Annotated in this window: 42 protein-coding genes and 1 pseudogene (1 of these 43 cut by a window edge); 17 read left to right on the plus strand and 26 right to left on the minus strand. The window is 36.2% G+C overall.

The annotated features are described in order from the left end of the window. Positions 1 to 41 precede the first annotated feature (41 nt). On the minus strand, positions 42 to 542 hold the full coding sequence (locus BKM63_RS15455; protein WP_071637484.1) for a pyridoxamine 5'-phosphate oxidase family protein: 501 nt from the start codon (positions 540 to 542) through the stop codon (positions 42 to 44). Positions 543 to 754: 212 nt separating this feature from the next. Here BKM63_RS15455 and BKM63_RS15460 point away from each other — a divergent pair, with 212 nt between their 5' ends. Continuing rightward, complete coding sequence (locus tag BKM63_RS15460) at positions 755 to 1186, plus strand: response regulator (RefSeq protein ID WP_071637485.1); 432 nt, start codon at positions 755 to 757, stop codon at positions 1184 to 1186. A gap of 60 nt (positions 1187 to 1246) precedes the next feature. Here the strand turns inward: BKM63_RS15460 and BKM63_RS15465 are convergent, their stop codons facing one another. Next, entirely contained in the window at positions 1247 to 4453 is a 3207-nt protein-coding gene (locus BKM63_RS15465) for a PAS domain-containing protein (protein WP_071637486.1), read from the minus strand. A 227-nt stretch (positions 4454 to 4680) separates the two neighbouring features. On the opposite strand from BKM63_RS15465, the gene BKM63_RS15470 reads away from it, so the two are divergent. Both BKM63_RS15470 and BKM63_RS15475 read left to right on the plus strand, forming a co-directional pair. Beyond that, on the plus strand, positions 4681 to 5019 hold the full coding sequence (locus tag BKM63_RS15470; RefSeq protein WP_071637487.1) for a hypothetical protein: 339 nt from the start codon (positions 4681 to 4683) through the stop codon (positions 5017 to 5019). Positions 5020 to 5353: 334 nt separating this feature from the next. Beyond that, positions 5354 to 6148: a hypothetical protein gene (locus tag BKM63_RS15475; RefSeq protein ID WP_071637488.1), complete on the plus strand. Its 795-nt coding sequence runs from the start codon at positions 5354 to 5356 to the stop codon at positions 6146 to 6148. Between the two features lie 367 nt (positions 6149 to 6515). Here BKM63_RS15475 and BKM63_RS15480 read toward each other — a convergent pair whose 3' ends face one another. Both BKM63_RS15480 and BKM63_RS15485 read right to left on the minus strand, forming a co-directional pair. Next, a complete protein-coding gene (locus BKM63_RS15480; RefSeq protein WP_071637489.1) occupies positions 6516 to 6776 on the minus strand; it encodes a SemiSWEET family sugar transporter in 261 nt (86 codons plus the stop codon). A gap of 131 nt (positions 6777 to 6907) precedes the next feature. After that, the gene (locus BKM63_RS15485) at positions 6908 to 7756 is read right to left on the minus strand and encodes an SDR family oxidoreductase (RefSeq protein WP_071637490.1); all 849 of its coding nucleotides are present in this window, start codon (positions 7754 to 7756) and stop codon (positions 6908 to 6910) included. A 382-nt stretch (positions 7757 to 8138) separates the two neighbouring features. Between BKM63_RS15485 and BKM63_RS15490 the strand changes: the two genes are divergently transcribed. The 5 genes from BKM63_RS15490 (at position 8139) to BKM63_RS15510 (ending at position 14928) form a co-directional block, all read left to right on the plus strand. Next, positions 8139 to 9353 (plus strand): hybrid sensor histidine kinase/response regulator, encoded by a 1215-nt coding sequence (locus BKM63_RS15490; protein WP_071637491.1) that lies wholly within the window; start codon positions 8139 to 8141, stop codon positions 9351 to 9353. Between the two features lie 98 nt (positions 9354 to 9451). Next, positions 9452 to 13024: a response regulator gene (locus BKM63_RS15495; protein WP_071637492.1), complete on the plus strand. Its 3573-nt coding sequence runs from the start codon at positions 9452 to 9454 to the stop codon at positions 13022 to 13024. Between the two features lie 155 nt (positions 13025 to 13179). Then, a complete protein-coding gene (locus BKM63_RS15500; protein WP_071637493.1) occupies positions 13180 to 13545 on the plus strand; it encodes a response regulator in 366 nt (121 codons plus the stop codon). A 7-nt stretch (positions 13546 to 13552) separates the two neighbouring features. Next, positions 13553 to 14362 carry a CheR family methyltransferase gene (locus BKM63_RS15505; protein ID WP_071637494.1) on the plus strand — a complete coding sequence of 270 codons (810 nt, stop codon included), beginning with the start codon at positions 13553 to 13555 and terminating at the stop codon, positions 14360 to 14362. Next, a complete protein-coding gene (locus tag BKM63_RS15510; RefSeq protein ID WP_071637495.1) occupies positions 14344 to 14928 on the plus strand; it encodes a chemotaxis protein CheB in 585 nt (194 codons plus the stop codon). Before BKM63_RS15505 ends, BKM63_RS15510 begins: the two co-directional genes overlap by 19 nt. 236 nt (positions 14929 to 15164) lie before the next feature. Here BKM63_RS15510 and BKM63_RS15515 read toward each other — a convergent pair whose 3' ends face one another. Then, positions 15165 to 15944, minus strand: coding sequence for a porin family protein (locus tag BKM63_RS15515; protein WP_071637496.1), 780 nt, complete (start codon positions 15942 to 15944; stop codon positions 15165 to 15167). A gap of 10 nt (positions 15945 to 15954) precedes the next feature. Then, on the minus strand, positions 15955 to 17076 hold the full coding sequence (locus BKM63_RS15520) for a hypothetical protein (RefSeq protein ID WP_071637497.1): 1122 nt from the start codon (positions 17074 to 17076) through the stop codon (positions 15955 to 15957). 314 nt (positions 17077 to 17390) lie between these two features. Between BKM63_RS15520 and BKM63_RS15525 the strand changes: the two genes are divergently transcribed. From BKM63_RS15525 to BKM63_RS15550, 5 genes and pseudogenes are all read left to right on the plus strand, one after another. Next, complete coding sequence (locus BKM63_RS15525; RefSeq protein ID WP_242661157.1) at positions 17391 to 17714, plus strand: DUF6660 family protein; 324 nt, start codon at positions 17391 to 17393, stop codon at positions 17712 to 17714. Positions 17715 to 17824: 110 nt separating this feature from the next. Further along, positions 17825 to 22225 (plus strand): annotated as a pseudogene (locus BKM63_RS15530) (CusA/CzcA family heavy metal efflux RND transporter). 1 nt (position 22226) lies between these two features. Further along, positions 22227 to 23444 (plus strand): efflux RND transporter periplasmic adaptor subunit, encoded by a 1218-nt coding sequence (locus BKM63_RS15540; protein WP_071637499.1) that lies wholly within the window; start codon positions 22227 to 22229, stop codon positions 23442 to 23444. Between the two features lie 241 nt (positions 23445 to 23685). After that, on the plus strand, positions 23686 to 25683 hold the full coding sequence (locus BKM63_RS15545; RefSeq protein WP_071637500.1) for a heavy metal translocating P-type ATPase: 1998 nt from the start codon (positions 23686 to 23688) through the stop codon (positions 25681 to 25683). 230 nt (positions 25684 to 25913) lie between these two features. Then, complete coding sequence (locus tag BKM63_RS15550) at positions 25914 to 26987, plus strand: BamA/TamA family outer membrane protein (protein WP_071637501.1); 1074 nt, start codon at positions 25914 to 25916, stop codon at positions 26985 to 26987. A gap of 19 nt (positions 26988 to 27006) precedes the next feature. On the opposite strand, the gene BKM63_RS15555 is transcribed toward BKM63_RS15550, so the two are convergent. The 15 genes from BKM63_RS15555 to BKM63_RS15625 form a co-directional block, all read right to left on the minus strand. Continuing rightward, on the minus strand, positions 27007 to 27405 hold the full coding sequence (locus BKM63_RS15555; protein WP_071637502.1) for a tautomerase family protein: 399 nt from the start codon (positions 27403 to 27405) through the stop codon (positions 27007 to 27009). A 111-nt stretch (positions 27406 to 27516) separates the two neighbouring features. Continuing rightward, a complete protein-coding gene (locus tag BKM63_RS15560; RefSeq protein WP_071637503.1) occupies positions 27517 to 28995 on the minus strand; it encodes a DUF1254 domain-containing protein in 1479 nt (492 codons plus the stop codon). 187 nt (positions 28996 to 29182) lie between these two features. Next, positions 29183 to 30334 (minus strand): cytochrome-c peroxidase, encoded by a 1152-nt coding sequence (locus BKM63_RS15565; RefSeq protein ID WP_431733025.1) that lies wholly within the window; start codon positions 30332 to 30334, stop codon positions 29183 to 29185. Positions 30335 to 30479: 145 nt separating this feature from the next. Next, the gene (locus tag BKM63_RS15570) at positions 30480 to 31946 is read right to left on the minus strand and encodes a hypothetical protein (RefSeq protein WP_071637505.1); all 1467 of its coding nucleotides are present in this window, start codon (positions 31944 to 31946) and stop codon (positions 30480 to 30482) included. Further along, complete coding sequence (locus tag BKM63_RS15575; RefSeq protein ID WP_242661158.1) at positions 31933 to 33414, minus strand: RagB/SusD family nutrient uptake outer membrane protein; 1482 nt, start codon at positions 33412 to 33414, stop codon at positions 31933 to 31935. The genes BKM63_RS15570 and BKM63_RS15575 overlap by 14 nt, the downstream gene beginning before the upstream one ends. A gap of 4 nt (positions 33415 to 33418) precedes the next feature. Then, positions 33419 to 36772, minus strand: coding sequence for a SusC/RagA family TonB-linked outer membrane protein (locus tag BKM63_RS15580; protein WP_071637507.1), 3354 nt, complete (start codon positions 36770 to 36772; stop codon positions 33419 to 33421). A gap of 9 nt (positions 36773 to 36781) precedes the next feature. Further along, positions 36782 to 37885: a FecR family protein gene (locus tag BKM63_RS15585; RefSeq protein ID WP_071637508.1), complete on the minus strand. Its 1104-nt coding sequence runs from the start codon at positions 37883 to 37885 to the stop codon at positions 36782 to 36784. A gap of 67 nt (positions 37886 to 37952) precedes the next feature. After that, a complete protein-coding gene (locus tag BKM63_RS15590) occupies positions 37953 to 38552 on the minus strand; it encodes an RNA polymerase sigma-70 factor (RefSeq protein ID WP_071637509.1) in 600 nt (199 codons plus the stop codon). Positions 38553 to 38905: 353 nt separating this feature from the next. Then, on the minus strand, positions 38906 to 39514 hold the full coding sequence (locus BKM63_RS15595; protein ID WP_071637510.1) for a hypothetical protein: 609 nt from the start codon (positions 39512 to 39514) through the stop codon (positions 38906 to 38908). Positions 39515 to 39641: 127 nt separating this feature from the next. Beyond that, positions 39642 to 40991 (minus strand): DUF3526 domain-containing protein, encoded by a 1350-nt coding sequence (locus BKM63_RS15600; protein ID WP_071637511.1) that lies wholly within the window; start codon positions 40989 to 40991, stop codon positions 39642 to 39644. A gap of 1 nt (position 40992) precedes the next feature. Continuing rightward, positions 40993 to 42444, minus strand: a complete 1452-nt coding sequence (locus tag BKM63_RS15605) for an ABC transporter permease (protein ID WP_071637512.1) — start codon at positions 42442 to 42444, stop codon at positions 40993 to 40995. Between the two features lie 5 nt (positions 42445 to 42449). After that, positions 42450 to 44750 (minus strand): TonB-dependent siderophore receptor, encoded by a 2301-nt coding sequence (locus BKM63_RS15610; protein ID WP_071637513.1) that lies wholly within the window; start codon positions 44748 to 44750, stop codon positions 42450 to 42452. Position 44751: 1 nt separating this feature from the next. Then, positions 44752 to 45447, minus strand: coding sequence for an ABC transporter ATP-binding protein (locus BKM63_RS15615; RefSeq protein ID WP_071637514.1), 696 nt, complete (start codon positions 45445 to 45447; stop codon positions 44752 to 44754). A 238-nt stretch (positions 45448 to 45685) separates the two neighbouring features. Beyond that, positions 45686 to 46036 carry a hypothetical protein gene (locus BKM63_RS15620; RefSeq protein WP_071637574.1) on the minus strand — a complete coding sequence of 117 codons (351 nt, stop codon included), beginning with the start codon at positions 46034 to 46036 and terminating at the stop codon, positions 45686 to 45688. A gap of 150 nt (positions 46037 to 46186) precedes the next feature. After that, entirely contained in the window at positions 46187 to 46591 is a 405-nt protein-coding gene (locus BKM63_RS15625; protein WP_347512005.1) for a DUF1810 domain-containing protein, read from the minus strand. 432 nt (positions 46592 to 47023) lie between these two features. Between BKM63_RS15625 and BKM63_RS15630 the strand changes: the two genes are divergently transcribed. After that, a complete protein-coding gene (locus tag BKM63_RS15630) occupies positions 47024 to 47773 on the plus strand; it encodes a 4-hydroxy-tetrahydrodipicolinate reductase (RefSeq protein WP_071637515.1) in 750 nt (249 codons plus the stop codon). Between the two features lie 173 nt (positions 47774 to 47946). Here BKM63_RS15630 and BKM63_RS15635 read toward each other — a convergent pair whose 3' ends face one another. The 3 genes from BKM63_RS15635 to BKM63_RS15645 form a co-directional block, all read right to left on the minus strand. Then, entirely contained in the window at positions 47947 to 48693 is a 747-nt protein-coding gene (locus BKM63_RS15635) for a succinate dehydrogenase/fumarate reductase iron-sulfur subunit (RefSeq protein ID WP_071637516.1), read from the minus strand. Positions 48694 to 48795: 102 nt separating this feature from the next. Continuing rightward, on the minus strand, positions 48796 to 50703 hold the full coding sequence (locus BKM63_RS15640; protein ID WP_071637517.1) for a fumarate reductase/succinate dehydrogenase flavoprotein subunit: 1908 nt from the start codon (positions 50701 to 50703) through the stop codon (positions 48796 to 48798). A 248-nt stretch (positions 50704 to 50951) separates the two neighbouring features. Further along, positions 50952 to 51326 (minus strand): winged helix-turn-helix transcriptional regulator, encoded by a 375-nt coding sequence (locus BKM63_RS15645; RefSeq protein WP_083572249.1) that lies wholly within the window; start codon positions 51324 to 51326, stop codon positions 50952 to 50954. A gap of 107 nt (positions 51327 to 51433) precedes the next feature. Here BKM63_RS15645 and BKM63_RS15650 point away from each other — a divergent pair, with 107 nt between their 5' ends. Continuing rightward, positions 51434 to 52045: an FMN-dependent NADH-azoreductase gene (locus tag BKM63_RS15650; protein ID WP_071637518.1), complete on the plus strand. Its 612-nt coding sequence runs from the start codon at positions 51434 to 51436 to the stop codon at positions 52043 to 52045. A 278-nt stretch (positions 52046 to 52323) separates the two neighbouring features. On the opposite strand, the gene BKM63_RS15655 is transcribed toward BKM63_RS15650, so the two are convergent. Further along, positions 52324 to 53604, minus strand: coding sequence for an acetyl-CoA C-acetyltransferase (locus tag BKM63_RS15655; protein ID WP_071637519.1), 1281 nt, complete (start codon positions 53602 to 53604; stop codon positions 52324 to 52326). Between the two features lie 213 nt (positions 53605 to 53817). Between BKM63_RS15655 and BKM63_RS15660 the strand changes: the two genes are divergently transcribed. Beyond that, positions 53818 to 56238 carry a TonB-dependent receptor gene (locus BKM63_RS15660; RefSeq protein WP_071637520.1) on the plus strand — a complete coding sequence of 807 codons (2421 nt, stop codon included), beginning with the start codon at positions 53818 to 53820 and terminating at the stop codon, positions 56236 to 56238. Positions 56239 to 56430: 192 nt separating this feature from the next. Here the strand turns inward: BKM63_RS15660 and BKM63_RS15665 are convergent, their stop codons facing one another. Further along, positions 56431 to 57453 (minus strand): LLM class flavin-dependent oxidoreductase, encoded by a 1023-nt coding sequence (locus tag BKM63_RS15665; protein WP_071637576.1) that lies wholly within the window; start codon positions 57451 to 57453, stop codon positions 56431 to 56433. A 163-nt stretch (positions 57454 to 57616) separates the two neighbouring features. On the opposite strand from BKM63_RS15665, the gene BKM63_RS15670 reads away from it, so the two are divergent. Then, positions 57617 to 57671: the beginning of a hypothetical protein gene (locus tag BKM63_RS15670; RefSeq protein WP_071637521.1), read on the plus strand. 338 nt of this gene lie beyond the right edge of the window; only the first 55 of its 393 coding nucleotides appear in the window; its start codon is at positions 57617 to 57619; the stop codon falls past the right edge of the window.

Raw genomic sequence — 57671 nt, forward strand, 5'->3', positions numbered from 1 at the left:
ACTTTGCGCTCTTTGCGATTAAAAAAGCTTTGCGGAAATTGTTATAACTTCAAATTCCCTTCAATCCCATCATCCATAGTTTTACCGGTTACTAGGGCAGTGGCCATTTTTGCAATAGCAACCATTTTGCCGTGTTTGTTGTTCCAGTAATAACCATCTTCGGGTACGACTGTAATGACGCTTAAGTTAGGATCGTCTTCACCTCCCGGCATCCAGACTTTTACAATTGGGTCGTATAATTCCTTGATGGTTTCGCGGTCATAAGAAATTGAAGCGCTACCATGTAAAGTCAGGAATTTATCGTGCGGTTCTGCAAAGAAAAGCTCAACTTGAGGGTTGAGGGTTATTTCTGCATTTTGGCTGCTGTTTCGGTCTGATAAGAACCAAAGATGGCCTAATTCATCTACTTTTTGAACCGACATTGGGCGAGATTGCAGTCTGTCGCTGTTGTAAGTGCAAAACATGCACGTTTTTATAGTTTCTGCCAGATCTTTTATTTTATCGGCTGCTAATTCATCTGTAAGGTCTTTATGATCTCCCATGGCTTTATAATTTAAGTTTAATAAATAGCTGATTTTGTGGTGTATAAATCTCCACTATAGCAAAATTCAGGTTTTTGCAGCGGATTGGCTTACAGAATTATATTTTTAAATTATTATATTCCAATGGTTAATTTTGTGAGAATTTTGAAACAAAATACAGGATGATTTTATAATTTACGCTATCTTTGAAGAAATAGTTTATCCCAAATTATATGAAAAACTTCACAATTTTCTACACAGATGATGACGAAGACGATTTGAGCATTTTTACAGATGCCGTAGAGTCATTATCAAAAGAGATTAACCTGCAGACTTATTCGGGCGGCGAAAAATTATTGAACGCAATTCATCATCCGCCTCCTACACCCAGTGTTATTTTCCTGGATTTAAATATGCCCGGAAAAAACGGTTTTGATGTCCTCAACGAACTAAAAGGTTCAAAAGAGAATAGCGATATACCCGTTATTATCTTTTCGACTTCAAATGAGCCTGGTATTATAGAAAAATGTCTCAATTTAGGAGCCAATTACTTTATTACCAAGCCTGTTTTAATGAAAGATATTATAAAATCGATCGAGCATTCTCTTACGATCAACTGGAAAGAGTTTGTCCCCGACCGTAAAACGTTTGTATATAAATCGTAATTACATTTTTGATGTAAAAAGAAATACCAAACTTATTTAGTAAATGAGTTTGGTATTTTTTTATAGTTCCGGGATAAAGATTTTAAAAGTCGCTCCGCTGTCTTTTTCGCTGCCTGCTTTAATAATTCCCTTATGATTTTCGACAATCTTTTTTACGATTGCCAGTCCAATTCCGGTTCCTGAGAACTCACTTTCCGTGTTTAACCTCTGAAAAACTTCGAAAATACGCTCTTTGTACTCATTGTCAAAACCAATTCCGTTATCTGTAATTCTTAAACAAAAATAAATTTTATCCGGATAATCTACTTTAAAATTGAGTTTATGTCCAACAACTCTTCGGCTTTTTACTTCGATACAGGGCGCAATGCCTTTGCGGGAAAACTTTAAAGCATTTCCAATAAGGTTGTGTAATAACTGTCTGAATTGAAAAGGCATAACTGTTACAGTTCCCAAAGGATTAAGATTTATAACTGCATTTTTTTCTTCAATTCGTTCTGAAAAATCCATTATTACTTCTTCAAGAATTTCATCCAGATTGGTTTTTACAAAAATCCGTTCAGCAGAATTTGTTCTCGAATAGGTGAGAAGGTCTTGTATAAGCGTCTGCATTCTCTTTGCCGAAACTTCAATTCGTTCCAGATAAGTTTTGGCTTTTGCCGAAATATTCTGATCATCCAGCTCAGACAAGCGGCTTGCAAAAGTCTGTATTTTTCTAAGCGGTTCCTGCAAATCATGGCTCGATATATAAGCAAAAGACTGCAGTTCAATATTCATATTAATTAAATCCCTGTTTTTAAGTTCGAGCTCCAGAGTTCGATCGTGAACCTGTTTTGCAAGCTGGTCTGAAAAATCCTTTTGGTTCTGAATATCAGTACTTGTACCTACCCACATTTGAATCTTTCCTTCAATATCTTTCTGAGGAATCGCCCGGCTTAATTGCCAGCGGTATTTTCCATCATGACGACGAAAACGGTTTTCAAATAAATATTCTTCTCCGGTTTTTATAGATTCCATCCAGCGGTTCACATTTGCTTCGCGATCTTCAGGATGAATAAACTGAAGCCATCCGTTTTTGTCAACATCATCTTTAGAAATACCTGTAAAATCATATAAGGACTGGTTAAAATAATCAATATTTCCCATGGCATCACTTGTCCAGACAAACTGCGGCATCGAGTCGGCCAGAACCCTGAACTTTTCCTCGCTTTTCATTAAAATTTCCTGACGATTCCTTTCCTCGGTAATATCCATTATGGTTCCAAGCATTTTAACCGGGTTCTTTAGTTCATCAAAAAATATTTTTCCGTGAACCCTTATCCAGGATATCGAGTTATCCAGTTTTAAAACTCTTGCTTCGTACTTATAAATATTGGTTTTTAATGCAGTTAAATACGCTTGTTCGATAGTAGGAAGATCTTCTTCTAATATGCGTGATAAAACCTCCGGGCGCGAAATTTTTATATCCTTTGGAAGGCCAAAAAGATCAGGCAAATTATCAGAATAAATTAATTCCTGAGTCTGTACATTTAAATCCCAGGTTACAATTTCGGCAATTTCAGAAGCCAAACGGGCCCTTTCTTCTGCATCTTCCACTTTTTTACGGGCTTCGACCTTTTCTGTAACATTGTTTACGGTAATCATGATGGATGATATTTCACCGTTTTTCTCGTATAAAGGGGTATACTGGTAATCTAAATAGAATTTTTCTAACTTTCCATTTATATCGATGTAAGCCACAGATTCATTCTCCTTAATCGTTTTTCCATTTTGGAGAACTTCATTAAGAAGCTGGGGATATTTTTGCTCTAATAACTCAGGAAATACTTTCAGCGCTGGTTTTCCGATTGTTTCACTTGGTTTTTTCTGCCAGATATCTTCATGCATTGTGGTATTGGCAAGTTCAATGATGTAATCTTTTCCTTTAAAGATCGTCATAGCAATAGGAGACTGCATGACAAGATTTCGAAAAGCTTTTTCGCTTTCGGCCAGGAAATATTTCGTTTTTACCGATTCTGTTACTTCATCACATACAATAATAACGCCCGTTACAACATCATTTTCTTCCCGTAAAGGATGAAATACCAAATTAAAGTAACAATCTTCCTCTTTGCCATATCGGTTTAAGGTAACTAATAATTCGTTGGCAAAATATGGTTTTCCGGTTTCGTAGACTTTTGAAAGAAGTGGATAAACGGTTTCCCTGGCTTCGGGAACAGAGGCAAAAACGGGTTTGTTTAGCGTTTCTTTTTCAGTGCTATCAATAATTTGCAAGTAAGTTGCATTAACCATTTCCACAACCAAATCTTCCCCTTTAACAATGGCAATGGCAAGCGGTACCTGACGAACGATATTTCGAAATCTTTTTTCACTTTCTTCTACGGCATTGCGGGCATTTACCTCAATTGTAACATCGTTTGCAATTGCCACAATTCCGGAGATAGTTCCGTCAGGTTCTTTTAAGGCTTCGTAAACTACATTAATAAAGGTATCTACAATTTTACCGTTTCGGGTCAGTTTTACCGGCAGTTCATTTGCCGTAAACCTTTCGCCGGTGGTATAAACTTTTAAAAGAATATCTTCTAATCCTTGCCCTGTTACTTCAGGAAGCGATTCAAAAATAGGTTTATTGAGAACTTGATGTTCTTTTCGCTGCCAGATTTCCAGCATTAGTTCGTTTGCAATTTCAACAACATAATCCGGCCCTCTAAAAATGCACATTGCATTTGGTGTTTGCAGAATATTATTGCGATAGCGCTCGTTGCTGTTTTCTAATTTTTTTCGAACGTTTACTTGTTCAGTGGTTTCGCTGCATATTACCAAAACTCCGGCTATCTGTCCATCGTCGTTGGTTACGGGACTGTAGCTGAAGGTCCAGTAAACGTCCTCCATTTTTCCGTTTCTATAAATAGGCAGCAATAAATCTTCATGCCATGTAGCTTCGCCTTCAGTTAAAACCTGATGAATTAAAGGACCTATGAAATGCCAGATTTCAGGCCAGTATTCGGCACCTTTTTGTCCTAATACATTGGGGTGCTTGCCATCGTTTCCAAGGCTCGGACGATAAGCATCATTGTAAAAACAGATATGTTCTTCTCCCCAAAACAAAAACATGGGGAATTTTGAATTTAAGAGAATTCCCAAAGTAGTACGCAGACTTTGAGGCCAGGATTCGACAGCACCAACAGAGGTTTTGCTCCAGTCTTTGGCGCGCATCATTGCACCCATTTCGCCTCCTTTGGCAAGAAAATCATGATTGGTATTGTTCATTAAAATTTGATTTTGTCTTGGTTAAAACAATAAATTTTATGTAATAAATATAGTATTTTATACCATATATATTTCATAGAAGTTTAAAATTAATAAAAAATAAACATTGAATTCTGTGCCTTTTTTGAATGAGGCAACATTAAAATCTATTGAGTTAATCTTCATTGATTTTAATGGCGAAATTTGAATAAACAAAGATTACTTAACTAATCTTAATTCATAAAATCATGAAAAAAGAACAAAAACACGAAACCGACTATATACAAAAATACCAAGATGAAGGCTATACAAAGAATTACTTATTTGATAATGGCTGTCTTATAGATGCAGAAACTAAATATGCTTACCAGCCAGATGAAGTTTTTATTGTAGCGCACCATCGTTATGAAGGAATGAGCGATCCTGACGATATGTCGATCTTATATGTTATCGAAACTAAGGATCAGCAAAAGGGAACACATTTGCTGGGATATGGCCCAACAGCAGATTTAGAAGAAGCTGAATTTTTTAAAGATATTCCGAAAAAGAATTATTCTAAAAATGCCGACATCAATGAACTTACCTAAAATAAAATAGATAAGTATTTTTATTTTGCTGAGGAGCAGTTGTTCCAGATTTATCTGGAGCAGCTGTTTTTTTTTTTTTTGAGGTTCAAAGGTTCAAAGGTTCAGTGGGATAGAGTTAAGTAATAGAGGTATTGATTACCTAAAAAAAGCTTTGAACCTTTGCTTCTCTGAACCTTTGTCCCTTAAAGTAAAAATTATGAAATTTCTGAATGAAATTGTATAAGGGTTTGATTTATAATAAGTACGAAATTTGGTTTAAGCAAAATGAGATAAAAACCAAAAGTTATTTTGTGCGTAAATGAACATAAATAACTTTTTTTAAAACCAAACCAAAATGAAAAAACTTTACATAAATACAGGAGAATTTGATGCTGTTTTTAACGATCTGAAAGAAAGTTTCAGCGGAAAACTCACTGCTAAAAACAATGATTACAATTTGGATATTCAATCAAAATGGACAAAAGGATCGATAAAAGGGACCCGTTTTGATGACAAAGTGCTTTTTATGCATTTTGATCTTGAGTTTCATCAGGAAGTTAGTTTAAGTATTGAATCATTTCATTCAGCGCCTGTATTTTTTGTGTATTGTGAAAATGGAACGGTAAGCCATAGTTTTGGTGCAAATGGAGATAAAAAGGTGCTGAGTAAAAATCAATCAGCTGTATTGAATAATTCTTCAGTAATTAACAGTGTTTTATACTTCGAAAGTCATAAACGCATTCAATTTACATTATTGGGAATGCCTACAATTGAAAATAAAAATGCTGAGTTGATTTCGCAGGTAAAACAACGTTTTACAAACGACTCTGGAAACTATATTTATATTGGAAAGGGGAATTCTAAAATATACGAAAAAATCCAGGAATATAAATCAGTACCCCAAAAAGGTATTGTGGGAACACTGCTTAAAAAAAGCATCTTAAAAAACATTGTCGAGATAGAAGTAGAGCAGCACAGTTTCAACTATCTTAAAACATTTGATCCCGTTGTAAATATGGCCATCAGACAGATGAATGAAATCAAGCGAATTTCAACCATGAATTTTTCTGAATTGCTTTCTACGGCAAAGCTTTTTAGATCAAGACATCAATGGTCTTTTAAACCATACAATCAAAAATTAGCTAGCTAACAAGCATTATATATAACTACTATTACGTAAAAAAAACAGCTTTCCTAAAGAGCTGTTTTTTTATTTTTAAGCTTTTGAGTTTTTTTGACCACGGGCCCGCACTGTTTTTTGATCAAATACCAGCGTTTGAATCTCGCAAAGTCGGAGAAACGCAAAGTTTCTAGGTTAACATCCAGATTTAGCTAGCTGAAAAATCAGCAATAAACAAAGGACTTAGCCCAACCTTTATGGTTTGGTTAAAGCCCCGATACTTTCAGGCTAGAGTTAGCGAAAATTTAAAATTCGATTAAACCGTTTCATTCGAACAACTCAAAGGCTAAAAAATAACTTAGAACCTTAGAACCTTAGCCTCTTAGCACCTTATGCATTACTCTTTCTCATAATAAATAATAAAATAAACCATAAGCAGGTTTAAGCATAAAGAGACGCTGTTTGTAATTATGATGGGAAGGTCTTGTTTTAAAATTCCATAGATCACCCATACCAAAATCCCAAAGGTCAGAATCCCGAAAGTTTTAAGCGAAATGTCTTTTACTTTCTTAGTTTTCCAAACTTTATAAATTTGGGGCAGTACGGAAATCGTAACACAAGTTCCGGCAAAAAGGCCTATGATGTCGATGTAATTCATTTTTTTGTTTTTTCTTAAAGATGCTGCGATACTTAGGTGATAAGGTGCTGAGTTTTCTAATTGAACCGATTTAGTGACAGAAAATGCTAAGACGAAACCTTAATATCTCAGCATCTTAATAACTACACAAATCATCCCCCTACAAGTTCGCCTCCATTAATGTGAATAAACTGTCCGGTTATATAACTGCTGTCTTCAGAGGCTAAGAATACATAGGCAGGGCCAACTTCAGAGGGTTGTCCGGCCCTTTCCATTGGATTATCTTTTCCAAAATCCGAAAGTTTATCAAAACTTGCTACAATCAATGGTGTCCAGATTGGTCCCGGAGCTACTCCGTTTACCCTGATTTTTCTTTTCGCAAGCATAGTCGACAATGATCTTGTAAAGCTTACTATTGCTCCTTTTGTGCTGGCATAATCTGCTAAATGTTCGCTTCCCCGATAAGCGGTTACAGAACTTGTATTGATAATTGTATCGCCTTCTTTTAAATAAGGCAGCGCCGCTTTTGTAATATAGAAATACGGATAAATATTTGTTTCAAATGTTTTATGCAGCTGTGCCGAAGTAATTTTTTCCAATTCGGTTTGAGGAAACTGAACCGCAGCATTATTTACGATAATATTTATAGTTTTAAACGTCGTGATGCATTTTTTAACTGCGCTTTTGCAGAATTTTTCATCTTTCAAATCACCGCTTATTATAATACATTGACGGCCTTCTTTTTCGATCATTTCTTTGGTTTCCCTGGCATCCTTATCTTCTTTTAAATATACAATTGCAATATTGGCGCCTTCACGCGCAAAATGAACGGCGACGCTTCGGCCAATACCGCTGTCTCCACCAGTAATAAAAGCGGTTTTGCCTAAAAGTTTGCCGCTTCCGGTATAATTTTCTCTTATAATTTCGGGTTCGGGAGTCATTTTATGTTCGTTTCCCGGGAGTTGCTGTTTTTGTTCTGGGAATGTTTTAGGCTTTTTCATAACATTAATAATTTAAAGCATTTGTTTAACTATTTAAAATTACCCGATTTAAAGCGCAGCAAGCAGCTGTAATAAATTTAAGATTGCCTCAAAAGATTAGGAATGCAGTAAAAAGAAAGAAAATGACTATAATTTTACTTAAGGCGGTTATTTTTAAGATTTTTTTCTATAGAATGTGAATCATTGATACAATTGAAGTTAGTTTGTAAACATGGGAATTATGTAACGAAATTGATTTTGAATTAAAGTGCTTTGTGGTTTTATTTTATAAATTTGAAAGTTTGACCGTAATTTTGAATAGGATCAGATGTTCAAAATGATAGTCGGAAAACGATTTTTTAAATATATTTTTTAATCTTAACGCTTTATTCCCCACTACAGCATGGTATTAATTGTTGATGATATAAAGGCAAATATTATTGCCCTAAAAAAAACATTAGAATTGCACAATATTGATGTAGATACTGCAGAATCTGGTGAAGAAGCCCTGAAAAAGATATTAAAAACGTCTTATTGTCTTATTATAATGGACGTTCAAATGCCAGGCCTTGACGGTTTTGAAGTTGTTAAAATTCTCTCCGGAAATAAAAGAACCAAAGATATTCCCGTTATTTTTCTTTCGGCTTTAAATATCGAAAAAAAGTACATCTTTAAAGGGTATGAAACCGGAGCTGTTGAATATATTACAAAGCCGGTTGATACTGATCTGTTAATGCTTAAAGTAAAAACCTTCATTAAAATTTACGAACAGCAAAACGAATTAAAGGGAATAAAAGACCTGCTGTCTAAAGAAATTAAAATTAGAAAAGAGGCACAGGATAATCTCGAAATTAAAATCGCCGAAAGAACCAAAGAACTGGTTTCGAAAAACGAGGAACTAGAGATGAAAAACCACGAATTACAGCAGTTTGCCTGGGTGGTATCGCACGATTTGAATGAGCCCATTCGAAAAATTCAGATTTTTATTAAAATAATCAAAGAGCTTTATTTAACTGCCGACGCAAAAGGAATCGATTATGTCGACAGAACCATAAAATCGGCAGAGCGAATGCAGACTCTAATTACAGATCTGCTGGCTTACTCGAGATTATCAGCACAGGTTAAACCTGAAATTACAGATCTTAATGTGGTTTTGCAGGAAGTGCTTTCGGATTTTGATTATTTAATTGAAAGAAAAGAGGCAACGGTTAAAACAACAGAACTCCCCACAATAGACAGTATTCCCAGCCAGCTTAGGCAGGTATTTCAAAATTTAATTGGGAATGCACTTAAATTCTCCGGTGCAAATGATCCGCCGCTAATTGAAATTACATCAGAAATTATAGCCGATAAATCTTTTGACAGTCCAACTTCCCCGGAAGGAAAATTCTGCCGCATTATTGTAAAAGACAACGGAATTGGTTTTGACGAAATTTACCTCGATCGTATTTTTATTATCTTTCAGAGTTTAAATGACAGGCAGACCTACGAAGGAACCGGTATTGGTCTGGCTATCGCAAAGAAAATCATAGAAAAACACAACGGCTTAATTACTGCAAGAAGTGAAGTAGGTAAGGGCGCAAGTTTCATTATCATTCTTCCATTAAAATACGAGTAAAAATAAAAGCCGCAGATTAAAAGATTTATACAAATTCTATAATCCTTATAATCACGGGCAGAAAACAAAAACAATTTAGATCATTTTAAAGTAAAAGCATGAACAATAATTTTAAAAGAAATCTGCTAATCAGTTCATTAGTTTCACTAGTTGTACTGACTATTAGTTCTGTTGCTTCATTTATCAGCATCAAAAGTTTATTAAACAGTAACTTTTGGGTAAATCACACTCAGGAAGTTATCTATAATTTAAATGAAGGTTCGGCGCTTGTTACAGAAGCCCAAACCAGTATGCGAGGTTATTTAATTACCGGCGATGAGAAGTTTGTAGATCGCTACAATGAGTCTGAAGCCAAATCAAACGGTTTTTTTGATAAAGTAGAGGAGTTAACGGTCGATAACCCTTCGCAGCAAAAACAGCTGATTCAGTTACAAACTATGCGTTCGGCATTTTTCAAATATTTAAACAATCAAATTGTTAAAAAACGTCTTGGTAAACAAACTTTGGTATTTGACCTAAACGAAGGCAGAGTCATGATGACAGAATTACGTGCTTTAATTAAAAAAGTTGAAAGTACAGAGCAGGCACTTTTAACAGAGCGTAATTCTAATTCTGAACGTTACGGAACGTACAGTTTAATTTTGATTATAGCTGCTTTTTTAATTGCTTTTGTTATTTCGATTGTTTTTTTAATAAGAATTTTAAAAGATTACAACGAGCGTTCGGCATTACAAAAAGAATTAGAGAAAAAAGATGTAGAAACGGCACAGAGAATCGAGGCAATCAGTTCTATTGCAAGTAATATTTCTAACGGAAATTATGACATTCGTGTAGACGATACTAAAGCAGATGCGCTTGGAAGTGTGGGAGAATCCCTGAACAGTATGGGAGTTTCTCTTAAAAATTCGTTTGATTTACTGTCGCAGAAAGAATGGCTTCAAACGGGTGTTGCTGAATTAAACAATGCCATGCTGGGCGAAAAATCACTGCAAAAACTTTCTAAGGACATTATCGAATTTTTATGCCATTACACCAATAGCAGCGCCGGGGTTTTATATGTTATCGAAGAAAACGAACTAATAGTGTCCGGAGGATACAGTTATATACCAAGTAAAAATAGGGAACGCATTCAAAAAGGAGAAGGCTTAATAGGACAGGCCATAACTTCCGGTAAAATATTAGAATTAAAAACCTTATCACCAGATGATATTCAAATTAATTATGCTTTAGGGCAAATTAAACCAACGCATATTGTAGCGGTACCGCTTTTAGATAATAAAATTGAAGGAGCGGTTGAATTGGCCAGTATTTACGGTTTTTCTGATCTGCATTTAGAGTTCTTAAAAACGGTTTCAAACAATATTGGAATTGCTCTAAAATCAACACAAAACAGAAAAAGAGTACTGGAACTTCTGGAAGAAACCAAAACACAGTCAGAAGAACTTCAGTTACAGCACAGCGAACTGGAAGCAATTAATGCCGAATTAGAAGCGCAGACCGAAAAATTACAGGCTTCTGAAGAAGAATTAAGAGTACAGCAGGAAGAATTGGAACAAACCAATGAAGAACTTTCTGAAAGAAGTGTTTTGCTGGAAGAAAAAAACAATGAAATCCAAAAGAAATCTGAAGCTCTAGAATTAACAACACGTTACAAATCAGAGTTTTTGGCCAATATGTCGCATGAGTTAAGAACTCCTTTAAATTCTATTCTGCTTTTAAGCCGATTATTATCTGAAAATAATAATAAGAGCATGAACAATGAAGAAATTGAGTTTGCAAAAGTGATTCAGAGTTCCGGAAACAGTTTATTAGGTTTAATTGATGAAATCCTGGATTTATCTAAAATCGAAGCCGGTAAAATGGAATTGGAGTTTTTAGATGTTTCGACCAAAGAAATTACAGACAGCCTTTGGAACTTATTTAACCTTGTGGCTAAGGAAAAAGGAATTGAATTTGAAATTATTTCGAAAGAAGCGCCGATTGTTATTAAAACAGATAAAATGCGTCTGGAGCAGATTTTGAAAAACCTAATTTCGAATGCTATTAAATTTACCGAAAAAGGAAAAGTTACACTAGAAATCAAAATCAATACCGATGATGATAAAGTAATTTGTTTTATTGTAAAAGATACCGGAATTGGAATTCCGCTTGAAAAACAGCCACTTGTTTTTGAGGCATTCCAGCAGGCCGATGGTTCTACGAAACGTAAATACGGCGGAACCGGTTTAGGACTTTCTATAAGCAGGGAATTGGCGAAATTACTTAGAGGAGAAATCATCCTGCATAGTAAGGTAAATATCGGAAGTACTTTTACTTTATGTCTTCCCGTTTACGGTTCCAGCCTTAATAAAGCCAATGTAGATAAAATACCTCCAACAGAATTTATAGAATTAGAACCTGAAGTACAACCAGGCACGCCGCCAAAAAAATACATCAGTGCCGTTATTCCGGATGAAATCGATGATGATAGGGAAAACATTAAACAAGGAGATAAAGTAATTTTAATTGTTGAAGACGACATTAATTTTGCCAAATCGCTTTTAGCATTTACACGAAATAAAGGATATAAAGGAATTGTTTCCGTAAGAGGCGATTATGCTCTAAACTTTACTTTGCTTTATAAACCAGTTGGAGTTTTATTGGATATTGAACTTCCGGTAAAAAGCGGCTGGGAGGTTCTGGAAGAATTAAAAAATCATTCAGAAACCAAACATATTCCGGTTCATATTATGTCATCACATAAACTGAAACAGGAAAGTTTATTAAAAGGTGCAGTCGATTTCTTAGATAAACCAGTAGCTTTTGAAAGGATTCCGGATGTGTTTTTAAGAATCGAACACATCATTAATAAAGAAGCTCAGAAAGTTTTAATTATCGAAGATAATCCAAAACACGCCAAAGCACTGTCTTATTTCTTAGAAACCTACAATATTAATTCTGAAATTAAAAGTGAAGTTTCTGAAGGTTTACAGGCATTAAACAAAACCGAAGTAGATTGTGTAATTCTGGATATGGGAATTCCGGATAAGCAGGCTTATCAGATTCTGGATGGTGTAAAGAAAAGCCCGGGATTAGAAAATCTTCCGGTAATTGTCTTTACAGGAAAGAGTTTGTCACTAAAAGAAGAAGTGAAAATTAAGAAATATGCCGATTCTATTATTGTAAAAACAGCGCATTCATATCAAAGAATGTTAGACGAAGTTTCGCTGTTCCTGCATTTGGTAGAAGATAAAAAAGAAGGAAAAGACAAAAAAGAAGGACATAAAAAGCTAAATTTACTGAACAATATTCTACACGATAAAAAAGTGCTTATTGTAGACGATGATGTTCGTAATATTTACTCGCTTACAAAAGCCTTAGAAGTGTTTAAAATGAGTATTATTACCGCTTTTGATGGTAATGATGCCATTAAGGTTTTAAGCGAAAATCCAGATACCGATGTTGTTTTGTTAGACATGATGATGCCGCACATGGACGGTTATGAAACTGCCGAGAAAATACGTGCCAATCCTAAATTCCTGAATCTGCCGGTGATTGCCGTTACAGCAAAAGCAATGACAGGAGACAGAGAAAAATGCATCAAGGCAGGAGCATCCGATTATATTACAAAACCGGTAGATGTTGACCAGCTTTTATCATTATTGCGAGTTTGGCTTTATGATAAAGTTTAATATATTGATTGACAAAGAATAAGTAGTTTGGCCGCCGTAGATTAAAAAGATTTAAAATTTGAATTAGTGTAGTTTTAAATGATACAAATTTAGTTCTAATTAAAAGATTCCTTTTAGTCTGTGAAATCAGCGGCAAAAAAAATATAACGACAAATATGAGTAAAAAACGACTTTTAATTGTAGACGACGATTCAAGAAATATTTTTGCACTAACGCATACCTTACGAGTTAAATCGTATGAATGTTTGTCTTGCACAAATGCCGAAGATGCAATAAAGTTATTGAAATCTGATGAAGAGATCGACGCAGTTTTGCTGGATATGATGATGCCCGAAATGGATGGTTATGATGCCATTCCGCTCATAAAAGCCATTCCGTCAAGAAAATCGACTTTTATAATTGCCGTTACAGCACAGGCAATGACAGGCGACAAGGAAAAATGTTTAGAGGCAGGCGCAGATGATTATATCTCAAAACCAGTTGATGTTGATAAGTTACTGCTTATTTTAAGCAAAATTTGAATGGATTATGATTGAGGATATTGAGTTAGAAACGCTTATCAATGAGGTTTACGAATATTATGGTTTTGATTTTGGGAGTTATTCCAGAGCTTCTTTAAAAAGACGTGTAAATAGGGTTTATCAGTTAGATGGATTCAATCATTTTCATGAATTTCTTTCAAAAGTTCGCTACGACCCGGAATATTATAAAAGAATGGTTGACGAGATTACAGTAAATGTTACTGAAATGTTTCGCGATCCATCTTTTTATACCATATTGCGAAATGAAATTCTTCCATTGCTGGGAACCAAACCTTTCATCAGGCTTTGGCATGCCGGCTGTTCTACAGGCGAAGAAGTTTATTCTATGGCCATAATGCTCAAAGAAGCCGGTTTACTGCATAAATCCTTAATTTACGCTACAGACATTAATGCCACTGTTTTAGAAACAGCCAAAAAAGGAATTTTCCCCCTGCGTATGATGAAAGAGTATTCGCAAAACTACCGCGATGCAGGAGGACAGGAAGATTTTTCTAGTTATTATACGGCCAATTACGGTATTGCCAAGTTTAATGAAGATTTATCTCAAAAAATGGTGTATTCACAGCACAATTTAGTCTCGGATACATCTTTTAATGAATTTGATATGATTTTATGTCGTAATGTTTTAATTTATTTTGATAACGAACTTCAAAAAAGAGTTATTAATTTATTTGATGAAAGTTTAGCTGTTTTGGGGTTTTTGGCCCTGGGCACAAAAGAAACCATAAAATATTCTATTTCTTCGGGCAAATACAAACAGTTTGAAAAAGAGAAAATATGGAGGAAAATAAAATAATTTCAAACTGCAGATTAGTTATTATTGGAGGATCGGCAGGAAGCTTAAACGCCTTAATGCAAATTTTACCGGGATTAACTGTACTACATAATTTTGCGGTTGTAATCGTTGTACACCGCAAAAGCACAGATGATCAGACTTTAGAAGAATTGATCACTTTAAAATCAGGTGTTCCTGTAAAAGCTGTTGAAGATAAAACCGTTCTTAAACCTGGTTTTGTTTATGTTGCGCCATCAAATTACCATTTATTATTCGAAAAAGACGACACTTTAGCTCTTGATATTTCAGAGAAAATAAATTACAGCCGTCCCAGTATTGATGTTTCTTTCGAATCAGCAGCAGAAATTTACGGAAACTCCTTGGTTGGAATTCTTTTTTCAGGCTCGAATGCAGATGGAACAGAAGGCTTGAAAGCAATTAAGGCTTCCGGCGGAATTATTATTGTTCAGGATCCGCTTTCGGCAGATATGCCTTTTATGCCCAACAACGCAATATTACATACCAATCCGGATTTTATCTTAAGTAATGAAAAAATTCTGGAATTGCTTATTTCGATAAATAAGTAGCAATTTAATTCCGTGTATTATTAATCCATAATACTCAATCAACAAAAAAACTAAATAGAATATTTTATTGCCTAAAAAAATCAATTGCCTCCAGCTTTAGCTGGAGATTTTAGGATAAGAAAATATAAAAGGCTTTAGCCGAATTTTAAAGTTTGGGCTAAAGCCTTTGCTTAATAAACTTTTTTTACCCCCAGCTAAAGCTGGAGGCAATTCATATATTATAAATTCTATAAATTTTATTTTTTAGGCTGAGGCTGAGGCGCTTCATCCTCAGGAAGAATCACTTTATTAAGTTCGGCTTCCTGTGCAGCACGCCTTTGCGCTGCTTTTCCTTTTCCAATAGGGATGCCCGCTGTCAGATACAAAGATTTATTGTTAGTATTAGGTCCGTCTCCCTTCATTACCGGAACCAAACCATAGTAATATTGAATCGTAAAATTTAGTCCATTGCCCACATTCATGTGGTAACCTGTGCCAAAAGCAATACCGGCATCTATGACCCTGATCTGGTCCCTGATTTTTTTCTTATAGACCACATCATTATCATTAATCTCATTTTTGAACTGATCGAACGCCGAAGCCAAAAGTCCTAGTTGCGGCCCAGCTTTAAGATAAATTCTATTTTTAAATTGGTACTTAATTAAAATAGGCACATTAAAATATCGAATCTCACGATTAACACTACCGCCTGCGAAAGTATTATCCAGATTTACATCGTTTAAAGAATAAACAGGAATGTCGCGCGCACCCATTGGAGATTTTACAATCACGCCTGTATTAATCATCCAGGCCGGATTTTGCTTTGATCTTATATCAAAATAAAACCCAAGATTAAAACCCGGATTAGTTCCGGAACTATCCAGATTAGAAATATCCGAAAGATTAATACCGCCCTCCAAACCAAACTCTAAAAACGGAGAATTCAGTTTATCTCCAAAAATCAAAGATATCAAAACCTGTGATTTCGCCTGCTGGATACAAAACAGTGCAATAAGTAATACTAAACCTTTTTTCATAAAAATGGGTTTATAGTCCAAAACGATATTGCAAACCACATAATACTTGAGTACGACTTCCTAAAAAACCTGATTCAAGTCTAAACATCAGATGCTTGTTATATTGAAACTGCGTTCCTACAATAAAATTCCACATATCTTTTGGCGCTTTTTGCAAGGAGTATTGAACCGTTGAGGATTCTGCAGTACTCAAAGCACCATCTAAAGTAGTCAGGAAAGTTCCGGCTCTTTCCAGTGCACGATTTGCGGTATTGTGTTTGGCTGCGTTTACGGGATTTGCCTGTTGCGCAGGTGTTAATCCGTTCCACCAGTCATCGACTTTTGTTTGGTTTTCAGATACTTTTGCCAGTCCGGTATCTATTTTTCCCTGAGCATTATCTAAATTTAATACATCAGATAATGCAATATTTCCCTTCGTATTTCCTTCAATATGTACTCTAAATCCGCCAACCCACACTGCTATATTTCTTTCCGGTTTACGAAGTTTAAAAGTTTTACCTAATCTTGGGCCAAAAATATAAGAGAAAGCAGGTTTGTCCAGCGCATCAACATCACTCCAGGACATATTCATATCCAGTGCCAGCCAGCCTCCGCCAATACCAATTGTTGGTGTAATTCCCAATCCAAAAGTGGTAGCGTCAAAATTGGCTTTGGTACTAAAATCTGCGATCTGCGACCAATTATTATCAGCATCCGGAATCCAGATTCCGGCATTAATTTTAGTGGTTGGTTTTGCTTTACCAAATATTCCGTAAACATTTAAAAAAGGAAGAAGCCAGATATCAGGTCTAATTGTGATGGCACCCACTTCTACAGAAGACTTGTCGAAACGTACGATCTCGTCTAAATTATACATAGGCCCGTTATTAAAGCCTACCTGAAGATTTTTTATAGTAATTTCAGAATCCTGCCAAAAGTAATTTATAGATAATCCTGCAGAATAGGGCAGGTTGTAGCCTTTTTGAGCCACTTTTTCGCCCCATATTGGTAAGGCGTATGGATATTCGATTATTTTAAGACTGTCTTTTAATTGTTGATTTTTTTCTCCAACGATTTTATCGGTGTAAACCTGACCGAAAAACGGTATACTAAATAATAAGAAAATGGCTGATATTAGTGTATTACATTTCATCGATTTGTAGTGTTTTAAAATTAATTAATAGAACGGTGCAAATAAATATGTACTAATGAAAGGAGGGAATGCCGGCTTATATTTTTGTTTACAGGATTATATAGAGATTGAAATTTTTAAAATAATTGTTTGAATTATATGTTTAATAGTGTTAAAGTTAATTAAATTTCCTTAACATTTATAATGTTTTTTAATAAACTATAATCGTAACTTAAAGACATGCAGGCAATTTTGTAAAAAGACAATTGTTTTCTTAGCAGATCATTTTTTTAATTTATTCTTTTTATAAAAGAATAAATATTAATTTTACAACTATGAAATGGATAGCAATTGTATTGTCAATTTATCTGATGGCACTTTCAAATATGCCCTGCGCAGATTTGGAGGTTAACAGCGCTATGCATAAAACAGCCCAGTTTTCATCAGAAGACAATCATTCTCATGATAAAGACAACGATTTATGTTCTCCATTTTGTGCCTGCAATTGCTGCGGAGCGCAGGTTTTAAGTTATCAGACTACTGTAAGTTATGAATTTCCTGCAGCTTACACTAAAATTTCAATCGCTTTACCCAATTACAATTCTGTATTTATTTCTAATTTCTTCGGAAGTATTTGGCAGCCCCCTCAAATAGCATAATGATGCTCGTCCTGATAATTATTGGGATTACGAGTTAGAGAGTTGTGGATTTTCCACAAATTTTATAAGACAAACTTTTGTCTAATTTCTCATGTCATTATATATTTCAAATGCTAGATAAAATCATTCAGTTTAGTATACGAAACAAATTCGTTATACTATTATTTACCCTTGTTTTAATAGCCTGGGGAAGCTATTCGCTTAAACAACTGCCCCTTGATGCCCTGCCTGATGTTACCAATAATCAGGTTCAGATTATTACAACTGCGCCTACTCTGGCCAGTCAGGAGGTCGAGCAGTTAATTACTTATCCATTAGAACAGGCTGTAAAAACAGTTCCGGATATCATTGAACTTCGCAGTATTTCCCGTTTTGGTTTATCGGTCGTTACCGTTGTTTTTGAAGACGATGTTGATATTTACTGGGCACGCGAACAAATATTTCAACGCCTAAAACAAGCCGAAGAAAATATTCCTGAATACGCAGGAACACCGGAGTTAGCCCCAATTACAACTGGATTGGGCGAAATATACCAATATGATGTTTATGCCAAAAAAGGCTACGAAAACAAATACGATGCGGTACAACTAAGAACCATTCAGGATTGGATTATTATTCCGCAATTGCAGGGAATTAAAGGCGTTGCCGATGTAAGTACCTGGGGTGGAAAACTAAAACAATACGAAATCGCTGTAAATCCAAACACATTAAACAGTTTGGGCGTCACGATTACCGAAATTTTTGATGCTTTAGAAAAAAACAACCAAAACACAGGTGGTGCATATATCGAAAAAGATCAATATGCCTATTTCATCCGTGGTGTCGGGATGGCAAAAGGCGTAAAAGACCTTGGAAATGTGGTAGTGAAAAACCGAAACGGTTCTCCCGTTTTGGTTCGTGATGTAGCACAAGTACGTGAAGGCGTTGCACTGCGTTACGGCGCTTCGACCAAAGACGGAAAAGGAGAAATCGTATCAGGTATGGTTTTGATGCTGAAAGGAGAAAATTCGAGCGCAGTCGTTCATCGTGTAAAAGAAAGAATGATCCAGATTAATAAAAGTCTGCCCGAGGGAGTCGTTGCAGAAGCTTTTATTGATAGAGGAAAACTCGTTGATAATGCCATCGGAACCGTAACCAAAAACTTATTAGAAGGAGCCCTAATCGTCATTTTTGTATTGATATTATTTCTGGGTAATCTTCGTGCCGGACTGATTGTGGCATCGGTAATTCCGCTCGCGATGTTATTTGCTATTATTCTGATGAATGCCTTTGGCGTAAGCGGAAATTTAATGAGTCTGGGGGCGATAGATTTCGGGATTATTGTTGATGGCGCCGTGATAATTGTTGAAGCTTCAATGCATCATCTGCAAAAACTCAAACGCAAAAAAGAACTCACGCAGCAGGAAATGGATGTTGAAATTTACAATTCGGCATCCAAAATAAGAAATAGTGCCGCTTTTGGAGAAATCATTATCCTGATCGTTTACCTGCCTATTCTGGCTTTAATTGGAACTGAAGGAAAAATGTTTAAACCCATGGCTATGACAGTTGGTTTTGCCGTAATTGGCGCCTTTATACTTTCGCTGACTTATGTGCCCATGATGAGTGCAATGTTTCTTTCGAAGAAAACTGAACACAAGGAAAACTTCAGCGATAGAATGATGCTCTGGTTTGAAAATCTGTACATGCCATTTCTTAATAAAGCATTGCAGTTTAAAAAAGTGGTTTTAGGAATTTCGTTAGGACTATTTGCCTTAGGGTTAATCATTTTCAATAATATGGGAGGTGAATTTATTCCAACTATCGAAGAAGGCGATTTAGCTATAAATGCCACGATCATGACCGGAAGTTCGCTTACGCAGATGGTGGAAACAACGACAAAATACGAACAGATTTTAAAAGCCAAATTTCCTGAAATTAAAACAATCGTAACCAAAATAGGAAGCGGTGAAATCCCAACCGATCCAATGCCTATTGAAAGCGGCGACTTGATTATTGTTTTAAAAGACAAAAAAGAATGGAAAGGCAAATACCGAAATTGGGAAGCTTTGGCGAATGCCATGAAAGAAGAAATGGAAGTGATTCCAGGTGCAAATATTGAGATTTCGCAGCCAATTCAAATGCGTTTCAACGAATTAATGACGGGAAGCCGAAGCGATATCGCCATCAAAATTTTTGGTGATGATCTGGAAATTTTAGATTCAAAAGCCTCTGAATTGATTTCGAAGATTAAAGGAATTGAAGGTATTGGAGATTTAAAAGCCGATAAAGTAACGGGGCTGCCTCAAATCACGATTAAATATGATTATAATAAAATTGCTTTATACGGATTGAATATTTCCGATATCAACCAAATTATCCGTTCGTCGTTTGCAGGAGAAAGTGCCGGAAAAATCTACGAAGAAAGCAGACGATTTGATGTGGTCGTGAGAATGAATCAGGATAATCGTGCTGATATTACCGATGTGAGTAATTTGTTTATTCCGCTGCCAAACGGGCAGCAGGTACCGCTTTCGCAGGTGGCAACGGTAGATTATGAGCAAGGCCCGGTTCAGGTGGTTCGTGAAGATGGAAAACGCAGGATTACCGTTGGTTTAAACGTTAGGGGAAGAGATATCAAAACCGTTGTAGAAGAAATTCAGCAGAAACTCGATAAAGATTTTAAACTTCCGGCAGGATATTATGTTACGTATGGCGGACAGTTCGAGAATTTAATCGAGGCTACAAAACGACTTTCGGTGGCATTGCCAATTGCTTTAAGTTTGATTTTGATTTTGCTGTATTTTACATTTAAGAGTTTTAAGCAGGCAGGCTTAATTTTTACCGCCATTCCATTGTCAGCTATTGGTGGTGTATTTGCGCTTTCGCTGAGAGGAATGCCTTTTAGTATTTCAGCGGGAATTGGGTTTATTGCTTTATTTGGAATTGCAGTTTTAAACGGAATCGTCTTGATTTCGTATTTCAATCAATTAAAAACAGAGGGAGTTTTAGATCCGCTTCAACGGGTTTTAATAGGAACCAAAACCAGATTGCGTCCGGTTTTAATGACAGCGGCTGTGGCTTCCTTAGGGTTTCTGCCAATGGCATTATCTACAAGCGGCGGGGCAGAAGTACAAAAACCTCTGGCAACGGTTGTAATTGGAGGGTTAATTTCGGCAACATTATTAACCTTAATCGTTTTACCGATTTTGTATTTATTATTGGAGCGTGGATTTAACCGCAAAGAGCGCTAAGGTTTACGCAAAGCACACAAAGAAATTTTAAAAGAGAAAAAAATGAATTCAATATATATAAAACAGTATATAACCTTTGCGAATCTTCCTTTGCGAACTTTGCGGTTAATTATGTTTGCATTGATTAGCACATTTTCGCAAGCACAAGAAAAAATCAGTCTCGAAAAAGCACTGGAGCTTGCCAAATCAAATAACATTGATTTAAAAATCGCTGATAAAGAAATCGAAAAACAAACTGTTTTAAAAAAGACCGCTTTTCAGCCCGATCCGCTTCAGGTGCAATATCAGGGCGGACAGTTTAACAGCGCCGATTTCGATCATAATGTTTCGGTACAGCAGTTCTTTCCGATAGGAAACATTACAAAAGCAAACAGACAATTGCAGGAGGAACTCGCAAAACTGGCAGCCAAACGTAAAGCATTATCGGCTTATGAACTGGAAAAAGCTGTTACATTGGCCTATTATCAATATTTGTACGGAGTTTCTATTCAGAAATTAAACTCGGAGTTAAATGATATTTACACTAAATTTCTAAAGAACGCCGAACTTCGCTTTAAAACCGGAGAAAGCGGGAACATTGAAGTAATCAGCGCCAAAGCTAAAGTTAAGGAAATCGACACCCAGAGGGAGCAATTGGCATTTGATTTGGCAATTTACCAAAAGCAGCTTCAGTTTTTTGTTCAGACAAATGAGGAGATAATTCCAGATGAAACAACTTCACTGCAATATCCTTTTGTAGAAAATCAGGAAGCAAAGGCTGAAAATTTAATGACTGATTTTTATCAGCAGCAAATTTCAGTTTATCAAAAAGAAGCCGGAACACACAAAGCCATGCGCACACCAAAATTAGGGTTAGGTTATTTTGCCCAAACCATTAATACAGAATCGTTGTTTCAGGGTTTTACGGCCGGACTGCAGATTCCGTTGTTTGGAGGTGTAAATACGTCACGGGCACAGGCTTCGGCGATTAGTATTTCGCAGTCACAATTGGCTTTAGACAAAAACAGAATCATTTTGAAGCTGCAAAAAGAAGAATTGCAGAACAACTTCAAAAAACAACAGAAAAATTTAGCTTATTATCAAAATGAAGGTTCACAATATGCTGATCAGATTATTGAAACGGCGCAGAAAAGTTATGCCAACGGTGATATGAGTTATTGGTCGTATATCAGTTTTTTGAATCAGGCAATTGATATTAAAAAGCAGCTAGCCGAGGCAACACATAACTTTAATCAAAGTGCTATCGAACTCCAATTTCCAACCATCAAAAACAATTAAAATGAAAACATATTTAACCGCAAATTCCGCAAAGTTTTTATCGAAAATTTCGCAAAGAAAGGCAGCTTTTAGCTTAATGCTTATAGCGTATAGCTTAGTGTTAACGTCTTGCAATGAAAAGAAAGCAGAAGAAACCCATGAAGAAGAAAAATCTCAGACAGAAGTTGCCTTAACGGAATCTCAATATAAAACCGTTGGTATTGAAACTGGATTTGTTGAAGACCGAAATCTCAATAAAATCATTAAAGCCAATGGATATACTACTGTTCCGCCTCAGAATTCGGCTGAGGTTTCGACCCTAATTGGCGGAACTGTTAAAGACATTCATGTTTTAGAAGGTACTTATGTCAATAAGGGAAAAGTATTGGCTACGATTCAAAATCTGGAAGTGATTGAAATGCAGGAAGATTATCATTCGGCGGCCGCCAATGTTGAATTTCTGCAGTTAGAGTATAATCGTCAGAAAACGTTGAGCGATGAAAATGTCAATCCGAGGAAAACATTTCAGGAAGTAAAAGCGAAACTTGCTGCCGAAAGAGCACGTGCACAGGCGGCTAAAAATAAATTGGAAGCTTTGCATGTTTCAACAAAAGGAAGTACTTCGCTGGTGCCAATTGTAGCTCCAATAAGCGGTTATGTGGGGAAAATCAATATTGCTAAAGGCGCTTTTGCACAAACTGGGGTTTCATTGTTTGAAGTAGTCGATAACAGTCAGATGCATTTGGATTTGAATGTCTATGAGAAAGATCTGGGGTCTATTTCAATTGGTCAGGTTATCGATTTTGTATTGACGAATCAGTCGAATAAATCGATTAAAGGAAAGATTTTCGGAATCAATAAATCATTTTCTAATGAAAGCAAAACAGTTGCGGTTCACGCCAAAATTGATCCCGCAGATGCAAAAGATCTGATTCCCGGAATGTATGTTTCGGCCAATATCAATATTACAAATGCGACTGTTCCTGCATTGCCAAAAGACGCAGTAGTAAGAAATGCCGATAAATATTTCGTTTTTGTTCAGGAGGAAGAACATACAAATGAAAAAACAAAAGAAAAAGAGATTCATTTTAAAGCAGTAGAAGTTATTCCCGGCACAACAGATTTAGGTTTTACCGAAGTTAAGTTTGTGGATAAAATCGATGCCGGGGAAAAAATCGTTACCAAAGGAGCTTTTTACCTGCTGTCTGCCATGAAAGGCGGAGGAGAGCATGAGCATTGATTTTTTTAATTGCTGAGATGCTAAGCTGCTGAGGTTCTAAGTTTTTTTGTCAGTTTATGTTATTTCGATCCCGAAGCCTTGGGCTCGAAATGACAAATAGTTCGGTTAAATCTTCCTGAAACATACAAACTTAGTGCCTCAGCGCCTTTGCGGCAATAAACAAAATGCTTAAATTTAGAACATTATTGTAAACAAAGTTTTTGGGGCTTAAAACCTGAAACTTTAAACCAGAAATGCTATAATGATACATCAAGATAAAGAAGTAAAAAATATAAAAAATAAAGTCAAACCATCCTGCTGCTGTTCACATGACGAGCCCGTACATTCAGAAAATGACGGACATGACCACGGACACGATCATGAACATGGAGCAGAGGGAAGTTTGTTCAGAATGTTTCTTCCGTCTATAATATCGCTTGTTTTACTGCTTATCGGGATAGGTTTGGATAATTACTTTCCTCAGGACTGGTTTTCAGGATATGTTCGAATTGCGTGGTACGGAATCGCTTATCTTCCGGTTGGACTTCCTGTTTTGAGAGAAGCGTATGAAAGTATTGTAAAAGGCGATGTTTTCTCTGAATTTTTTCTGATGTGCATTGCTACAATTGGTGCCTTTGCTATTGGCGAATATCCCGAAGGTGTTGCAGTTATGCTGTTTTACACGATTGGAGAAACGTTTCAGGGAATGGCGGTCAGCCGTGCAAAATCAAATATTAAAAGTTTATTAGACCAGCGTCCTGATGAAGTTACGATTTTAGAAAATAATATTGCCGTAAAAGTCAAGGCAAAAGACGTTCAGATTGGTGCTGTTGTACAGTTGAAAGCGGGAGAAAAACTTGGACTGGACGGCGAATTACTATCAGATTCGGCTTCGTTTAATACCGCAGCTTTAACGGGAGAAAGCAAACCTGATACAAAAAAGAAAGGCCAGACCGTTTTAGCCGGAATGATAAACGGAAATACAATTGCCTTGGTAAAAGTAACAACAGCTTACAATGACAGTAAATTGTCTAAAATTCTGGAAATGGTTCAGAATGCCACGGCCAAAAAAGCTCCGGCAGAATTATTTATCCGCAAATTTGCCAAAATCTATACGCCAATTGTAGTGTATCTTGCCATTGCAATCTGCCTTTTGCCAATGCTTTTTGTAGACAATTATATTTTTAGCGACTGGCTGTACAGGGCATTGGTTTTCCTGGTGATTTCCTGTCCATGTGCATTGGTGATTAGCATTCCGCTGGGTTATTTTGGCGGAATTGGCGCTGCAAGTAAAAACGGAATCCTATTTAAAGGAAGCAATTTTCTGGACAGTATTTCGACTATTCAAAACGTGGTAATGGATAAAACCGGAACCATGACCGAAGGCGTTTTTAAAGTACAGGAAGTCATTATTAAACCTGATTTTGATAAAGATGAAATCTTGAAACTGGTTAATGCGCTGGAAAGCCAAAGTACACATCCGGTAGCAACAGCAATACATAATCATGTTGGTGCAATAGATTCATCGATTGAATTGAAACAGGTGGAAGAAATTTCCGGACACGGTTTAAAAGCCGAAGTGAACGGAAAAGAACTGCATGTTGGGAATTTTAAACTTCTGGATAAATTCAATATTTCGTATGATATTGATCCCGGTTCTGTTGTGTATACCACGATTGCCATTGCTTATGATAAAAAATTTGCCGGTTATTTGACCATTGCAGACGAAATTAAAGCAGATGCGCAGGAAACGGTTTCTAAACTAAAATCATTAGGCGTAAAAGTAACGATGCTGAGCGGTGACAAAACCAATGTGGTGCAATTTGTAGCAGATAAACTGGGAATTTCGAAGGCTTTTGGCGATTTGCTTCCGGAAGATAAAGTCAATAAAGTTAACGAAATCAAAGCCAAAAACGAAACCGTAGCTTTTGTAGGAGACGGTGTAAACGATGCGCCTGTAATTGCTTTAAGCACCGTTGGAATTGCAATGGGAGGATTAGGAAGCGACGCAGCAATCGAAACCGCCGATATTGTCATTCAGGACGATAAACCGAGTAAAATTGCAATGGCCATAAACATTGGTAAACAAACCAAAAAGATCGTCTGGCAGAATATTATTTTGGCTTTCGTTGTAAAAGCTTTTGTTTTAATTCTTGGGGCAGGCGGACTGGCTACTATGTGGGAAGCCGTTTTTGCCGATGTTGGAGTTGCTTTACTCGCAATTTTGAATGCGGTCAGAATACAGAAGATGAAATTTTAATGTATTTAGTGCATAAAAAGTAAAGTCCAGTTCAAAAAACAGCAAACCCGACAGTCCCGATCCCGAAACTTCGGGACGAGATAAAATCTGTCGGGTTTAAACATTTAGCTAAGTTTTGAAAAAATCGACAAATATGGTTTCATTTTATAATCTGCAACCTAAGATTACATAAATTGAAGGATTGTTTTTTAGTGAAGTAGTAGTTTTGTTTTATCCATAAAAAACAACTTATGAAGAAAACGCTTTTACTTTCCATAATCTTCTTTTTATGGTTTTCGTCTATATATCCACAGCAAAAATCTGCTGACACTACCGCATCAAAAAAACAAACAAAACGTGTAGATTTTAATGTGATGCCCTACATCAACTACAACAGAACTTTGGATTTTATGTTTGGTGCTATCCCTATGATGATGTACAGAATAGACAAAACAGATACTATTTCTCCTAAATCTTTATCTGGTTTATCTGCAGTTTATACTACCAATAAATCGTATTTTATAGCCTCCTTTAATAAATTATATTTTAAAGAGGACCTTTGGCGGGCACAGCTTTTTCTGGCTGTTGGAAATGAGAATGCACAATATTATGTAGACGATGTCGATGTACCGGATTTTTATAATTACGGAACCAAAAGAACTATCGCCAGCTTTAGCCTTCAACGCAAATTAATAAAGTCTCTGTATGCAGGTTTAGGTTATTCATATTCGCATTACAATACAAATTATGAAGATAATATCGAACCGGCTTCTGTAACTCATACTAATGGTTTACAGTTGATTATGATGTATGATACGCGTGATGCCGTTTATTATCCAACTAAAGGGAATAAAGTAAAGCTGCGCTGGCTGACTTATCCGGAATGGATTGGAAATGATGAGAGTGCTAATAAAATCCTTTCGGAATATGATAAATATTTTCCATTTCGAAATGGAACTGATGTATTGGCCGCTCGTTTTTCGGGTAAATTTGGATTAGGCAATATTGCTTTCGAACAACAGGTTACAATTGGAGGTAATGACATTAGAGGATATTCTGAAGGCAAATACCGCGGCGACGGACTTATGGCTTTACAGGCAGAATATCGATATAATTTTAATAAAAAGATGGGATTAGTTGGCTTTGCCGGAGTCGCCACTATTTACGGATCTCAAACTAAAGATTTCGACTGGGGACTGTATCCGGGAGTTGGTGTAGGATATCGATACAGGGCATTTAAAAATGAAAAATTTAATATAGGATTGGACGGCGCTGTAGGAAAAGGAGATTGGGGACTTTACTTCCGTATCGGCGAAGCTTTTTAAATAGTCAGAAAGCAATATTTTATTTCTTCAAATGTTTGGGTTCCTGAATTTCGCCATTGCCAAAAGACCAATTTTCGAGTCCGTTATTTTCTAGCAAAACAATGATTACATTATTAATTGTTATTTCTGTTGAAGCCGCAATTCCGGATGCAATTTGGTGATACAATTTCTTTTTTTGTTCCAAAGTTCTTCCTTGCCCTGCCGTAATTTGGATGTAGACGATATCTTCAGAATGCGAAATTCCAAGGTAACTTTCGGGATATTTTATTTGATGAGGTTCTAATTCTTCAATAACATGAAAATAATCATCCTTCGGAATATGAAATGCTGCAATTAAAGACTGATGAATCGATTCTGATATATTGTTTTTTGTTTCTAATGAAAGTTTTTTAGGAAGGCTGATTCGGACAAATGGCATTTTTATGTTTGTTACATTATAGTTGCAAAGATAGAGGGTCTTTTTCAATATAAGTGAGATTACAAAAAGAAACCCCGAAATTAGTTCGGGGTTTCATTATAAATAATCAGACTATTTCACTTCTTCAAAATCTCCTGGTTTCCAGCTTCCGTTAAAAGCGGGAGCTTCGGGACCGTAAATTCTAAAATAAGTAAACCAGCCTTTATCAGGAAGAGTTTGAATCCAGACATTTTCTTTTCCGGCAGGAGCTTTTGGACCAAAATACAATTCGACCGAAGAACCTTTTTTATCCTTTAGTTCAAACATAGAACGCAAGGCGGCTTTATCCTGATTGGTCAAAATTTCACTTCGTGTGGCATTATCATATACTGTAACCGACCAAAAGAGTTTGGCGGGAACAGGCAGCGGAACGGTTAATTTGTATGTTTTGCTTCCGTCTAAATATTTTCCATTATTGTCTTTCATTCCGAGCCAATACAATGAACCAGCTCCAGGAGCACGATTAAACATGGCAGGAGATTCTACCTGCGCTTGATAAAACCATTTTTCGCGTGCGTAGAGATCCGTATAATTTTCAGTATCAAAAGTACCATTGGCGTATCGCAAAACTGCCCATTCCCATTGACGGTCTTTCCATACAATGCGGTCTGGTCTTCGGTCGGCAAACGATTGTACACGCATTATGGCATTTCCTTTTTGAGCCGCTTTTTCTAAAATGGCTTTCATTCTGGCATCAGGATTAAACGATTTTCCTTTTTCGATTCCCAGTTCAGCAAGTTCTCCATACATAATTCGGTATGCAGGATTTCCAGGTTCTTTTTGAATCAAATCATTCAGTTTTTCCCAATATTTAATGTTGTTTTCCCACGAAAGTGGAGTAAAATCAGCGCCTTTTTTATTCAAGCTGACCCATGTAGGCTCTTTCCAGTCTGCTGGCTTATTGAGCGGATAGACTTTTACTGATTTCATTAAAGCTTCGGCAGTTTCTGCTTTTCCATCAAGCGGCAGTGCTCTTAACATCAATATCAAGCGATTTGTTGTAGGTTTCCCCACAAAATAGCCAGCAGGAATTTTACCGGTATATCCAGGCGGCACAATAATATGTTTGCCCCCTTTTCCTTTATCTGGACCAGGAAGACCAATATCCATTATATACAATTGATTCAAATCATTTGCTACAGACATTAACGGTCCGGGCGGAACATCAACAACCATCGGACCGTATTCTGAAAGATCAAAAACAAGTCCGGCATATTTAGTATCTGAGTTTGGTGTAAAAACGAGCTGGTTGGGCGTTCCGTCCAAGATGGCAAATGTTTTATTCGGAACAACACCATTATTTAAGTTTCCTTCCCACGTACCTGTAAACGATACAGACGGATAAAAGAATCTGTACGTTTGAATGGCCCGGTTCAAATCGGCTTCATCGTAAGCATTTTTAATAGTAGTTTCTGTGGGATAACCTCCAACAAATTCAAATTCAGAATCAGATTTAGAATTTGAAGCAGTTACATTTTCTATTTTCTTTTGTGTACAAGAAGCTAATAAAAAGCACCAGCAAAGTGCTGTAAGGTAGATTTTAACGTTCATGATTTTTAAAGATTTGATTTGTAGAAGTATAGATCGTCAAATGTAGTTTTTCTATAAGAATATTTTTATAGAATCCAGGCTGTAAATGGTTGCAAATTATAATATGCAACACAAAAAAGCCCATTTTCAAAAAGAAAACGGGCTTAAGTATATTTGTAGATTTGGAGCAATTTACAAACTAACTAAATTATTTGGGCATTTCCGGTACCATGATTCTTTTGGTTGGCGTGCTTAAAGTTTCGATAAAAGCTAATAAATCATTTATTTCTTCTTTGTTTAAATTCAGTTTTTTAAGCACAGGATCTACTTTTGGGATTAAGGAATCTCTTGGAGTTCCCAGATATTTTTTCTGAACAGGCGAGGGGTTTCCTAAATTGTATAATTCCACAACATCTAAAAGTGTTGGAAAATGTCCATGATGCATCCACGGCTTTGTGTTCGCAACTTCGCGAAGTGTCGGTGTTCTGAATTTGCCAATATCTTTTACATCTTTAGTCACATTATAGCGTCCGAAATCTTCATTTTTTGTTCCAAATAAAGTCTGCCCGTCATTATGAAATTGATTGTCACTGAAATAAGGTGTATTATGACAATTAATACATTGCGCTTTAGTTCTGAATAAATGCAGTCCTTTAACCTGCGAATCGGTATAAATATCTGATTTTCCGCTTATAAACTGATCGAATTTACTTTTAGGGCTGTTGATCGATCTTTCGAAAGTAGCAATGGCATATTGAATACGTTCCAAAGAAACCTTTTTATCACCAAAAGCTGCTTCAAAAAGTGGTTTATAGCCTTTTATTTTAGCAATTTTATCAACGGCAATTGTTAGTTTTTCATTCATTTCCAATGGGTCTCCAATTGGGAATTGTGCCTGATCTTCGAGACTTTTGGCGCGTCCGTCCCAAAATAGGGAAGTGGCATAGGCTGCGTTTAAAATCGTCATCGAATTACGTTTTCCGGTTTGGCGGTCATGCCCGAAAGAACGTGTCAAATTATCGGTCCAGCCCAATTCCGGATTATGACAGGAAGCGCACGCAATTTGACCGCTGAGCGATAATCTCGGATCAAAAAACAACACCTTTCCCAAGCTTTCTTTTTCCTTCGAATACGGATTATAATCGGGATAAGGAACTGCCGGCAAAACACCAATATCCTGAAATTTAGCTTTATCGATGCTTTCATGCAGTTCTGGGGCAGGCCATTTAGAAGCATCTCCGTCGGAATAAATTTTTCGCAATTCCTGAATGTCTATATAATCCGGCTGTTCAACGCTTTTATAAGCCGTCAAACTCACAAGGAACAGAATAGGGAAGATTAGTTTTTTCAATTCTTTTATATTTTATTTTTTTGATTTGTTTCATGTTTCAGGCTTCAGTCGCAGTCTCAGTTTTCAGTCTCAGCTTTCGTTTTTCAGAAAACTTTGTCAAAGTTTTAAACTTTGACAAAGTTACTGCGACTGCGACTGCGACTGCGACTAAAAACTAAAGCGCCACTTCCTTAGGACAGTCAATACTTAATGCGGCCGGTTTTGGATATGTTTTGTTATTGTACATTCTGTATTGTGTTGAAACCGTTCCTCCAAAAAGTGCTTCGTTTGTAAGTTTCAGTTCAAAAGAAATCTCAAATAAACCCGCACTGATTTCTTTATAAGTACCTTCTCCGGAAATTTCGATGTTATGGCTGTTTTTATTGGTTCCTGCAATGGTAATATATTGCGGAATCACCAATACTTTTCCCTGAGTTTTACTGTTTCCGTTTTCCGGAAAAAATTCTAAAGCCGAGGTAATATTGAATCCGGGAGAACTTGCAGCAGCTACGGCTTCATTACTAAACCATCTCTTTAGATTAAAAGAATTGGTGGTTGAAGTTCCTGTAACAACATTAAATCCAATTTTGAAAGCATCGTGATACACATCATCATTTGGGTTTGCAGTGCCTTTGTCGCTGTATAAAATGGCATTTTCGTTGTCTTTGGTCACGACAACGGGAAAAGTAAAGGCATTATAAGCCTGCCAGGCACAAGTACCGCTTCTGTCAAACCAGGTTTCACCGTAAGTCAGGTAAAACTGACTCGACAAATCGTAAAAGTTAGACGCAGGATTTGCATTCACATCTCTTGGTGATCGGGTTGGTTTTATGATCTGCAAAATGGTATTTCCGGTAGCAATATAATTGGGCGTATTGGTTAACGTTAGCTTAGTTTCATAACGTACATCCGGATTTTGAATATCTTCTAAAAGCGTTAAATGATAATTTATAGAGCTTCTGTTATCTCCAAAATCATCGTGGGTTAAAGAATATTCAAAACCATCCAGGAATTTAAAGATGTTGGCATTTTCAATTTCAGACGGAATAAATCCGTTTGGGAAATTTACTTTAAAATCGATTTTTTCGCCCACTTCTCCTTTAATTAAATATTGGCCCACAGGAAATGTATACACCGTACTTATTTCACCCAGTTTAATCGTAAAAGTATCGTTTGGGGCGTATGTATTTATGTTTCCGATATGAATAGCCGGATCAGATGCGTTTTCCAGTTTTAATGTAATGGTTTGTTCGTTAGCCCATCTTTTGTCAAAAGAAACAAAAATAGTATCGGTAAGCTTATTTCCTTCAAACAGCAATTCACTTTTTGGTTCTACACTAAAACTATTAGCATCTCCGGAAGTAACGGCACTAAAATTAACCTTAACAGGCTCTTTTAAAGCTGTGGAAGTTAAAGAAACCGGAACTTTTAAAACCTTAACCGATTTGTTTTCAAAAGTATTAACAGGCAGTGTTGTAGTATTTACTGTTGGATATTCAATAGGAATATTGTTGCTCCCTACAATAAAATTAAACCTTACAAAAGGATCAATAATACCGGATTCTAATCTGTAATCATCCTTTGAGCAAGAGGCAAATGCAAGAATGAGACTTAATACGAATATAATTTTAATACGATTCATTTTGCTTTAGATTGGTGTTGAGGTTAATATTACTTCTTGGAATTGGGAGTATAAATTTTGGCGAAGGATAGGTTAAGCTACAGCTAAGTGCAATACAGCCATCGTTTCTGGAAACATCTTTTTTGTTTCTGGCGATATCAAAAAACAAATGACCCTCGAAACAAAGCTCTTTTCTTCTTTCTAAAAACACGGCTTCTTTAAGATCTTCATTTCCCTGTAAAACCGCAGCATTTGCTCTTGTTCTAATGATATTGATATCTTCGATAGCCTGAGCGCTGTTGTTGAGTTCTATTGCTGCTTCGGCGCGAATTAAATATTGTTCGCTTAAGCGAAAAGCTACATACCCCGGATTACCCTGAAGCTTATCGGTAAAATAATAATTCAGGATTTCCTTTTGAAAATTGACCAACGTAGGTAATGGATGATTTTTGAATAACTGTTTGCGAATATCTGAGGGTTCATATAAATTAACCAAATCCTGAGATGCAGTGTATTTTCCGTATTGAGTATCGGATGTATATCCAAAAAATGCAGCTAATGAGGTACTTGCTGCACCTTCGTCATTTCTGGGAATTGAAAACTCCAGTAAAATTTCAGAAACCGGACCATCTGGTTTTTGCCATTGCGCTACATAATCTCCAGAATTCATTAAGACTACTCCTGAATTTTTAATAATATCATCTGCGGTATCATAGGCATTTTTCCAGTCTTTTTTAGCTAAATAAACCCTTGCCAGTAAAGCTTTTGTATTGTTTTTGTTAAAATAGGAGTGAGCAGGACCGTTTAAAATAAGAGTATCAGCATACAAATTCAGGGCGTCTTTAATATCATTGATAATAAAGGTATAAGTATTGGCAACAGTTTCCCTGGCAGGATATTGCAGTCCGTTTGTAATGGATTTACTATTATAAATAATTCCTAAATGGGAAGCATCTGCCGTAAAACCATAATTCTGGCTGTAAATTTCACTTAATAAAAAGTGTGCATAAGCCCTTGCAGTTAAGGCTTCGGCTTTTATTTGGCTTTTTTCAGTATCTGAAGCATCTTTTAAGGCATCTGCAAATTCTAAAATTAAGTTAGCCTGATTTATAATACTATAATTAGCGCTGTAAAAGGCGGCCAGATTTGATTTATCAGCCAGATCATCAAAAGAATATAGATTTACCACACTTCCCGGAGTGCTTACTTGCCCTATCGTTGTACTTGTAGATACAGCAGGTGCAAATTTTAAATTACCGCCTTGTAGATCAGCATAAGTCGAAAAAGCTTCTGTTCTTACATTGGCTTCTATAGCACGGTACATACCGTTCATTGCCTCCAGAACGCCTTGTTTGGTTCCTAATTGTTCGTTTATAGAAGTTTGTGTTCCAGGTTCTTGTTCGAGAAAATCACTGCAGCTTTGCAACAGCAAAATAGCGGCTAAAAGGAAAGCGAATTTTAGGGGATTGTTATGTTTTAAATTTCTCATTTTTTTAAAATTTAGTATTAATACCCATCGAAATCGTTCTGGCCTGCGGATAAGTATAATTAAATTCTCTAATGCCGTTCATTCCTGTCGGACTTTTTTCTTTGTACCAATACAGCACATTCGAAACATCGGCAAAAACAGTCAAGCTGTCTAGAAATGTATTGGTTAAAGGAACATTATAGCTTAAATTAATATTACTGATTTTGATGTATGTAGCATCATAAACATACTTGCTTAAATTGGGCAGTAAAGTATTGTTTCCCGGTGCAGGCTGTGTTACAATGTCGCCGGGATTTCGCCAGTAATCAAATGCATTTACTGACATATTTCTATTTACTGTTGTAGAATATTTTGCGATAATGTCGTTTGAAACCAATTTGTCTCCGCCCCATTGGTAAGCTCCTGTAATTGATAGGATGATGTTGTTGTTTAATGAAAATCTATTACTGAAACCTCCAAAAGCTTTTGGCTGTGTATTACCAATTGGCTCCCAGTCTGCATTTGTAAATAAACGGTTGTAAGTAGCTGAATCATAAACCTGTCCGTTCTTTTTAACAAGATCACGACCTGTTGCAGGATCGATGCCAATCCAGTTTATTCCCCAAATTGTTGACGTACTGTAACCGATTTTTTGAGCAAGCGCAAGGTTAGCCTGCGAATAATCACTTCCTAATCCAATTAAATCGGTTACTTTATTTTCGACTGTAGAGATATTGAATGAAGTACTCCATTTAAATTTTCCCTTTTGAAACCATTTAATTCGAGTTGTAAATTCAAAACCTTTATTGTACATACTGGCGGCATTTAATTCTAAAGTGCTATAACCGTTTTCTGATGGAATATCTCTGGCTACAATCAAATCTGATAAATCGTCATAATAATATTCTAATGCTAATTCGACCGTATTAAAAACATTGAAATCAACTCCGGTATTGAATTTTTTATTTTTTTCCCAGCTTAAATTTCCGTTTGGCGCAGCGCCCGGTGTAGCATAATCCTCACCATTGTAACCGTTTTGTGCGTTATTATACAAGCCTTTTGAACGATAAGACCCAATTCTTGAATTACCGGTTGAACCATAACTGACTTTTAGTTTCAATAAATCAATCCAGGAACTGGACTGCAGAAAATCTTCGTTGTTGATAATCCATGCCAAACCTGCACCGCTGTTTAAAGCAACATCAGAATCGCTGCCAAAAACAGAACTTTGGTCGCGCCTTAAATTTCCTAAGAAGAAATATTTCTTTTTATAATTGTAATTGATCTGCGAAAACAAGGAAACTCTAGAGCCATTGCTGATTTCGCTATTATAAGTCTGTCCGCCCAATGATTCGTCTGTAGTAGTCGCAGGATCATCATCTCGTCTGGCATCTGAAACGGCATTTACCACATTCGGATTCACAAAACCAGATCCCGAAGCATAATGAAATCTCCCTTTTTCTTCAGAAAGCTCAAATCCTAAAACACCATCTATACCATGATTTTTATTGATTTCTTTATTAAAAACCATTTGTCCCTGCCAGTTCCATTTGGTAGATTTCCTTTGGTTAATAGCTCTTCTTCCCCAATTATTATAAGCAATTCCATCCAATAAAAAATTACCATTCAGACGTCCGCTTTCATTTTCTCCCGAAAAATAACGATCCTGCTCTTTATCCTTATAATCAATACCAAAAAGAGTAGAGAACTTAATAGACTTACTAAGCTCGTAGCCTAAATTGATACTTCCTAAAATACCGTAAGTATCTGTTTCGTTTTTGTTTTGAGCAATTGCCGCTAAAGGATTTCCTCCGGTGGTACCGATAAGCCCGGTCGAGGTATAAGAACCATCTGCATTATAAGGTGCAAGTGTAGGAATATGCGCGTGCGAGTAATAAATATTTGGGGCAATACTTTGAATGTAACTCGGATTCAGAGATACATTTACATCAAACTTATTGTATCTGTAACCTAAATTAATTCCTGCATTCAACTGTTTTGTAGTGTTGCCTAACTGCGGTTCATCGATATTTAAATAAGAAATGTTGGTTCGATATGAAAATTTTGAAGTCGCGCCGGAAACGTTGAAATTATATTTGTTATAAATTCCGGAATTGTTCAGTAAATCAAACCAGTCTGTATTGACTCCATTATATGGAATCGGACTAAAGTTGGTCGATGTATTTTTTAAATAAGCATTTCGCATTTCGGTATATTGCTCGCCATTTAAGTATTTAATTTGATTAATGGCAGAAGAAACTCCAAGCTGATTGGAGAAACCAAATTTTGCTTTTCCAATTTTACCTTTTTTAGTAGTAATCAAAATAACACCATTGGCACCATCGGCACCATAAATACCAACGGCTGCGGCATCTTTAAGTACCGTAAAAGTTTCAATATTTTCCGGAGCGATTTGCGCCAGGGGATTCATTAAATTTTCTGATAACGCAGTCTGGCCGTTAAAAAAGGGACTCGATATATAACTTTCTTCACTCATAATTACGCCATCTACAATAATAAGCGGCTGTGTTGAAGTTCCTACGATAGAATTCCCCAGCGGTTTTAAACTTCCCTGTCCGCGAATATTGATTTTTACAGGTCCGCCAACACCAGAAGTATTTTCTATTAAAACACCGGCTACCTGTCCTTCAAGCATTTTATCAACACTTTCAGAAGCTTGTTGTACCGGAATATCTTTTGCTGTTAAAGTAGAAATACTTCCCACAATTTCTTCTTTTAACTTTGTCGTGCCATACGAAGAAGTAATGATAACAGGGTTTAATTCGTCTGTGAATTCTTCAAGATAAAAAGTAAATTCGGATTTATTTTCGACTTTTACCGTTTGAGACTGCATTCCTAAATATTGAATTTCAAGTACAATATTTTTAATGTCAGTACCTTTTAATTTGTATACAAATTTTCCGTTGGCATCTGTAACAGCGCCCATTCCGGTACCTTTTACCAAAACCGTAACCCCCGGCAGCGGTGATTTATCTGCAGCATTTAATACCGTTCCTTTTATCAGCCTTTCGTTTTCGTTTGAAAGAACTGCCGGCGCAGCAGGAGCATTAGTCAGCAGAACCTGTTTTTTCTGAATATAAAACGAAATGTTTTTATCCTTTAGTAATTGTGATAAAGCGGCTTCAAGAGTTACATTATTTACATCTAAATCGGAGAGCTGGTCAACATCAATTTTTCGGGTATTGTAAATGATCCTAAAATCAGTTTGTTCTTCAATAGATTTGATAATTAGGTTTATAGGTTTGTTTTTTACGTGTAATGTTATGAGTTTATTCTGAGAAAAACCTTTAAATCCAGATATGAGAATGGCTAAGAAAAACAGAATTTTTCTTAAAACGGGTTGTATCGCAAATGTCATGTTATTTATTTATCGAGGATTGGTAATGGTAATCGTTTTTTGTTCAATTGAATAATTAAAAGGGGTGTCGCGTTTTAGAAGATCTAAAATATTTTCCACACTAGATTCGCTGGTATTTATAGTACCGGTAAAATTCTGTCTGGCCAAATCAGAATTTTGATTGATAATTTCAACGTCGTAGGTACGCTGAATAATCTTGGCGATTGTAGAAAACGGCGTGTCTTTAAAGGCTAATTCTCCCTTTGTCCAGGCTGAATAAAGAGAAGGGTCAACATTTTTCAGGGTAATTTTTTTAGCATTCTGCTGCCATGTAGCCATTTGGTTTGGCTCCAGCAAAATAGCATTCGAAGGATTTGCCGTTTCAGACATTTGAATACTTCCTTCGACCAAAGTACTGTTAACGGTTGGATTTTCGGGATAAGCACTCACATTAAACTTTGTTCCAAGGACTTTAATATCAACCTCATTGGCATTTACAATAAAAGGATGTTCTTTGTCTTTGGCGACTTCAAAAAAAGCTTCACCGGTTAAATAAACATTTCGGTTTCCGTGTATGCCAAATTGTTCCGGATAACGCAGCGTACTTCCGGCGTTTAAACTTACAACGGTACCATCTGAAAGTTTAAGTCTGAACCGTTTTCCATACGGAATTTTGAGTGTGTTATAAACCAATTTATCATCAGTTGCTTTTCCAAAATAAATGATTTCGTCAGGAAATTTTTTGGCCACTAAATCTCCTTTGTCATTTACTAAAGCAGTTTGGTTTTTTTCGGAAAAATATTCTAAACGGCCGTCGCCCAATTCCAGAACAATTTCCTTAGATGTTTTTGACTTATCGGTAACTAATAAAAAAGTTTTTCCTAACCCAATTAGAACTAAAAATACTGCGGCATAGCTTAAATACTGCCTTAGTTTGTTTTTTGGTTTAAGCTGGATTAATGGAACGGAATCACTTAAAATATCTTCAGATAAACCGGAAAGAACCCACGCTTTCTTTGCCGTTATAAATTGCTTTTTGTTTTCGGAAGTGGCCTCAATCCATTCAAAAAGTGCCTGAACTTCTTGTTCTGAAGCTTCGTTAGAGAGATATTTTTGTATTATTTCCGATGTCATATTTGAGTTTTAAAACTTCGCGTTATAGTTAGTACACTTCTGAAATAAAAAACCCTACCTTTTATTCTTAATTATTATAAATAAGGATAAAAATAAGAAACAAATAATCGGATAATTTCGTTTTTAAAATCTTCAAAGCCTTTGTCATGTGGGCTTCAACAGCTTTTAAAGTAACTTGCATTTCTTCGGCGATTTCTGCGTTTTTTTTATTTTCGAAGCGTTTTTTTATAAAAACTTCTCTGGTTTTGGGAGGTAAATCGTTTATAGATTCCTGTATAATGCGTTCTAATTCCGTCAATTCTAAAGTATCGAATTGAAGCGAATTTAAAACCTCAATATCCAGTTCTCTTTCTTTATGGTTGAGTAAGTCGTTTTTGAATTTATCCTTTACTTTATTATGGCGAATGAAATTCAAGCATTTAGATTTAGCATAAGTGAACAAAAAAGCCTGAATTCCGTTGATAGAATCTACGTTTTCGCGATTTTGCCATAAATGCAATAAAGCTTCCTGAGCAAGATTTTCTGCTTCATCCTGATCATAAATAAACTGTACACTAAAAGATTGAATTCTTCTAAAGTACTTATCGTAGAAAAACTTAAATGCAGTTTCGTCTCCTTCCTTAAAGGATTTAAAAAGGGTTAATTCAAAACTGTTATTATTGTTCATTAAACGAAGTTTACTTTGCGAAGCAATTTAAGTAAATTTTAAAAACTACCTGAATTGGCTCAGAAAGCGGCAAATATAAAAGTTTATTTATATTAGTTCTAAATAAAATAAAAATAAAGTCCTTTCTGAAATATTTTATTCAGAATAGGTTTAGAAAGTTTTATTTAAGCGCAAAATGCGCAGAGATTTTTTGACAAGCCGGGCTGTAAAAAAGAAAGGTTACAAAGCTTTCTTTAGAAAACCTTACATTTATGAAACACAACCTGAGCTTTTAACTTTGGTATTCATGATAAACAATAACCGGGTATAAAAACCGCGGCGCACCTTACGTACCTTGCGGTTAAATAAAACAACTAATTAAGTATCAAATCAATATTTTCAGATAAATTGGTAACCAGTTCTGGTTTATCGCCGTTTCTTAGAAGCCAGGGAACGAGTTTTCCTTTGCTTGTAATTTTTTCCTTAGAATAAACCAAACTAAAATATTCAAACTGGTCCTTTGGTGCTTTTAAATCTTCATAATAATAACGGGACTGCCTTAAAGCGGGATATTTATTCAGCAAATAATCATTTAGGGTAAATGAAGCGCCTTCTTTATATAAATCTGCGGCTGCAATAGGAGTAATAGTAATTTTATGAATGTTCTTTTTTAAGTCCTGATACGCCTGTTTTGTGGTAGAAAAATCAGATTGTTTCAGCTTATCTTTTTCAGACAACTGCCGAATCACAGAAAGCCTTACATAATCGCCGTTTATTTCAATTACTTTAAAAATAAAATAATTGGTCTGCATGCTTTGACTTCCGTTAGAACCTCTTTGTTTACTAAAAATAAAACTGCCCAGCTGCAATTTATGTTCTGGAGTATTAATAGCTTTTTTCCATTTGTATGGATGGTAAACCAATTGTTTAAAGGCATATAAAATGATAAGAATAAGAAGACTTATCAATAGAACTTTTTTCATAGAATGGAAATTTTTACTAAAAATAGGAATTAAACGGTAAAGCAGGCCAAAATTATAAAAACACAAAGTCCGCAAAGCTTTGAATAAAACCTTGCGAACTTTGTGTCAACCTTAGCGTTCTCTGCAGTTAAAAACGATTAGGACGATTAAAATTCCGCCATCCAAAACCAATCAGCAGTAAACTAAAAAGCAATAAAGGTAAAAACGCTTTTGCAAAACTAGTTTCAGTCGGATCCTTAAAAGTTTCAACTTTAAAATTCTCCCATTTCTGCTGTTCAACCGGAGCATTATCAAAAATCTTCGGATAAAAATGCAGACGCAGTTTTTCATGAAATTTTGTTGTTTCTTTTAAAAACAAAAGCTGGTTTCGCAAATCTGATTTTGCAATTTCATTTAACTGAATCTGAGTGTGAAGCGTTGGAATAAACTGCGCAATCACTTCACTCGCACGGTTTCGCTGCTGTAGCTTGGATTCTAATTCCTGAGATTGCACAGCCGATTCGTCGTCGCCCATTTGCTGCATAGCATAATACCAAAGCCAGCTGAATTCTTTTTCAGGAAGCGGATAATTTTTGAACTGAGGATAATGTTTGTAGAATTTATCCAGCGTTTCCTGTTTATCCATATCCCATTTTTCATGGTAGGCATTTCGCTGTGTCAATGTTAATTCTAAAGCTTCCGGAGTTTTGTATTTGTTGATGATATAAGTATTGATGCCGGCAGGAAGAATGATAATGAGGAATAACCAGATTGTAAGCAGAATTACAGCATTAAAATTTGAATTTTTCTGTAATGAAACAATGAAAAAGCAAACGGCAAACCAAAACAAAATATACAAAACCGAAATTCCGTAAAACACAAAAAACGATTTATCAATTGGAATCTGCAAAAAGAAAACGGCAACAAAAAGAATCAAAGTTAAAAGTGCAATCAGACTTAAAATACGAACGTAAAACAGTTTTAAAATATATACAAACGTATTCGGACTTTGTGTTGCTACGATTTTCCAGGTTCCGGATTCTTTTTCTTCGGAAATGATATTATACGAAAAGGCAATAATCAAAAGCGGAAACAGATACAAAAGCACAAAACTAAAATCGATATTTCCTGATAAAAGATTACTCGGATTATTCAATTCCGAATCGTATTTCTGAGCTTCTAAGCCGCGAATCGTAACACTTTGAATTGACGGATTTACATCGCGCTGGCCAATCGCTAAACTGTTTATCGGCAGGGTATTGTTAACCAGTGAAAACTTGATGTAGTAGAGCAGAAGCCCCATTTCGTCTTTGTGAAAAGCTGCATTTCTGGCAATATGTTCTTTTTGATAAATGGCCGCTTCTGTGATATTCTGCTGTTGTTTTTCCTGAAACTGGCGTCCAATTAAAAGACTTATAAAACCGATAATTAATAAAAAAAGTAAGCCGATTTTGGTGCCTTTTGAACGGATGAAATTTTTAAATAAGAGTACTAACATATTAAACGGCTTTTAGGTTTTTAGCGGCAATTCTGATTAAAAGAAGCAATAGAATTACCCATAAAAGAATAGAAATAACAGAAACAGCTTCGGATTTTAAAACATCCCAAATTCCTTTTGGTTCATAATGAAATTCTTCGAGATCTGCCCAGTGCTCTTTGCCAATAGTAAGCGGTTTATCATTGGGTCCGGGTTTTTTATTGCTGATGTATTTGATCTGCAAAGCATTCATTTTCTGCGCCATTTTATAGCGGTATTGCTCCGCTTGTTTCTGAAAATCGATGTACGAATCATAATCTGTATTGGATAATCCCATCGACAGATTTTTGATGGCGATATACGGATTTAGAAAGGAAACGGCTTTAGAAAAACTGTTTTGTTTTTCATAAATTCTCAGCAGTTCTTCTAAATGTTTGTTGTAAATATTAGAACTTATTTTTTCGCCTTCGGTCATAATAAATCCGGAATAGTTAAAAGGAAGTTTTTGAACCGAATCAACTTTATAAACTCTCAACAAAGAATCTTTTATAGCTTTATAATGTACATCATTAGGGTTGTGGCTGTCTCCTTGTTTGAGGATATCTTTTTCAATATCGCTGTTAAACTGGATTTTAGACGGTGCTTCATACAAATACGCTCCAATTGCCTGAGTTGTTCGTGGCAGAATAATGGTAAAAATCAGCCAGATTCCGATTAAGGAAACCAATGCTTTTTTTGAAGTTTTGCTGGACGCCGAAACCAAAACGGCAACCACGCAAAAGAACATCAGATAAATAAAATGAAACCCTATAAACAACAGCATCTTTATAGTTTCATCTGCCGAAATTGAGAAATTTTGAAGGATTAACCAGATCAAAACCAAAACAATAATGGTTGGAGTAAAAAGAAGCATCATTACGCTTGCAATACCCAGAACTTTACCAAATAAAAGTTGTTTCCAACGGATTCCCTGGCTTAACAGGATTTTTAAGGTTCCGTTTTCTCTTTCGTAGGCAACAGAATTAAACCCCACAAAAAAGATCAGGAGGGGCAGTAAAACCTGCAAAACCATCGCAATACTGATTTCGCCAAAACGAAGCATACTATTTGAAAATCCGGCTTCAGAGAAATTGGCTGTATTTTGTTTGTGTGCTTCTAAGAAAATAGCGTTCCCAAAAAACGGCTCCATTCCAAATTCAAAAACACTTAACGACGTACTTTTTCTGAAAGCAAAATTTCCGTAATGCGCCATTCTATGCGGATTTTTATCTGGATTTTTCAACCAGTCTTCGCGGGATTCATGCTGATATTTTTCGCTGGTTTCGTTTTGGCTGCTGTAATTATCCCAGCCAGAGAAAGCGGCAAATAACAACAGTACGCCAATAAAAAGGGTAATAATATAGATCGCCGAATTTTTAAAAACAGAATTTTTAAAATGCCTGGCAATAAGGATTTCTGTATGTAATAATTTCATATAAACTAAAATTTATAAGTTACCGTAAGGCTTACATTTCGTGGGCTTCCCGGAAATAAGCGCAAATAATTCTGCGCGCCAAGCCAATACGTTTTGTTTAATAAATTGCCGGCATTTATCGCAATCTGTACGTTGCTTTTGCTTGGTTTGTAAAACAAGGCAGCATCAAAAATGGTAAAGTCCGGAAGTGTAAAATCTCTGGTAAACCAAGGCACCTTACTGCTTTGGTACTGCACCCCAAATCCGATTCCTAAATCCTGCAAAGCAGAATCTGATTTAAAGTTGTAGCGTGTCCATAAATTAGCACTGTTTTTTGGTGTATTCTGCTTTCTCGCGCCAATTAAAGCAGGATTGTTGTCTTTTGTAATTTCGGCATCAATGTAACTGTAGGATGCATTAATCTGCCAATCAGGGGTAATGTATCCTGCCAGATCACACTCAAAACCACGGCTTCTTTCAGCACCTCTGGTAACCAGTAAATCCGGATTTGCAGGATCGTTGGCATTCATCAGAATATTTTTTTGGTTGATTTCGTAAATCGCAGCATTAAAGCTCATTGAATTGTTTAAAAAAGTAGTTTTTATACCTATTTCTTTTAAATCACTTTCCAGAGGATCAAATAAACTTCCGGCAGGTAAAGTTCCTGTTTGCGGCATTAAAGTAACCGTATTAGATTGAGGCTGATAACCTTCCAGATAAGTTGTGTACACATTTATATCGCTGTTTACGGCATAAGTAATTCCAATTCTCGGCAGCAAAGCCGATTTTTTGACTTTGAGTTCGTTATTGGTTTCGTAATTCGTAATATCTTCAAACCATTCGTTTCTTAATCCCAGTAAAAAAGTAAATTTTTCCCATTGAATCTGATCCTGAATATAAACCGCATTTGTTGTAGTTAATGCTGATGGTAAAGCAGTTCGCACATTCAGCGTATAATCTTCAGGGCTTGTTATTTTATAAGTTGGATTGTTCAAATTAAAATAATCAACATTAGGTTTTGGCATTACAACGCCGTCAACGGTAATGGTTTGATAATTTGAAGCATTCGCCAAAACAAAAGAACCCGCAACAGTGCCGTCCTTTAATAAATAACCTCTGGCTGCGTTTTGTCCGCCTCCTTTATTTTTATTCCAGCTGCTTAAATCGTAACCTGTTAGTAATTTATGATTGAGTTTCCCGGTTTTAAAGTCGAAGTTTAAATAAGCACTCAAATTGTCAATGTCCCAGTTTTGCTGGCGTTGAACAAACTGCATCATGGCCAGACTTGTAACAGGCTGATTATTTATATCGACTGCAAAAGCATTTGTGGTACGGTGCTCCTGAAGATCTTCTGTCCAGGTTTGTTTCATATATGAAGCATTAAAACCAATTTTAGAATTGAATTTGTGTGCAAAATTCGTCGTCAGGATCATTTCTTTCGATTTGAAAAAATCACTTGGAGCGCCCAGATTTAGGCTTATTGGTGTTTTATTCAGGCTTGTTTTTCCGGCAACGGCACCAAAAATAGGCTGCCCGCGATCCAGAATTCCGGTCATGTCGCTCAAAATTAATTCGGTATTAATTGCTGTTTTTTCATTCGGAATATAACTGAAAGACGGCGAGATCAGGAACGATTTATTATTGACTAAATCACGAAAAGATTTTGCCTGCTGATAGGCACCGTTTACCCGATATAAAAGCGTTTTTGATTCGTTTAGAGGACCGGTAAAGTCAAGTGTACCGCGTAAAGTGCTAAAACTGCCCACGCTCATGCTGATTTCTTTTCGGTCAACGGCCAGAGGTTTTTTAGTCACCATATTAATGCTTCCGCCGGGATCAACAGAGGAAAATGTCGCGCTCGAAGGGCCTTTTATCACTTCAACACGTTCGATATTACTCGTTAACGGCTGTAAAAAATAGTACTGGCGTGTTCGCATTCCGTTGATAATCTGGCCTTCTTCATTCTGGCTGATACCTCGAATTGTGTATTGATTGTAATAACTCGCCGGAATAACGCCGCTTGACATTTTTACGGCATCGGCTAGATAAAAAGCTCCTTTATCAGCAATTAATTCTTTGGTTATGGTCGAAATAGACTGCGGAATATCTTTATTTAAAGCCGCAATTTTTGTGGCTGCAAACGAATAATCGCTGTTGTACTTTTTGGTCGAACGACCTACAATTTCAACAGTCTGCAATTCATTTCGTTTGGCCTGCATTTCAAGGGAATCCTTAACAATACTGTCTTTAACTTTGCTGTTAATAGTTTGAGATTGGATAAAATGAGTGCCAATCATTACAAATAAAATAGAGAGTAAGTTTTTCATCTTAAACGGTTTGTAGATATAAATCTTCCAGTTCGTTGGCCGATATTTTATCTGCTTCGATAACCGTAACTAAATTTCCCTGTTTCATAATCCCAATGTGCGAAGCGACTTCTCGGGCTCTGAAAATATCATGGGTTGCCATTAAAATCGCTGTTCCATCTGCGGAAAGTTCTTTTAGAATCTGCGAAAATTCGTTGGATGCTTTTGGGTCTAAACCGCTCGTAGGCTCGTCCAGCAAAAGTACTTTTGCTCTTTTGGCAATCGCAATTGCAATTCCTACTTTTTGACGCATTCCTTTAGAATAACCACCCAAATTCTGGTCGTGCGCACCAATTTGAAGTCCGGCTTTGTTTAAAAAATAAGTCAATTCTCCTTTAGAATATTTAAATCCTGCCAATGACGAAAAGAACTTAAGATTTTCTAAACCCGTAAGATTAGGGTATAACATGACCGTTTCCGGAATATAAGCGACATGTTTTTTGGTTTCCTGATTATTTTCGGTAACCGATATATTGTTGATTTCTAGTTCTCCTGATGTAGGTTCTATAAAACCTAAAAACAAATTAATAGTAGTGGTTTTTCCGGCCCCATTCTGCCCTAAAAGAGCAAATATTTCACCTTCTTTTATGGTTAGGTTTAAGGCGTTTAAAGCGGTATGATCGCCATACTTTTTGGTAAGGTTTGTTGCTGTAAGCATAAGTTTATATGTTGAAATGATGGATTTAAAAAGCGGATATAGAAATTTTTTAAGCTTTTAAAAGTTTTAAAAGCCTGATTGTTAATTTCTTTGTGAAGAATTACCACAATACAAAAACAGTTTTTTTGGAATTGCTTAAAAGCAAGTCAAAAAAAGCAGTAAAACACAGGTGATTTTACCTCAATTAAATAAATAAGGCAAAGGCTGTTATAGTTTTAAAAAAGTAAAAATGTAGTAATTAAAGGATAGCGGGGGGTGCTCGCAGCGCAAAAAGACTGCCTTTGAAAAACGTTGAAATTCCCTCGAAATAAAGAAATGTGTAAGAAGTTTCAACAACTGTTTTATGAAATGAGAATGCCTGAAATGAATTGGCAATAAAGGTGCTGAAAGCAAAATGACAAATATGGCAATTCGCATCGACCGAATGGCTGTGGGTTATTTCTTTTTGGCCTGGAATGTATTTGTGGTCACATCGTTTTTCTGATGCCTGCCTTAAAATATGTTCGTAGGAGTGAACCGTCTGAAACAGCATCGCAAACAATACTGCAAAAGACATCAGGAAATTTACTACTGCAATTTTCTTTTTCATTCCGTGTAATTTCTGCTGAATATTTAAATGCTTAATTATCATGCAAATAAACGCAACAGTGTTGCAAATATAGATATCTTATTTTAGAAAAGCAGTCAAATCGACCTTATTTTAAGATAACCTGCGTATTTGCAAAGTGATTCTTACTTCTTATAAGTTGCTGTATAAAAGCTGCAGCGTGTGAAAATCTGACGATCCGTCGAAATATTTATGCAAAACCTCCTGAAAAACCGGCTCTGTATTCTGAATGCTGGCAAACAAAGTCATACAAGACTGCAATTTTTCTACATCCGGAGTTCCAAATATATCGTTTACGGTTTCTTCTTCTTTTTTGATTAGTTCAGCTGTAATTTCTACCAGATGTTTTCCTAGAATAGGATGTTCTAAGAATGCGATAGCTTCATCGGCATTTTTGATTTCGTAAAATTTTGAAGTATCACTCGAGCCCATTCCTTTTATTTGAGGAAAAATAAACCACATCCACGGTGATTCTTTTTTGCCTTTTTTTATTTCATCAAGAGCTGTTAAATACAGCTTGTTCTGGGCATCTAAAATCGTACTAGTTCATTCGTATTGTAAGCCATTCTTTACTGATATTGATTTGGGGTATCAGGCCATAAAACTACTCAAAATATGTTTAGTTGTACATTACTAAATCTTTTTTTTACTGCTATTTTTTTTAAATATTACGAAGCCCAAATCCTGTAAAAAGAACCGTAAATAATTGGCCGCAAAATCATAAAATATATTTAAAAAAAAGCGGCGCAATTTTTTGGTTTGAAAATTATTTAGCAAATAAAATCCTGTTAACAAGTTGATTTATTGTTATAAATTGAAATTTTTGCTAGTCAGCCTGTTATATTTTTTCTATTTTTATCTGACTAGGACATTTATTACGGTATTTTTTATGCAATTTCTTCGATTGCATTTCCGCTCAAAAATGTCAATTTCTGCTAACGAGTTTCGTGCTCAAATAAAATAAAATTTATGAAAATAGGATTAATCGGATTTGGAAAGACTGGAAAATCAGTAGCGTCAATTTTACTGGAAAATAAAAAATTCTCACTAGAATGGGTTTTAAGACAAAGCAAAGTTTTAGAACACAGATCAGTTCCTGAATTTTTAGGCATCGAGTCAGAAGAACCCGGATTAATCTATTCAAGTTCTGCTACTACTGTAGAAGAATTGTTAGAAAAACATCCGGTTGATGCAATCATTGATTTTTCTTCGAATGAAGGAATTTATACTTACGGCGAATCAGCTGCTCAAAAAAACATCAAAATTATTTCAGCAATCTCTCACTATGAAGAAAATGAATTAAAACTACTTAAAAAACTATCACATAAAACAACTGTTTTCTGGTCGCCAAATATTACGTTAGGAGTTAATTATCTGTTGTTTGCAGCCAAGTTCTTAAAGAAAATCGCGCCCTGGGTTGATATCGAAGTAAATGAAGAACATTTTAAGAAAAAACAAGGAACTTCTGGCACAGCAGTAAAAATTGCTGAAGCGCTTGATGTTGAAAAAGAAAATATAAACTCAGTAAGAGCTGGTGGAATCGTTGGGAAGCATGAAGTAATCTTCGGATTTCCGTATCAAACGGTTCGTTTGATTCACGAATCTATTTCACGGGAAGCTTTTGGAAACGGAGTTGTTTTTGTTGCCGAGAATTTAAAGGATAAAGAAAAAGGACTTTATAATTTTGAAGATATTCTGACGCCTTATTTTGCGGTTTAAGATTTTTTAATGAGCCTCTTTTTGTCTTTTTGAATGGAGTCAAAATATAAGCGGAAGGCAATTATAGTATATTTTTATCTCACAAATGCAGAGTTGCAAAGTCTTTCTTTTTAAATTTTAAAACTTTGCTACTCTGCGTCTTTGCGGGAAATTTCTATTTGATGTTTCTTAAATTACTTTCTAAAAGTTACAGCTTTCATATATTCTAAATTCATTTTAGCAATAGAAAGCACGGATATGCTTTGCGGACATTCGACTTCGCAGGCTCTGGTATCTGAGCAGCTGCCAAAACCTTCTGCATCCATTTGTTTTACCATTGTTAAGGCTCGTTTTGAGGCTTCTATTTTTCCTTGTGGCAGCAAAGCCAAATGTGTTATTTTGGCACCCACAAATAGAGCAGCACTTGCATTTTTACATGAAGCAACACACGCGCCACAACCAATGCAGGCGGCGGCATCAAAAGAAGCTTCGGCAGTTTCGTAGGATATGGGAATACTATTAGCCTCCGGTGCCTGACCCGTTGATGCACCAATAAAACCGCCGGAAGAAATAATAGAATCAAAAGCACTTCGGTCGATTTTTAAATCTCTTAAAACCGGAAAAGCTCTGGCTCTAAACGGTTCTATATAAATCGTTTCGCCATCTTTAAAACTTCGCATGTGAAGCTGGCAGGTTGTCGTATTTTTTAAGGGGCCGTGTGCTCTTCCATTGATCATAACACCGCATTGTCCACAGATTCCTTCACGGCAATCGTGATCAAATTCGATTACACGTTCTTTTTTCTGAATTAAAGATTCATTCAATAAATCGAGCATTTCAAGAAAAGACATGTGTTCAGAAACACCGTTTATTTCATAATCGACCATTTCTCCTTTAGAAGAAGTATCAAACTGACGCCATATTTTTAGAAAGAGTTTCATAGCTGATTATTAAGTATAAATTGTTAATTATGCATTACTTGTAAGTTGTAAAATAGAGTCTTATGAATTGTTAATTAATGATTTAGAATAAACAATCAACAATTATTTATAACTTCTGACAGTAAGTTCTACAGCTTCAAATACAAGAGGTTCTTTGTGCAGTTTTTGAGGCTTTTCTTTTCCCTGCCATTCCCAGGCCGATACATAACAAAATTCTGCATCGTTTCGAACGGCTTCACCATCTGCAGTCTGGTATTCTTCCCTAAAATGTGCGCCGCAGGATTCTTCTCTCTGCAAGGCGTCATAACACATTAATTCGGCCAGTTCAAGATAATCGGCAATTCGGCCGGCTTTTTCTAATTCACTGTTTAAAGTGTCGTCACCGGTAATCAGAAGATCATTTTCAAAAGAAGTTTTTAGGATTTTTATACCCTCAATTGCTTCTTCGAGACTCTTTCGGCTTCTGGATAAACCGCATTTTTCATACAAAAGCCTGCCAATTGTTTTATGAAAGTAATCGGCACTTAGAGTTCCTTTGCTGCTTAAAAATTTGTCTAACTGATTTCTAACGGAGTTTTCGGCTTTATCAAAAGCAGGATGGGTGATATCAATTTTAGGAACATTTAATTCGCCGGATAAATAGTTGGGAATCGTGTAGGGCGCTATAAAATATCCGTCTACACAAGCTTGCAGCAATGAATTGGCTCCAAGTCGGTTTGCACCATGATCTGAAAAATTAGCTTCTCCCAGCGCAAATAAACCGGGAATTGTGGTCATTAATTCATAATCGACCCATAATCCACCCATCGTAAAATGTGCTGAAGGAGAAATCAGCATGGGTTGTTTGTAAGCATTTATTCCGGTAATTTTTTCATACATCGCAAAAAGATTACTGTATTTGGCTTCAATTTTATCTTTTCCCTGTGCTTTGATAGCATCGGAGAAATCGAGATAAATAGCATTTTTCATTGGGCCGACACCGTGTCCGGAATCGATTCTTTCTTTTGCGGCACGCGATGAAATATCTCTTGGAGCAAGATTTCCGAAAGAAGGATAACGGCGTTCCAGATAATAATCACGTTCTTCTTCGGGGATTGAATTAGGAATTCGATCATCGGCAGCTTTTTTGGGAACCCAGATACGTCCGTCGTTGCGTAAAGATTCTGACATCAATGTTAGTTTCGATTGATTGGTTCCGTGCTGGGGTAATGAAGTAGGGTGGAACTGAATCCAGCTTACACCCGCCATAAACGCTCCTTTTTTATGTGCCCTCCAAATCGCAGAACTGTTGCAGCCCATCGCTAATGTAGAGAGATAATATACTTTTCCGTAACCTCCGGATGCTAATACAACAGCATCTGCCGCATGACGTTCGAGTTCACCTGTTTCAAGGTTTCGGGCTATAATTCCTTTTGCTTTTCCGTCAATAACTACTAGTTCGAGCATTTCATGACGTGTATGTAAATCTACTTTTCCTAAAGAAACCTGTCTCATTAATGCCTGATAAGCACCTAATAAAAGCTGCTGGCCAGTTTGCCCCCGGGCATAGAAAGTTCTGGAAACCTGAACCCCTCCAAAGGACCTGTTATTTAAATATCCTGCATATTCTCTGGCAAACGGTACACCTTGTGCCACAGCATGATCTATTAAAGCGGCAGAACATTCGGCTAAACGATATACATTAGCTTCACGAGATCTAAAATCGCCGCCTTTTATCGTATCATAAAACATTCTAAAAACGCTGTCTCCGTCGTTTTTATAATTCTTGGCCGCATTAACGCCGCCTTGTGCCGCGACAGAATGTGCCCTTCTGGCCGAATCCTGAAAGCAAAATGATTTTATATTATAACCTTGTTCGGCCAAAGATGCAGCACAGGAAGCTCCCGCAAGTCCGGTGCCGACTACAATAATGCTTAGTTTTTTTCGATTGGCAGGATTTACAAGTTTAGCTTTTGCTTTATAAGTATTCCATTTTTCTTCGAGCGGTCCTTCGGGTATTTTTGATTCCATATTTTTTACGGATTAAAATGAATTCGGACAAAATTTAAAAGTAATAATACTTAGGAAGCTCTAATTTAATATAAAAATCTTATAAAATGAAATTATTGTTTGCTAATAGGAAACACTTTGGCAGTTGCTTTAAATCTGTTAATTCTGAATGAAAGAAAATTTTAGGCTACGTTTTAAGCCACGCATTCCGAGATTAATAGAATTAAAAAATCTCCCAAATCTGCGAGAAAAAGCAACTATGTGATTCCTTATTTGCCTATAATTTCTTTTCGGTGTAAAGTTCCCCATTCGTTTAAGGCACCGATTACGTTGTATAAAGTGTGGCTGTGTTCTGTTCTGGCATATTCAACAGTAGGCGGAAACGTGTCATAAACAGTTCTTGTTACCAGTTTGTTTATTTCCAGATCTTTAAGTTCTTTTGAAAGCATTTTATCTGTAATTCCGCTTATATCTCTAGAAATCTCCTTAAATCGTTTTGGTTTGTGCGATAAGGCAATCAAAATTGGAAGTTTCCATCTGCCGCTTAAAACTTCCAGTGCATCTCTTACAGGTAATAATGCAGCCAGGCATTCTTCCTGATGACCGAAAGACATATCTTTTGTTAATTCGCTCTTTGTTTTCATATTTATGATGTTACTATCCTCAAGGATAGCGCTATCCTTGAGGATAGTACTATAAAAGAGATAGCAAATGTAGATAAGTTTGTATCGCAAAACAAATTATATAAATCATGAGCCAAAAAATTCTACGCATAATTACCAGCACTAATGGAGATACTTCATTTAGTAATCAATTATCGAATGCTGTTATTGAAAAATTAACAGCAGCAAATCCTGAAACGGAAGTACAGACGCTTGATCTTACGAAAACGCCTTTGCCATATTTAACTAATTCGCATATTAGTGCTGTTTACGCTCCTGCAGAAACTCATACACTGGAGCAGACAGAAGCACTTAAATATTCAGATGAAGCTATAAAAACGCTGTTAGAATCGGATGTTATTGTAATTGGTGTGCCTTTGTATAATTTTGGTATTCCGGCAGTTTTAAAAGGATGGATCGACCAGATTGCCAGAGCCGGAAAAACTTTCAGCTATGGAGCGGAGGGACCTAAAGGGTTAGTGACGGATAAAAAAGTGTATTTATCCATCGCATCGGGAGCTGTATTTTCTGAAGGACCTTATAAAAGCTATGATTTTTCAGAGTCTTATCTCCGAACTGTATTGGCTTTTTTAGGGATGACAGATGTTACCACTTTTCGTGTTGAAGGAACTGCAATTCCTGATTTTGCCGAAAATGCCCTGCCAAAAGCATTGTCTTCTATTGAAGAATTTGCTTTTTAAACTACAACTATAATTACGACAGTTGAACATTTTCGTATGTAGTAAACCCGACAGTCCCGAAATCTCGGGATGAAACCTGTCGGGTTGTTTTTTTTAAGCTCTGTAAGAGCCAAATATTTATAGTAAAATAAAGCTCCATATGGATAAGCTCCAGCGGAGCGATATTTTTAAGGATTTTTAAATATTTCACCCCTATGGGGTTCTGTTGCAATGGGATTGTAAATTTCTATAAATATTTTGTCCCTCTGGGACTTAATTTTTCTAATGAAAACGTATCGTTATTTTTCGATTATCATGGTAACTCCTTGTCCGCCTGCAGCACAGATGGATATAAATCCACGGCCAGAACCTTTTTCATTTAAGAGTTTTGCCATTACACCAATTATTCTGCCACCTGTTGCCGCAAATGGATGAGCGGCGGCAAGACTGCTTCCTTTTACATTTAATTTTTCACGATCTATTGAACCAAGTGTTTTTTTCAAGCCTAATTCAGTACTTAATTCCGGACTTTCCCAAATTTTTAAAGTGGCTAGGACTTGTGCTGCAAAAGCTTCGTGAATTTCATAATAATCAAAATCCTGCAGATTTAAACCCGCTTTTTCCAACATTCTGCTTGCTGCAAATAAAGGAGCCAATAATAGATTGTGCTGGTTTTTAACATATTCTATTGCTGCGACTTCGGCAAAAGTAATATATGCCAAAATGGGTAGTCCCTGTTCTTTTGCCCATTCTTCACTGGCTAACAAAATGCATGATGCACCATCAGTAAGAGGAGTCGAATTTCCTGCAGTTAAGGTTCCGTTTGTTTTATCAAAGGCAGGATTTAATTTTGCCAGTTTTTCAATGGTGCTGTCTTTTCTTAGATTATTATCTTTTTCAAGTCCGTTAAAAGGCGTAATCATATCATTAAAAAAGCCTTCATCGTAAGCTTTTGCCATATTCAAATGACTTTTTAAGGCAAAATTATCCTGATCTTCGCGCGAAATTTTATAATATTTGGCTGTAATTTCTGTATGACCCCCCATCGAAAGTCCGGTTTGCTGTTCTTCATTTCTCGGAACCAAAGGAGAAAGATCGCTTGGACGAATTTTTAAAAAAGCTTTGATTTTACCGCCCAACGACTTTGCTTGACGTGCTTCAAGTAAAATCTTTCTTAGTTTTTCACTAACTGCAATTGGAATATCACTTATAGAATCAACTCCGCCCGCAATTCCGGATTCTATCTGGCCAAGCGCGATTTTGTTTGCAATGTAAACTGCACTTTCAATTCCGGTATCGCAGGCCTGCTGTAAGTCGCAGGCCGGAGTTGCAGGATCCAGCGTAGTTTTCATGACACATTCTCGGATTAAATTATTGTCGTACGTATGCTTGATTACGGCACCACCGGCAACTTCACCTAATCGTTTTCCTTTTAAATTGTATTTGTCAACAAGTCCGTTTAAGGCGGCGGTCATCATTTCCTGATTTCCAACGTTGGCGTAAGCAGTATTGGCTCTTGCAAAAGGAATTCGGTTATAACCTACAATTGCCACTTTTCTAACTGTTTGAATAGTATTCATATTTATTTTTCTTTGGAAAGGTTCAATTTAACAGCTTAAAGATAAGCAGAGTTCAGTTAATAATTTTTATTATGTGTATTATATCTAACATAAAATAGTGAAATCAATTAAAAAAAGTTTGTTTATTATATTTATTTAGAATCGTTAAAAATAATTTGGATAACAAGATATTAGGAATTACTTTTGCCAAATAAAATTTAAAATCTTACTAAAATGAGTATAAATATCATTAAGAAAGTTTGCTTTTTTATGCTTTTCTTAAGTTCATTAAATGTAATGAGCCAGGAATTGGGAAAAGTAAGCGGAAAAGTTTCTTTGAGTGGTAATGTGCCTGCATCTGGCATTTCGGTGGTTCTAAAAGGGACAAAATATAATACCGTTACAAATGATGACGGAAATTATGAACTTAAATATGTAAAACCAGGTTCTTATACAATTAGCGTTCATTCAGTTGGAGCTCATTCAATCGAGGATGCTATTGTGGTTACTGCAAAACAAACTACAACAAAAAACTTTTCACTTTCTGAAAGCCAGGAAGATCTTGATGAAGTTGTAATTACAAAAAATAAATACAAGCAGGACAAACCTTCATTGTCTTTGCGTCTTCAGACTCCAGTGCTTGAAATTCCACAAAATATTCAAATTATCAGCGGCCAGACTTTAAAAGACCAGCAGATTACCAGTATGAGTGATGGAGTTATTCGTAATGTGAGTGGTGCGGTTCGTTTAGAACATTGGGGAGATTTGTATACTAATATTACAATGCGTGGTACTCAAATTCAGGCATTCCGTAACGGATTTAACGTGGTGTCTTCTTTTTGGGGGCCATTAACGGAGGATATGAGTTTTGTTGATCATATCGAATTTGTGAAAGGACCAGCAGGATTTATGCTTTCGAGCGGAGATCCAAGCGGACTTTATAATGTGGTTACTAAAAAACCAACCGGAATTACAAAAGGAGAAGCAACTGTAATAGCAGGAAGTTATGATTTTTACAGAGCCAGCTTAGACCTTGACGGAAAACTGGACAAAAAAGGAAAATTATTGTACAGATTTAACGGAGCCGCGCAAAAGAAAGGTTCTCACCGTCCGTTTGAGCACAATGACCGCTACGTAATTGCACCGGTACTTTCTTATCAATTTGATGACAAAACCAAATTGACATTTGAATACAATTTTCAATATGCAAACATGACAGAGGTGGGTTCGTACTATGTTTTTGGTCCTGAATCCCAAGGATATGCTACGCTGCCTGTTGGGTTTACCATGACACAACCAGGTTTACCTGATACAAATATTCAGGATCACAGCGGTTATTTAATGTTTGAACATAAATTTGATGATAAATGGAAATTGACTGCTCAGACTTCTTATTTTAAATACATTCAGCAAGGTTACAGCTCTTGGCCAAGTTTAGTTGGTCCGGCCGGAGTAGATACTGATGGCGATAAAGTCCTTGATAAGTTTATTGGTAACGGAGATATTATTAGAAATGTGGGTATTTGGGATGCAGAAAGTAATATGTATTTAGGACAAATATTCTTAAACGGAAAATTCAGTACAGGGCCAATTACACACAAAGTATTGACTGGAATAGATTTAGGAAGTAAAGATTATATGGCAGACTGGGGACAATCTCATGATCTTGATACGCTGGATAAACCTTTTAATGTCTATAATCCAAATTATGGTACGCCATCTAATGGTTTTCCTCAATTTGACCACGAAACACCTCTAAGCATAAGAGCCGGAGGACGCATGAGCTCTGAATATGCAGCAGGTTATGTACAGGATGAACTTGGCTTTTTTGAAAATAGATTAAGATTAACTCTTGCGGCAAGATATACCTGGATAAGTCAGTCAAGCTGGGGAGAAACACAAGAAGACAGTCATATAACACCTCGTGTTGGAGTTAGTTATTCTATAGATCAAAATACAGCTGTTTATGGGCTATACGATCAGGCTTTTATCCCTCAATCAGGAATTACACAAAATGGTGATCCAATAAAACCTCTTACAGGTAACAATTTAGAATTTGGTATTAAGAGAGATTGGTTTGACGGTTCATGGAGCACGACGCTTTCGGCTTACAGAATTACAAAAGAAAATGAGCTTACATCTGACCCAAACAACGGTCCAAATGATCCATACAAAGTAATTTTAGGAGAAAAAAGAGCTGAAGGTGTTGAATTTGATGTGAGAGGAAAAATTATTGATGGATTAAATGTAATTGCAAATTATGCATATACGGAATCTATTGTAACGCAATCGAATGTTCCTAGTATTGGTTCAGGCTCTGTAGTACCGGGTTTTGCTAAACATACTGCAAATGCATGGCTAAATTACAACATCCAAAGTGGTTCACTTAAAGGTTTTGGAGCTTCTATTGGAGGAACATATTTAGTAGACCGTCAAACAGATAACTGGGGAGCAGGTTTACAAAGACTTCCAAATTATTTTAAACTTGACGGAGGTTTATCTTATGATACTAAAAAGTTTAAAATTACAGCAAACGTATTTAATATCTTAAACGAATACCTTTACAGTGGTTCTTATTATACCTATCTTAAATCATACTATTGGCAGACAGAACAGCCAATTAACTTTAGAGTTGGTGTAACTTATAAATTCTAAGAAATTCTATTTTAAAAAAAAAGCATCCGTTATCAGCGGATGCTTTTTTTTTGGTTCAAAGGTTCGTTTAAGAGGTTCAAAGAGACAAAGGTTCAAAGAGACAAAGGTTAAAGATTAAAAAAAGTAAAAATCCGTTTAATCTGTGTCATCTGTGGCCTAATAAATTATCTGTGGTCCAAAACAAGACAAAGATTATCCTTTTCGAATCAAAGGAATCAATTTTGTTCCGATGAGCTCAATGGCGTTCATTAATTGTGAATGGGTCAATCCGGCATTATCCATTTGAAAAGTAAATCTTTCAACTCCGCCTAATGCTTCGCTGTGGCGCAAAATTTTCTCGGCGGCCCTTTCCGGACTTCCTACAATTAAAACACCCAAATCATCAATAAGTCCGTCGAATTTATCCTTAGTAACCGGTGGCCAGCCTCGTTCTCTTCCTAATTTTGTCCAAAGTTCAGCATAACCCGGATAATATTCCTCGATAGCTTTTTCGGTAGAATTTGAAACATAACCAGGCGAGTGCAATCCGACTTTTAATTCATGGGGCTGAAAACCTGCTGCTTTACCGGCTTCGCGATACAAATCAATTAAAGGTTTAAAACGATGAGTTTGTCCGCCAATTACAGCCACCATTAAAGGCAAGCCCAAACTTCCGGCTCTAATAAAAGATTCCGGCGTACCGCCAACACCAAGCCAGATCGGTATTTTTTCCTGCAAAGCCCTTGGATAAACAGGAAGATTATTTAATGCCGGTCGAAATTTTCCGTACCAGTTTATAAATTCGTTATCTCTAATCTGCAAAAGCAATTCAAGTTTTTCCTTAAAAAGCGCATCATAATCATGAAGATCAAAGCCAAAAAGTGGATATGCTTCAATAGCAGATCCTCGACCAACTACAATTTCGGCTCTTCCTTTTGAAATTAAATCTAAGGTGGCAAAACTTTGATATACTCTTACAGGATCAGCAGCACTTAAAACCGTTACGGCACTTGCCAAGCGAATATTCTTAGTTCTCGCCGCCGCCGCACTTAAAATTACCGCCGTAGCCGAATCCAGAAATTCCTTTTTATGATGTTCTCCAATACCAAAAACATCCAATCCGGCCTGATCTGCAAATTCAATTCTCTGCAGTAATTGTTCCATCGCATCAACACTGCTGAGCATATTGTTGTCGCCATACATTGCCGAAGCAAAACTATCAATCCCTATTTCTATCATAATAGTAAAGATATTAAATTTTTATTTTTTCTCATATCTAATCAGTCATCTTTAAGCGCAATACTTTTTGTAAATCTGTATCCTAAAAATTAATGATTTTTGTATCTGTGTCTGATTGTTTTGCAGTTGTAATTTTGTTTAGCAACTAAATTATTAAGCAATGGATACCACACTTACCCCAAGCATACAATTTGATCCCATCAGTTTATCTTCTT

The organism is Flavobacterium johnsoniae (assembly GCF_001879205.1).
Lineage (GTDB): Bacteria > Bacteroidota > Bacteroidia > Flavobacteriales > Flavobacteriaceae > Flavobacterium > Flavobacterium johnsoniae_A.

What these genes read in the sequence shown, in the direction of transcription:
- BKM63_RS15455 (WP_071637484.1), bottom strand. Translation starts at nt 542, where the DNA reads ATGGGAGATCATAAAGACCTTACAGATGAATTAGCAGCCGATAAAATA.
- BKM63_RS15460 (WP_071637485.1), top strand. Translation starts at nt 755, where the DNA reads ATGAAAAACTTCACAATTTTCTACACAGATGATGACGAAGACGATTTG.
- BKM63_RS15465 (WP_071637486.1), bottom strand. Translation starts at nt 4,453, where the DNA reads ATGAACAATACCAATCATGATTTTCTTGCCAAAGGAGGCGAAATGGGT.
- BKM63_RS15470 (WP_071637487.1), top strand. Translation starts at nt 4,681, where the DNA reads ATGAAAAAAGAACAAAAACACGAAACCGACTATATACAAAAATACCAA.
- BKM63_RS15475 (WP_071637488.1), top strand. Translation starts at nt 5,354, where the DNA reads ATGAAAAAACTTTACATAAATACAGGAGAATTTGATGCTGTTTTTAAC.
- BKM63_RS15480 (WP_071637489.1), bottom strand. Translation starts at nt 6,776, where the DNA reads ATGAATTACATCGACATCATAGGCCTTTTTGCCGGAACTTGTGTTACG.
- BKM63_RS15485 (WP_071637490.1), bottom strand. Translation starts at nt 7,756, where the DNA reads ATGAAAAAGCCTAAAACATTCCCAGAACAAAAACAGCAACTCCCGGGA.
- BKM63_RS15490 (WP_071637491.1), top strand. Translation starts at nt 8,139, where the DNA reads ATGGTATTAATTGTTGATGATATAAAGGCAAATATTATTGCCCTAAAA.
- BKM63_RS15495 (WP_071637492.1), top strand. Translation starts at nt 9,452, where the DNA reads ATGAACAATAATTTTAAAAGAAATCTGCTAATCAGTTCATTAGTTTCA.
- BKM63_RS15500 (WP_071637493.1), top strand. Translation starts at nt 13,180, where the DNA reads ATGAGTAAAAAACGACTTTTAATTGTAGACGACGATTCAAGAAATATT.
- BKM63_RS15505 (WP_071637494.1), top strand. Translation starts at nt 13,553, where the DNA reads ATGATTGAGGATATTGAGTTAGAAACGCTTATCAATGAGGTTTACGAA.
- BKM63_RS15510 (WP_071637495.1), top strand. Translation starts at nt 14,344, where the DNA reads ATGGAGGAAAATAAAATAATTTCAAACTGCAGATTAGTTATTATTGGA.
- BKM63_RS15515 (WP_071637496.1), bottom strand. Translation starts at nt 15,944, where the DNA reads ATGAAAAAAGGTTTAGTATTACTTATTGCACTGTTTTGTATCCAGCAG.
- BKM63_RS15520 (WP_071637497.1), bottom strand. Translation starts at nt 17,076, where the DNA reads ATGAAATGTAATACACTAATATCAGCCATTTTCTTATTATTTAGTATA.
- BKM63_RS15525 (WP_242661157.1), top strand. Translation starts at nt 17,391, where the DNA reads ATGAAATGGATAGCAATTGTATTGTCAATTTATCTGATGGCACTTTCA.
- BKM63_RS15540 (WP_071637499.1), top strand. Translation starts at nt 22,227, where the DNA reads ATGAAAACATATTTAACCGCAAATTCCGCAAAGTTTTTATCGAAAATT.
- BKM63_RS15545 (WP_071637500.1), top strand. Translation starts at nt 23,686, where the DNA reads ATGATACATCAAGATAAAGAAGTAAAAAATATAAAAAATAAAGTCAAA.
- BKM63_RS15550 (WP_071637501.1), top strand. Translation starts at nt 25,914, where the DNA reads ATGAAGAAAACGCTTTTACTTTCCATAATCTTCTTTTTATGGTTTTCG.
- BKM63_RS15555 (WP_071637502.1), bottom strand. Translation starts at nt 27,405, where the DNA reads ATGCCATTTGTCCGAATCAGCCTTCCTAAAAAACTTTCATTAGAAACA.
- BKM63_RS15560 (WP_071637503.1), bottom strand. Translation starts at nt 28,995, where the DNA reads ATGAACGTTAAAATCTACCTTACAGCACTTTGCTGGTGCTTTTTATTA.
- BKM63_RS15570 (WP_071637505.1), bottom strand. Translation starts at nt 31,946, where the DNA reads ATGAATCGTATTAAAATTATATTCGTATTAAGTCTCATTCTTGCATTT.
- BKM63_RS15575 (WP_242661158.1), bottom strand. Translation starts at nt 33,414, where the DNA reads ATGAGAAATTTAAAACATAACAATCCCCTAAAATTCGCTTTCCTTTTA.
- BKM63_RS15580 (WP_071637507.1), bottom strand. Translation starts at nt 36,772, where the DNA reads ATGACATTTGCGATACAACCCGTTTTAAGAAAAATTCTGTTTTTCTTA.
- BKM63_RS15585 (WP_071637508.1), bottom strand. Translation starts at nt 37,885, where the DNA reads ATGACATCGGAAATAATACAAAAATATCTCTCTAACGAAGCTTCAGAA.
- BKM63_RS15590 (WP_071637509.1), bottom strand. Translation starts at nt 38,552, where the DNA reads ATGAACAATAATAACAGTTTTGAATTAACCCTTTTTAAATCCTTTAAG.
- BKM63_RS15595 (WP_071637510.1), bottom strand. Translation starts at nt 39,514, where the DNA reads ATGAAAAAAGTTCTATTGATAAGTCTTCTTATTCTTATCATTTTATAT.
- BKM63_RS15600 (WP_071637511.1), bottom strand. Translation starts at nt 40,991, where the DNA reads ATGTTAGTACTCTTATTTAAAAATTTCATCCGTTCAAAAGGCACCAAA.
- BKM63_RS15605 (WP_071637512.1), bottom strand. Translation starts at nt 42,444, where the DNA reads ATGAAATTATTACATACAGAAATCCTTATTGCCAGGCATTTTAAAAAT.
- BKM63_RS15610 (WP_071637513.1), bottom strand. Translation starts at nt 44,750, where the DNA reads ATGAAAAACTTACTCTCTATTTTATTTGTAATGATTGGCACTCATTTT.
- BKM63_RS15615 (WP_071637514.1), bottom strand. Translation starts at nt 45,447, where the DNA reads ATGCTTACAGCAACAAACCTTACCAAAAAGTATGGCGATCATACCGCT.
- BKM63_RS15620 (WP_071637574.1), bottom strand. Translation starts at nt 46,036, where the DNA reads ATGAAAAAGAAAATTGCAGTAGTAAATTTCCTGATGTCTTTTGCAGTA.
- BKM63_RS15630 (WP_071637515.1), top strand. Translation starts at nt 47,024, where the DNA reads ATGAAAATAGGATTAATCGGATTTGGAAAGACTGGAAAATCAGTAGCG.
- BKM63_RS15635 (WP_071637516.1), bottom strand. Translation starts at nt 48,693, where the DNA reads ATGAAACTCTTTCTAAAAATATGGCGTCAGTTTGATACTTCTTCTAAA.
- BKM63_RS15640 (WP_071637517.1), bottom strand. Translation starts at nt 50,703, where the DNA reads ATGGAATCAAAAATACCCGAAGGACCGCTCGAAGAAAAATGGAATACT.
- BKM63_RS15645 (WP_083572249.1), bottom strand. Translation starts at nt 51,326, where the DNA reads ATGAAAACAAAGAGCGAATTAACAAAAGATATGTCTTTCGGTCATCAG.
- BKM63_RS15650 (WP_071637518.1), top strand. Translation starts at nt 51,434, where the DNA reads ATGAGCCAAAAAATTCTACGCATAATTACCAGCACTAATGGAGATACT.
- BKM63_RS15655 (WP_071637519.1), bottom strand. Translation starts at nt 53,604, where the DNA reads ATGAATACTATTCAAACAGTTAGAAAAGTGGCAATTGTAGGTTATAAC.
- BKM63_RS15660 (WP_071637520.1), top strand. Translation starts at nt 53,818, where the DNA reads ATGAGTATAAATATCATTAAGAAAGTTTGCTTTTTTATGCTTTTCTTA.